Here is a 54,790-nt window from a genome sequence, read left to right as displayed (position 1 = left end):
CGCCAGCGTGGCGGTGATCGACGAAGACCACAGCCTGGTGTCGCGCAAGCTTGCCGAAGCCCTGCAACCACCGGAATTCCAGCACGCCGTGCCGCTGCCCTACGACCAGCTCGACCAGGCCCTGGACAGTGGCCGCTACACCTTTGTGATCAACGTACCGGTGAACTTCCAGACCGACCTGCTGGCCGGACGCTCGCCGGAGTTGCAAGTCAACGTCGACGCCACGGCCATGAGCCAGGCGTTCATGGGCGCCGGTTACATCGGCAGGATTGTAGAGCGCGAGCTGCTCGACTACGCAAACCAGGGCTCGGCCACGGCCGGCAGCCCGGCGCTGCTCAGTGCCCGCGCGCTGTTCAACCCAAACCTTGAGGGCGGCTGGTTTCTGGCAGTGATCCAGATCGTCAACAACATCACCATCCTGGCCATCATCCTTACCGGTACGGCGCTGCTGCGCGAGCGTGAACACGGCACCCTCGACCACCTACTGGTGCTGCCGCTGACGGCGCTGGAAATCATGCTGGCGAAGATCGCCAGCAACGCCCTGGTGGTGGTGCTGTGCACCTGGGTGTCGCTGGAAGTGATCGTCAAGGGCGCGCTTGGGGTACCGCTGGCGGGATCGCTGGGGCTGTTTCTGGCGGTGACGGCGCTGTACCTGTTCGCCAGCACCGCCTTGGGAATCTTCCTCGCCACCCTGGCGCGCTCGACCCCGCAGTTCGGCCTGCTGGCGATTCCGGTGATCATCCCGATGCTGTTGCTGTCAGGCGGCAGCACGCCGCTGGACAGTATGCCGCAATGGCTGCAGTGGGTCATGCAGGGTTCGCCCTCGACCCACTTCGTCAGCCTCAGCGCGGCGATCCTGTTCCGTGACGCCGGGCTGGCAGTGGTCTGGCCAGACATCGCGGCGCTCGCCGCCATTGGCCTGGCCTTCTTCACCATTGCCCTGGCGCGCTTTCGTCGCAGCCTGACCTCGTGATTACTGGACGATCAGGTTGTTGAACAGCAGGTCGTCGACGGTCGGCTTGCCTTCTTCGGATTCAAGTACCTGCTGGACCTGCTTCAGGGCTTCCTGACGCAGTTTTTCCTTGGCCTCGACGTTGCTCATGGCCTCCAGGTTCTGCTGGGTGAACAGCGCCACCAGCTGGTTGCGGATCAGCGGCTCATGATGTTTTACCGCAGCGGCTGCGGCGTCGCTGTTGACCCGCAGGGCCACATCGGCCTTGTACACGCGCAGCTTCGGCCCGCCATCAAGGGCGTAGTTGCCCACGAAAGGTGGGCTCAGGGAAATGTAGGAGACCTTCGGTTCTCCTTCCTTGGCTTCCTCGGCCATGGCCGCCATCGGCAGCATCAGCGCCAGTACCATCAAGATCCACGCTTTCACGAATTCGCTCCTCATACAGTTGGCGCCAGCATACCCAGCGCACCGGTCAAACCCAAGCCCGGGCTTATGCCGGCCTATCAGGGCGGGCCATGCTCGTTGACCCGGCACCTCGCCCACCTACACTTATCGGCCACTACGCGCAAAGGAATAGTCCCGATGAAAGCAGTGTTGTGCAAAGCCCTTGGCCCGGCGCAAAACCTGGTCCTGGAAGAAGTCGCCAGCCCCGTGCCGAAAAAGAACGAGATCCTGCTCGACGTGCAGGCCGCCGGGGTCAACTTTCCCGACACCCTGATCATCGAAGGCAAGTATCAATTCCAGCCGCCGCTGCCGTTCTCCCCCGGTGGCGAAGCCGCTGGTGTGGTCAGCGCCGTGGGTGAAAAAGCCGGCAACCTGAAGGTCGGCGACCGGGTCATGGCCCTGACCGGCTGGGGCAGCTTCGCCGAACAGGTGGCGGTGCCGGCCTACAACGTATTGCCGATCCCGCCACAGATGGACTTCACCACCGCCGCAGCCTTCGGCATGACCTACGGCACCTCGATGCATGCGCTTAGCCAGCGCGGCCAGCTCAAGGCCGGGGAAACCCTGCTGGTGCTGGGAGCCTCGGGCGGGGTTGGCCTGGCGGCGGTGGAAATCGGCAAGGCCATGGGCGCGCGGGTGATTGCCGCCGCCAGCAGCGCCGAGAAACTTGCCGTAGCCAAGGCCGCAGGCGCCGACGAGCTGATCAACTACAGCGAAACCAGCCTCAAGGACGACATCAAGCGCCTGACCGGCGGCAACGGCGCCGATGTGATCTACGACCCGGTTGGCGGCGATCTGTTTGACCAGGCGGTGCGCGGTATTGCCTGGAATGGCCGGCTATTGGTGGTCGGTTTTGCCAGCGGGCGCATCCCCGAGCTGCCGGTTAACCTGGCGCTACTCAAGGGTGCAGCGGTGCTTGGAGTGTTCTGGGGCGCTTTTGCCCAGCGTCAGCCGGCCGACAACGCGGCGAACTTCCAGCAGCTGTTTAGCTGGTTCGCCGAGGGCAAGCTCAAGCCGCTGGTATCACAGACCTTCCCGCTGGCTGAAGCAGGTGCAGCCATCGAGATGCTCGGCCAGCGCAAGGCGGTGGGCAAGCTGGTGGTGACCATGGCCCGCTCCTACCTGGAATGACAGCGCCGAAAGCGCGCCTCCAGGTTGCGATCGGGCATGGCATGGCTGCGCAGGGCATTGAGGGTCTGCTCGACATAATCACGGGTGCTGCCGTAACGGCCCTTGGCATTGGCGAAGATCTGGCTGAGCAGGGTGTCTGGCAGGTTGCCGGCGTAGCACGGCAAATGCCGCTCCAGCACAAAACCCAGGGCCTGGACCTTGCTGCCGTCCTCAAGCCGGCAATTGAGCCAGTGCGGACGGTACGCAGGGTAAGGCATCTCGCGCTGCCACAAGGCCAGCAACGAGTCTTCCAGGCTGTCGTCCGGCAAGCGGTAGGCAAAACCGCTGCATGAACCACCACGATCAAGGCCGAATACCAGCCCGGGACATTCCGGCGTGCCGCGGTGTTCGTGGGACCACAGATACAGCCCGCGATGATAACCATGTACCCGCGCACGTCGCCGTTCGGCGGCGTTGCACTCAGGACGCCAGATCAATGAGCCGTAAGCAAACAGCCACACCGAGCCACCCTGATGCCGGGACATAGTGTGTTGAACTGAATGTAAAAGTTGCTCGCGAGTTAATTGTTCGCCGAAATCAAGCAGCGGCGGATAGGCCACATTCAAAGATACCGTTTCGATCGCCGACATAGCTGCCGCCACACTTCCCCATGAATTACCAACGCATTGCACTATAAAGCAACGCACTGTGCACAGAGTTACCGTACGGCAGATAAGCGCCGGAATACAAGCCCCAGGCGCCCCGAGACAGCGATAAAGGCCTTGCCGGCGCGATAACGGGTGCACTGTTTCAAGTGTAGCGAAAGTTATTTTCGTTGCCGGCAATAATTATTGGCTTATCACCGCTGGCGGCGCCGCCAGTTATTTAAACCGGCACGCTGTTGCAGCGTGCCTTATTCCATCAATCAATTGCGCGGGGCATAAGCGAATACATCGGCGCGCATTTGATGTGCATCCATGCCGGCGTCGACCAGTGCGTCGAGGGTGGCATAGATCATGTTCGGCGAGCCGCTGGCGTAGACATGCACGCCGGCCAGGTCACTGATGTCTTCGCATACCGCCTCGTGCAACAGGCCGCAGCGCCCTTCCCAGCCGCACAGGTCGCTGACCACCTTGTGCAGGAACAGGTTGGGCAGGCGCTGCCATTCGTCCCAGTGCTCGATCTGGTAGAAGTCGTCCGGCTGGCGCACGCCCCAGTACAGGTGCACCGGGTGCTTGAAGCCGCTGGCCCGGCAATGCTCGATCAGGCTGTGCATCTGCGCCATGCCGGTGCCGGCCGCGATAAGTACCAGCGGGCCATCAGGCAGTTCGGCCAGGTGGGTATCACCAAAGGGCATCTGCAGCCGCGCCATGCCGTTGCGCTGCAACTGGGCGATCAACTCGAGGGCGCTGTTCTCGCGGGCCAGTACATGCAGCTCAAGGTCGCGGCCACTGTGCGGCGCCGAAGCCAGCGAGAAGGCAGCCTTGTCGCCGCTGTCACGCTCGATCATCAGGTACTGGCCCGCGTGGTAGCGCGGTGGCTTGCCGGCAGGCGCACGCAAGCGCACGCGCCAGACGTCACCGCCGACTTCGACACACTCGCTGAGCTGACAGGCCAGGGTCCGTACCGGCAGCTCGCCCAGGGCTAGCACGCCATCCCACAACAAGACGCAGTCCTCCAGTGGCTCGGCGATGCAGGTGAACAGCTCGCCATGATCACGCTCGACGCCATCCTGACGCACTCGGCCCTCGATCAGCAGCGCGGCGCAGACATGGCAGTTACCATTGCGACAACTTTGCGGGCAGTCGTAGCCCAGGCGTCGCGCCGCATCCAGAATCCTTTCTCCGGGCTTGAGTGCCAACACGGCCCCGGACGGCTGCAAGGTTACCTGCATTTAGTCTATTCCCAACTGATGCCACAGCTCATCGATCCGCCGGGTGACGGCTTCGTCCTTGACGATGACCCGTCCCCACTCGCGGGTGGTTTCACCCGGCCATTTGTGCGTTGCATCCAGGCCCATCTTCGACCCCAACCCGGACACCGGCGAAGCGAAGTCCAGGTAGTCGATCGGGGTGTTTTCGATCATTACCGTGTCGCGCTTGGGGTCCATGCGCGTGGTAATTGCCCAGATCACGTCGTTCCAGTCCCGTGCGTTGATATCGTCGTCCGTGACGATAACGAACTTGGTGTACATGAACTGTCGCAAAAACGACCAGACACCCAGCATCACGCGCTTGGCGTGCCCAGGGTATTGCTTCTTCATGGTCACCACCGCCATGCGGTACGAGCAGCCTTCCGGCGGCAGGTAGAAGTCGGTGATTTCCGGGAACTGCTTTTGCAGGATCGGTACGAACACTTCGTTCAGCGCCACGCCGAGGATCGCCGGCTCATCCGGCGGACGGCCGGTGTAGGTGCTGTGATAGATCGGCTTGGTGCGGTGGGTGATGCGCTCGACGGTGAACACCGGGAAGCTGTCGACTTCGTTGTAGTAGCCGGTGTGGTCACCGTACGGGCCTTCCGGGGCCATTTCACCCGGATGGATCACGCCTTCGAGGATGATTTCGGCGGTGGCCGGCACCTGCAGGTCGTTGCCACGGCACTTGACCAGCTCGGTGCGGTTGCCGCGCAACAGGCCGGCGAAGGCGTACTCGGAGAGCGTATCGGGCACCGGCGTCACGGCGCCGAGGATAGTCGCCGGGTCAGCGCCCAGGGCCACGGCCACCGGGAAGGGCTGGCCAGGATGCTTCTCGCACCACTCGCGATAGTCCAGGGCGCCGCCGCGATGGCTGAGCCAGCGCATGATGACCTTGTTGCGGCCAATCACCTGCTGACGGTAGATACCCAGGTTCTGGCGGTCCTTGTTCGGCCCGCGAGTCACGGTCAGGCCCCAGGTGATCAGCGGCGCAACGTCGCCCGGCCAGCAGTGCTGCACCGGCAGCAGGCCGAGGTCGACATCATCTCCTTCAATGACCACTTCGTGGCATGGCGCGTCCTTGACCACCTTCGGCGCCATGGACACGACTTTCTTGAAGATCGGCAGCTTCGACCAGGCGTCCTTGAGACCTTTCGGCGGCTCAGGCTCCTTGAGGAAGGCCAGCAGCTTGCCGATTTCGCGCAGTTCGCTGACCGACTCGGCGCCCATGCCCATGGCCACCCGCTCCGGGGTACCGAACAGGTTGCCCAGCACCGGGATGTCGAAGCCGGTAGGTTTTTCGAACAGCAGGGCCGGGCCTTTGGCGCGCAGGGTGCGGTCGCAGACTTCGGTCATTTCCAGGACTGGAGAGATCGGCACCTGGATGCGCTTGAGTTCGCCGCGCTGTTCCAGGCCACGGATAAAGTCGCGCAAATCGCGATACTGCATGCAAAAGCCTCGTATTGGCTGCCGTAGCGGTCGGGCTGCAGAGTGTAGCGCCGAACTCGGCTGCTCAGAATAGCCAAAGTACAGATAGCAAAAAGCCGGGTCGCCCCGGCTCTTGCCCAGCGCAACAGTTTACTTGCGCTTCATCGACAAGAAGAACTCGTCGTTGGTCTTGGTCTGCTTGAGTTTGTCGATCAGGAACTCGATGGCAGCGACTTCATCCATCGGGTGCAGCAGCTTGCGCAGGATCCACATGCGCTGCAGCTCGTCGTCGGCGGTCAGCAGCTCTTCGCGACGGGTACCCGAACGGTTGATGTTGATGGCCGGGAAGACGCGCTTCTCGGCGATCTTGCGGTCCAGGGGCAGCTCCATGTTGCCGGTACCCTTGAACTCTTCGTAGATCACTTCGTCCATCTTCGAGCCGGTTTCAACCAGCGCGGTGGCGATGATGGTCAGCGAGCCGCCCTCTTCGATGTTACGCGCGGCGCCGAAGAAACGCTTCGGCTTCTCCAGGGCGTGGGCATCGACACCACCGGTGAGGACCTTGCCGGAGCTCGGGATCACGGTGTTGTAGGCACGGGCCAGACGGGTGATGGAGTCGAGCAGGATGACCACGTCTTTCTTGTGTTCAACCAGGCGCTTGGCCTTCTCGATAACCATTTCGGCAACCTGCACGTGGCGGGTTGGCGGCTCGTCGAAGGTCGAGGCAACCACTTCGCCGCGCACGGTGCGCTGCATTTCGGTTACTTCTTCCGGGCGCTCGTCGATCAGCAGGACGATCAGGTGGCACTCGGGGTTGTTACGGGTGATGTTGGCCGCGATGTTCTGCAGCATGATGGTCTTGCCCGCTTTTGGCGGAGCGACGATCAGGCCGCGCTGGCCTTTGCCGATCGGGGCGCAGAGGTCGATTACCCGGCCGGTGAGGTCTTCGGTGGAACCGTTGCCAGCTTCCATCTTCAGGCGCTCGTTAGGGAACAGCGGCGTCAGGTTTTCGAACAGAATCTTGTTCTTCGCGTTTTCCGGCCGGTCGAAGTTGATGGTGTCGACTTTCAGCAGGGCGAAGTAACGCTCGCCTTCTTTTGGCGGGCGGATCTTGCCGACGATGGTGTCGCCGGTACGCAAGTTGAAGCGACGGATCTGGCTTGGCGACACGTAGATGTCGTCCGGGCCGGCCAGGTACGAGGCATCGGCCGAGCGCAGGAAGCCGAAGCCGTCCTGGAGAATCTCCAGCACGCCGTCACCGGAGATTTCCTCGCCGCTTTTCGCATGCTTTTTCAACAGGGAGAAAATCACATCTTGCTTGCGCGAACGGGCCATATTTTCTATGCCCATCTGTTCGGCCATTTCGAGCAGATCGGTAATCGGCTTTTGCTTGAGTTCAGTCAGGTTCATAAGGGGAGTGACGTAATCATGTAAGAAGGGGGAATTAAGCTTCTGGCTTAATGAAGCCGCGCCGCAAAGAAGGCGACAGGATCGCGTACTGATTCGAATTAGGGATGCGTCGGCGACGGCGTGCAGAGGGCACCGAAGAAACAGTGCGAGGCCGAATGTAACACCTGCTTTTTCTGGCGTCTAGTCACCAGATAAAGAAAAGCCCCGACGAATGCGGGGCTAATTTCACTCAGATATTGGCGTCCAGGAAGGCTGCCAGCTGAGATTTCGACAGCGCGCCGACCTTGGTGGCCTCGACGTTGCCGTTCTTGAACAGCATCAGCGTCGGGATGCCACGCACGCCGTGCTTGGCCGGGGTTTCCTGGTTGTCGTCGATGTTCAGCTTGGCGACGGTCAGTTTGCCCGCGTAGGTAGCGGCGATGTCGTCCAGAACCGGAGCGATCATTTTGCAAGGGCCGCACCATTCAGCCCAGTAGTCGACCAGCACCGGGCCTTCAGCCTTCAGGACTTCGGCTTCGAAGGTGGCGTCAGTGACGTGTTTGATAAGATCGCTGCTCATGGAAGTCTCCAAGGTCGTAAGCAAAAAAACGTGGCCCATCATAGCTGCACCGGCTGCCTACAGGAAGCCAGGAACGATTGAGTGTAACTATAGTTGTGCATGACCGCGCATATCGCTGCTGTCACGGGAAAGTCATAATTCCCGCACAACCTGCCCCATATCAAGCCTTGATACGCTGCGCGTTGGCGCCAGCGCCGGATCGTGGCAGGATTGCCGGGTTATCGACCGAGAACCCATGACCATGCCGCAAAACACAGCCAAGAATCTGTCCTTGATCGCTGCCATAGACCTGGGCTCCAACAGTTTCCACATGGTGGTCGCCAAGGCCCACCATAGCGAGATCCGCATCCTTGAGCGGCTCGGCGAAAAAGTTCAGCTGGCCGCTGGCATCAACGAAGAACGCCAGCTCAGCGAAGAGTCCATGCAACGCGGCCTGGACTGCCTCAAGCGTTTTGCCCAACTGATCAACGGCATGCCCGATGGCGCCGTGCGCATCGTCGGCACCAACGCCCTGCGCGAAGCACGCAACCGCGGCGAATTCATCCGTCGCGCCGAAGCCATCCTCGGCCACCCGGTGGAAGTCATCTCCGGTCGTGAAGAAGCGCGCTTGATCTACCTCGGCGTGTCCCACACCCTGGCCGACACCCCGGGCAAGCGCCTGGTCGCCGATATCGGCGGCGGCAGTACCGAATTCATCATTGGCCAGCGTTTCGAACCGCTGCTGCGCGAAAGCCTGCAGATGGGCTGCGTCAGCTATACCCAGCGTTATTTCCGCGACGGCAAGATCACCCCGGCGCGTTATGCCCAGGCCTACACCGCTGCGCGCCTGGAACTGATGAGCATCGAGAACGCCCTGCACCGCCTGACCTGGGACGAAGCCATCGGCTCCTCGGGGACCATCCGCGCCATCGGCCTGGCGCTCAAATCCGGCGGCATGGGCAGCGGCGAGGTCAATGCCGAAGGCCTGGCTTGGCTCAAGCGCAAGCTGTTCAAGCTGGGAGAAACCGACAAGATCGATTTCGACGGGGTCAAACCCGACCGCCGGGCGATTTTTCCGGCGGGCCTGGCGATTCTCGAAGCGATTTTCGACGCCCTCGAACTGCAGCGCATGGACCACTGCGACGGCGCCCTGCGCGAAGGCGTGCTGTACGACCTGCTCGGTCGCCACCATCACGAAGACGTGCGCGAACGCACCCTGACCTCGCTGATGGAGCGTTATCACGTAGACCAGGGCCAGGCAGCGCGGGTCGAGCGCAAGGCGCTGCACGCCTTCGACCAGGTGGCCAAGGCCTGGGACCTGGAGGACGGCATCTGGCGCGAATTGCTCGGCTGGGCGGCCAAGGTGCATGAAGTCGGCCTGGACATCGCCCACTACCACTACCACAAGCACGGCGCCTACCTGATCGAACACTCCGACCTGGCCGGCTTTTCCCGTGAAGACCAGCTGATGCTGGCACTGTTGGTGCGCGGCCACCGCCGCAACATTCCCAAGGACAAGTTCGCCGAATTCGGCGACGACGCGGTCAAGCTGATCCGCCTGTGCGTGCTGCTGCGCTTCGCGATCCTGTTCCACCACATCCGCGGCACCCAGCAGATGCCCAAGGTCACCCTGCACGCCAAGGGCGATAGCCTGGACGTCGAGTTCCCGGCCGGCTGGCTGGAAGAGAACCAGCTGACCCAGGCCGACTTCGGCCTGGAGGCAGAATGGCTGGCCCGGGTCGGCTTCGTCCTCAGCGTACGATAAGTACCGGGTTGCTCAGGCGCTCGAGCAGAGTGGCCTGGGCACTGCGCGGGTTCTGGTTGCCGGTTGGCGTGCTGCGTACGTAGCGGCCATCCGGCTGCAGGATCCAGGCATGGGTGTTGTCGGTCAGATACCCTTCCAGCTCCTTTTTCACCCGCAAAATCAGTTTCTTGCCCTCGACCGGGAAGCAGGTCTCGACGCGCTTGTCGAGGTTGCGCTCCATCCAGTCGGCGCTGGAGAGGAACATCTGCTCTTCGCCGCCATTGAGGAAGTAGAACACCCGCGTGTGCTCAAGGAAGCGGCCGATGATCGAACGCACCTGAATGTTGTGCGACACCCCGGCAATGCCCGGGCGCAGGCAGCACATGCCGCGCACCACCAGGTCGATACGCACGCCTGACTGGCTGGCCTTGTACAGCGCGCGGATGATCTTCGGATCGGTCAGCGAGTTGAACTTGGCGATGATGTGCGCCGGTTTGCCGTCGAGGGCGAACTGGGTTTCGCGCGCGATCATGTCGAGCATGCCCTTTTTCAGGGTAAACGGCGCGTGCAGCAGCTTTTTCATGCGCAGGGTCTTGCCCATGCCGATCAGCTGGCTGAACAGCTTGCCGACGTCTTCGCACAGGGCGTCATCGGAGGTCAGCAGGCTGTAGTCGGTGTACAGGCGGGCGTTGCCGGCGTGGTAGTTGCCGGTACCCAGGTGCGCGTAGCGGACGATCTCGCCGGCCTCGCGGCGCAGGATCAGCATCATCTTGGCGTGGGTCTTGAAGCCGACCACACCGTAGATCACTACGGCACCGGCTGCCTGCAGGCGGCTGGCCATTTGCAGGTTGGACTCTTCGTCGAAACGCGCCCGCAATTCGATCACCGCAGTGACTTCCTTGCCGTTACGCGCGGCATCGACCAGCGCGTCGACGATCTCCGAGTTGGCACCGCTGCGGTACAGGGTCTGGCGCACAGCCAGAACATGCGGGTCTTTGGCGGCCTGGCGCAGCAGGTCGACCACCGGGGTGAACGACTCGAAGGGGTGCATCAGCAGGATGTCCTGCTTGCTGACCACGCTGAAAATGTTCTCGCTGTTCTGCAACAGCTTGGGGATTGCCGGGGTAAACGGCGTGTATTGCAGCTCCGGGTGGCTGTCCAGGCTGGTGATGCTGAACAGTCGGGTGAGGTTGACCGGACCGTTGACCTGGTACAGCTCGCTTTCGCTCAGGCTGAACTGCTTGAGCAGGTAGTCGGAGAGGTGTTTGGGACAGGTGTCGGCCACTTCCAGACGCACCGCGTCACCATAGCGGCGCGAGAACAGCTCGCCGCGCAGGGCCCGGGCCAGGTCTTCGACGTCTTCGGAGTCCAGCGCCAGGTCGGCGTTGCGGGTCAGGCGGAACTGGTAGCAGCCCTTGACCTTCATGCCCTGGAACAGGTCATCGGCATGAGCGTGGATCATCGACGACAGGAACACATAGTTGTCGCCAGGGCCGCCGACCTCTTCCGGCACCTTGATGACCCGCGGCAGCAGACGCGGCGCCGGGATGATCGCCAGGCCCGAGTCGCGGCCGAAGGCATCGATACCTTCGAGCTCGACGATGAAGTTCAGGCTCTTGTTCACCAGCAACGGGAACGGGTGGGTCGGATCAAGGCCGATCGGGGTGATGATCGGCGCGATCTCGTCACGGAAGAAGCGCCGCACCCAGGTTTTGAGCTTGGTGTTCCAGTGCCGGCGGCGAATGAAGCGGATCTGGTGTTTTTCCAGCTCCGGCAGCAGCACGTCGTTGAGGATCGCGTATTGGCGATCAACCTCGCTGTGTACCAGCTCGCTGATCCGCGCCAGTGCCTGGTGCGGCTGCAAGCCGTCGGCGCCGGCCTGTTCACGGGCGAAGGTGATCTGCTTCTTCAGGCCCGCCACACGAATTTCGAAGAACTCATCCAGGTTGCTGGAGAAGATCAGCAGGAACTTCAGCCGCTCCAGCAGCGGATAGGACTCATCCAGCGCCTGCTCCAGCACGCGGATGTTGAACTGCAGCTGGGACAATTCGCGATGAATGTACAGGCTGCTGTCGTCCAGACCGGGAATGACGATCGCAGGCGCGGCCACCGGCGCCGGCGCAGGGGCCTCGACCACGGGCTCGGCAACCGCAGGCGGCTCCGGCGGGGTCTCGAGCATCTGCTCGGGCACAGGCTGGGCGTCTTTCACTGCAACGTCGGTAAGTACTTCGTTATTCATCTAGCGTTCCTGAAGGGCGTTACTGCCCTCTCATCAATTGAGCAGCGCGAACAGCGAAATAGGTGAGGATGCCATCGGCGCCCGCCCGTTTGAAAGCGGTGAGGGATTCAAGGATAACCCCTTCACTGAGCCAGCCGTTCTGAATCGCCGCCATGTGCATGGCGTACTCGCCGCTGACCTGGTAAACGAAGGTCGGCACTTTGAATTCGTCTTTGACCCGGTGAAGGATATCCAGGTACGGCATGCCCGGTTTGACCATGACCATATCGGCACCTTCCGACAGGTCGGCGGCCACTTCGTGCAGGGCCTCGTTACTGTTGGCAGGGTCCATCTGGTAGGAGGCCTTGTTGGCCTTGCCCAGGTTCAGCGCCGAGCCGACCGCATCGCGGAACGGACCGTAGTAGGCGCTGGCGTACTTGGCCGAGTAGGCCATGATCCGCACATTGACGTGACCGGCCAGCTCCAGCGCTTCACGAATGGCCTGGATGCGGCCATCCATCATGTCCGATGGCGCGACCACCTGGGCACCGGCATCGGCGTGGGACAGCGCCTGGCGCACCAGGGCATCGACGGTGATGTCGTTCTGAACGTAGCCTTCTTCGTCGAGAATGCCGTCCTGGCCGTGGGTGGTGAACGGGTCCAGGGCAACGTCGGTGATCACCCCAAGCTCCGGGAAGCGCTCACGCAGGGCGCGTGTGGCGCGCTGGGCGATGCCATCGGGGTTCCAGGCTTCAGCGCCGTCGAGGGATTTCTTTTCAACCGGCGTCACCGGGAACAGCGCCAGGGCTGGTATCCCGAGGTTTACCCACTCTTGCGCAGCTTCCAGCAACAGGTCGATGGACAAACGCTCGACGCCCGGCATCGAAGCGATTTCTTCGCGGCGGTTTTCGCCATCGAGGACAAACACCGGGAGAATCAGGTCATCGACAGTCAGAACATTTTCGCGAACCAGACGACGGGTGAAATCGTCACGACGGTTGCGACGCAGACGGGTGGCAGGAAACAAACGGTTAGCGGGGGTAAAGCTCACGGCAGACTCCTGAGCCCGCGCAGGCGGGCGAGCGCGACAGTTATAAGCGGCCATTATGACGCCTGTATGACAGGCAAGGGCAACCCTGCGACTTGAGGACGCAGTCATTGTCCTTGTAGGAAATGTTCACGTCGAGACACATTTGGACACTTTCCCCAAAGGCCACGAAGGGTTAGGCTGCGCGTTCATTTCGCCAGCACCCAGAAAATGCTCCAACAATTCCTGCAGGATTTCGGCTACTTTGCCCTTTTTCTCGGCACGTTTTTCGAAGGTGAGACCATCCTGGTTCTCGCAGGCTTCCTTGCGTTCCGCGGATACATGGATATCAATCTGGTGGTCGTGGTGGCCTTCTTCGGCAGCTATGCCGGCGACCAGCTGTGGTACTTCATGGGGCGCCGCCACGGGCGTAAATTGCTGGCGCGCAAACCGCGCTGGCAGATGATGGGCGACCGCGCACTGGAGCATATTCGCCGCCATCCGGACATCTGGGTCCTGAGTTTCCGCTTCGTCTACGGCCTGCGCACAGTGATGCCGGTGGCCATCGGTCTGTCCGGCTACCCACCGCGCCGCTACTTGCTGCTCAACGGCATCGGCGCAGCCATCTGGGCACTGGCCCTGGGCGCCGCCGCCTATCACTTCGGCGCCATTCTCGAAGGCCTGCTGGGCAACGTGAAGAAGTACGAGCTATGGGTGCTCGGCGGCCTGCTGGTGCTCGGTGGCTGCCTGTGGCTGCGTCGGCGCTTCAAGGCCGCACGCATTGCGCGCAAGGAAGCGGCTGCCGTAGAGGCCGAAAAGGCTGAGCAAGCTGTAGCCAAGCAGCAGGACCCAAGCCAGGGCAGCGACCGGCCCTAAGCCCGTCATCCCGGCCAGGACCATGGCCGGGACATTCAGCCCCAGGCGCAGCAGTTCCAGCCTGAAGGCCCAGGGGCGGTTCTCCAGGGCTGTGCCGAGCACGAACAAACCAAATGCCATCAGGCCGCAGCCCAGCACCAGGGCAGCCACCGACAGCTGCTCGGCGCGCTCCATCAAATAACTGCCCAGGCCCACGTATACCGCGAACTGCAGCGCCACATACAGCTGCTGCGGCCAGGCCAGCGGCACCTCGAATTTCTGGAAGCGGCTCAAGTCCTGCTTGGCTTGCGGATAACGTCGGGCAACGTCATCCGGCCGCCAGCCGGTAGGCATGAACCAGATCCGCAGCTTGTCCCACCAGCGCTCGGCATACCGCGCATCGCTCCAGAGCTGGGCATAGAACTGCAGGTTGGCCCACAGCGGGTTCCAACTGGCCAGCGGCGTGGTCACGCCAAAAATCACCGGCTCGTTGTCGTCCTCTTCCTGGAAGGTGCCAAACAGACGATCCCAGACAATGAACACTCCGCCGTAGTTGCGATCCAAGTACAAAGGGTTCTGCGCATGGTGGACGCGATGATTGGACGGGGTAATGAACAGCCATTCCAGCCAGCCCAGCTTCGGGATGTGCCGGGTGTGCACCCAGAACTGATACAGCAGGTTCAGCGCCGCAACGGTGATGAACACCAGCGGCGGCACGCCCAGTACGGCCAGCGGCAGGTAAAAAATCCACGACAGCAAGAAGCCGCTGCTGGTCTGGCGCAGGGCCGTGGACAAGTTGTAGTCCTCGCTCTGGTGATGCACCGAGTGGGCGGCCCAGAGGATGTTGCGCTCGTGGCCCATACGGTGCAGCCAGTAGTAGCAAAAGTCATAGACGACGAACGCCAGCACCCACACCCACAGCGCCTCGCCCGGCAACTTGAACAGCGCCAGGTGTTCCCAGGCCAAGGCGTAGGTCACCAGGCCAACGCCCTTGGTCAGCAGGCCGGTGGTGGTCGACAGCACGCCGGTGCTGAGGCTATTGATGGCATCCGCCAGGCGATAGGTACGCATGCCGCGCAACCGGTCAGCGAGCAGCTCGGCAACGATCAGAACAATGAAGAACGGTACCGCCAAGAGGATCAGGTCCATGGGTCTTTTCATCTCCAGCCTATCCAGCAAGATTAGGCCGGGAATGGCATAAACCCTATGGCGACATCTGCCAAACTAGAGGACATTTAGCGCCTCGAATCGGGAGTAGTGAGCATGACCCAGAAAAAAGTTGCTGTGATTCTTTCCGGCTGTGGCGTCTATGACGGCGCTGAAATTCATGAAAGCGTGATCACCCTGCTGCGTCTGGACCAGCGCGGCGCGCAGGTGCAGTGCTTTGCGCCAAACATTGCGCAAATGCACGTGATCGACCACCTGACCGGTGAAGAAATGCCCGAGACCCGCAATGTGCTGGTGGAATCGGCACGCATCGCTCGCGGCGAGGTCAAGGACCTGCGCGAAGCCGACGCCAAGGACTTCGACGCGCTGATCGTGCCGGGCGGCTTTGGCGCGGCGAAAAATCTCTCGAACTTTGCCGTCGAAGGCGCGGGCTGCAGCGTGCACCCGGACGTCTTGGCCCTGACTGAAGCCTTTGCCGAAGCGGGCAAGCCGGTCGGCCTGATCTGCATCTCACCGGCCCTTGCGGCGAAGATCTACGGCCCTGGCGTGGTCTGCACCATCGGCAGCGATGCCGGCACCAGCGCGGCGATCGTCAAGATGGGCGGCACCCATGAGGAATGCGATGTCCATGACATCGTCGAAGACACCCAGCGCAAGCTGGTCAGCACTCCGGCCTACATGCTGGCAAAAAGCATCAGCGAAGCGGCTGGCGGTATCTACAAACTGGTCGACCGGGTGCTGGAACTGACCCACGAGAATGACTGAACACCCCTGTAGGAGCGGGCTTGCCCCGCGATCGAGCGCGAAGCGGTCGTCGTCCAGGCACCACATGATGAGCTGAGATTACGGACCTCATCGCGGGGCAAGCCCGCTCCTACTCAGCCGAGTAAGGATGCGGTCCAGGGAGTTGGCAAATGCCTGCTTCTCGCGGTCGCCATAAGGCGCCTGGCCGCCACCGACCTGCCCCTGCTCGCGCAGGTCGGTGAACAGGTTGCGCACCGCCAGGCGCTCGCCCATGTTGCGCTCGTCGAACTCCTTGCCGCGCGGGTCGAGGCAGGCAACACCCTTCTTGACCAGGCGATCGGCCAACGGCACGTCACTGCAGATCACCAGTTCGCCGGGCACCGCATGTTCGACCAGGTAATCGTCGGCGGCATCCGGCCCGCTGGGTACGACGATCAGCTTGACGCAGGCAAAGGCCGGCTTGATCTGGCTCTGGCCAGCCACCAGCACCACTTCCAGCTGACGCTTGAGGGCAAACTTGACCAGTTGATCCTTGGCCGCCTTGGGGCAGGCGTCGGCATCGATCCACACACGCATGGCACAGATTTCCAACAAAAACGGGCGAACAGTATCCCTGCTCGCCCGTTTGGCTTCAAATCAGCCCGCCGGTTGGCGGCGCTTCTCGGCCAGGCGGCTGCGCCCATAGAGGATGGCAATGGCCAGCAATGCCACGACTTGCGCGGTCAGCGAATAGGCGTCGGCATGAATGCCCAGCCAGTCGAAATCGAAGAACGCCACCGGCCGGGTGCCGAACACCCCGGCTTCCTGCAGGGCCTTGACCCCGTGCCCGGCAAACACCACTGACAAGGCGCACAGCAGGGCCGCGTTGATGCTGAAGAACAGCGCCAGCGGTAACCTGGCCGAACCGCGCAGGATCACCCAGGCCAGGCCAACCAGCAGCACCAGCGCCGTGGCACCACCGGCCAGCACCGCGTTGTGCCCGGCCGGGCCTGCCTGCAGCCAAAGGGTTTCGTAGAACAGAATGACTTCGAACAGCTCGCGGTATACCGAGAAGAACGCCAGCACGGCAAAGCCGAATCGCCCGCCACCACTGACCAGGCTGCTCTTGATGTAGTCCTGCCAGGCCGCCGCATGACGGCGATCGTGCATCCACACACCCAGCCACAGCACCATGACGCTGGCAAACAACGCCGTGCAGCCTTCGAGCAATTCACGCTGGGCGCCACTGACGTCGATCACATACGCCGCCAGCGCCCAGGTACCAAGCCCGGCCAGCAGGGCCAGGCCCCAGCCGACGTTGACGCTGCGCACCGCCGATTGCTGGCCGGTATTGCGCAGGAAGGCGAGAATCGCCGCCAGTACCAGGATCGCTTCCAGGCCCTCGCGCAGCAGGATCAGCAAGCCGGAGATGTAGCTCAGCGACCAGCTCAGGCCATCGCCGCCGAGCAGGCCGGCAGCGTCCTTGAGTTTAGCCTTGGCGGCGTCAAGGCGCTGCTGCACCTGCTCCAGCGGCAAGCCGTCCTGCAGCGATTGACGGTAAGCCATCAGCGACTTCTCGGTGTCCTTGCGCACGTTGGCATCGACGTTATCGAGCGAGCTTTCGACCAGTTCGAAGCCCTCCAGATAGGCCGCCACCGACAGATCATAGGCTTGTTCGTGGTCGCCGGACTGGTAAGCCGCGAGGCTCTTGTCCAGGGTCGCGGCGGTGTAATCCAGCAGTTGTGCCGGGCCGCGCTGGACCTGCGGCGGTTGCGCACGCTGGGCGCGGAACAGGGCAAGCGCCTGCGGCCCTTCGCTGGCTTCGACTTCGGCCGGTGTCTGACGGGCCAGGTCGGCCAGGTTGTAGGTCTTGTCGCCCTTGGCCTTGGCCGGATCGGCAGTGAAGCTGGCCACATAGGTCGCCAGGTCCCAGCGCTGACGCTCGTCGAGCTGGTCGGCGAACGACGGCATGTCGGTACCTTCGATGCCCAGGCCCAGGGTGTTGTACAGGTCGAACAGGCTCAGGCGATCGAGCCGCTCGGTGCTGCGCAGGTTCGCCGGCGGCGGGGTCAGGCCGAGGCCGGCCGGGCCATCTCCAGCACCGCTATCGCCATGGCACACCGAGCAATGCTGGGCATACAGTGGCGCACCGCGGCTCGGGTCGGGGGTGATGATCGGCGCCTGGCTGACCTCATAGGCCACCGCCAGTTGCGCGCCGAGCTGGCGGGCTTGTCGGGCGACGCCAGGGCCGTCCTGCCGCTGGCTGACCGCCTCGCGCAATTGCACCACACCCTGCTCCAGGGCCTGGCGCTCCTGGTGTGCTGGCAAGGCGACAATCAAGCCTTGCAGCACATCGATGAACTCAAGCTGTTCACGATACTCGCCCTCGTCGATGACCTTGCCTGCCTCGACCGTGGCCGGGTAGTCGGCACCAATGTAATCGAGCAGGTGCAGAGCCTTGGCAGCGCCATCGGTACTCTCGGCCAGCAGCGTGGCACTGCTCAGCGCCAGCACCGGCCAGAGCAGCCAGGCGAGTAAGCGGGAACGGGGAATCATGAGCGACTCTCAAATGGAAATACGAGGTAAAGCATTGTTCACTTCCACTGCCGTTCACTCAAGGCTTGCCAGATGAATCCTTGAAAAATTTTGTGACAAATACCCAGGCACACATTCCTGCTAAAGAACAACCGTTCGTCGGCCGATAGTTCAATGCTGGCACGACGGCAAATTCCTAAAGCACAACGCCATTATTTAGCCAGCAAATACGTTTATAATGCCGCGCCGCTATATAGCGGATCAGAATTTAGGCTCTTCTTTTAAGAGGATTTGGCGATATTTGCCAAAGGGATGACAGCCTTCTCGCCCCCAGGCTCTTCATCAATTCAGGGAAGAAGAATTCAGATGGCATCCCGTGTCCTCACCGTCGCGACACTGCTCGCGGCCGTTCAACTGGCTGGTTGCTCGGCCTTTCGCAGCTACGATAGCGAACTTCAGGAAACCAACCAGCACCTGACCAGCGGCAACGTCGACGCTGCTCTGGCCCTGCTGGAAAAAAACAACAAGGGTGAGGACAAAGACCTTCTCTACTACTTCGAGAAAGGCGAACTGCTGCGCTCCAAGGGCGACCTGGCCGGCAGCCAGCTGGCCTGGCGCAGTGCCGATGACGTGGTGTTCAAGTGGGAAGAGTCGGTCAAGCTCGACACCGACAAGTACCTGAGCCAGTTCGGCAGCTACCTGGTCAACGACAAGGTGCGCCGCTACGAAGGCTATGACTACGAAAAAGTCATGCTGACCACGCAAATGGCCCTCAACCTGCTGGCCCAGAATGACTTCGACGGCGCCCGTACCGAGATCAAGAAAACCCATGAACGCGAAGCGGTGATCGCCGAGCTGCGCGACAAGGAATACCTCAAGCGCGAAGAAGAGGCCGAGAAAGAAGGCGTCAAAACCGAGTACAAAGACCTTCAGGGTTACCCGGTAGCCAGCCTCGACGCCCCGGAAGTGGTCGGTCTGAAAAACAGCTACCAGAGTGCGTTCAGCCACTACCTGTCCGGCTATGTGTACGAAGCCCTGGGTGAAAAAGGCCTGGCCGCACCGGGCTACCGCAAAGCCGCCGAACTGCGCCCGAACACCCCGCTGCTGGAAAAAGCCCTGCTCGACCTGGACAAGCCTGCTGCGAAATCCGCCGACAGCGATGTCCTGATCGTGATCCAGAGTGGCCTGGCCCCGGCCCGCGACTCGGTGCGCATCCCGCTGCCGCTGCCAATCAGCGGCAACCTGGTGATCACCCCGCTGTCGTTCCCGGTGATCAAGGAAGACACTTCCACCGCGCATTTCAGCGAAATCTACCTCAACGACCACTCGCTGAAACTGACCGCCCTCAACAGCACCACCGCCATGTCCCGCCGCGCCCTGCGTGACGACATGCCGGGGATCATCCTGCGCACCAGCGTGCGCGCCATCACCCGCGGTGTGGCGCAAAAGCAATTGAACGACGCCAGCCCGCTGGCCGGCCTGGCGCTGGGTATCGCCTCGACCATCACTGAAGGTGCCGACACCCGCACCTGGCGCACCCTGCCGGATGAAACCCAAGTGGCCCGCGTGCGCCTGCGCCAGGGCGAGCACCAGCTGAGCCTGCCTTCGAGCCTGGGCGGCAGCCAGGTCAGCGTGAAGATCGACCGGCCGTTCCAGGTGGTCACCCTGCGCGTGGTCGGCAACCAGGTCTTCGCCGGTGGCCCTGCCCTGCAGGTGGCGCCAAAAGCCACTGGCCAGGCCGTCGCCAGCCTCAAACAACCTTAAGGAAACGTCATGCGTATCAAACTGCTCGCCGTTCTCGTCACCGCCCTGCTGGCCGGTTGCGCGACCCCGCCTCCACCAGAGCCCGGCAGCGCCGCCAGCAAAGTGGTGAAGATGGGCAACCTGAAGAACATAGAAACCGGTCCGATGCGCGTTGCGCGCGAGAACGGCTTCTTGACCGTCAAGGTGTCGCTGAACAACACCAGCAGCAGCAACAAGACCCTGTTCTACCGCTTTGCCTGGCTGGGCAACGACGGTTTCCCGGTTGCCGATGAAGAGAGCTGGAAGACCGTCACCCTGTACGGCAAGCAGGCCAGCGTACTGCCGGCCATTGCCCCGGTATCCCAGGCCACCGACTTCCGTATTGAAGTTCAGTCTCAGTAATCATTTTTGCAGGAGCACATTTTCATGATTGCACGCATTTCCCTCGCCGCCATCGCCATTGCCCTGGTCAGCGGCTGCAGCACCCCGTCGCCGGTCCTGGGCGGCAAGAACATCGGCTACGGCGACAGCAAGGCTGTGGAGCTGGTGACCAACGAGTTCGGCTCGACCGACCTGCAGATGATCGCCGAATCCATGACCCGCTCCCTGGCCCAGTCCGGCATCCTCCAGGGTCGCCCGGTGGTGCAGGTCTATGACGTGAAGAACAAGACCAGCGAGTACATCGATACCCGCGAAATCACCACGTCGATCAAGACCCAGCTGATGAAGTCCGGCACCGCCCGCTTCGCCAGCGACAATACCCAGATGCAGAGCCAGGTCGACCAGCTCAAGCTGCAGAACCAGAGCGGCCTGTACAAGAAGGGCACCGTGGCCAAGACTGGCAACATGATTGCCGCCAAGTACCGCCTGGAAGGCTCGATCAGCTCGATCGTCAAGCGCAGCAGCGACTACAAGGACGTGTTCTACAAGTTCAGCCTGCAGCTGATCGACGTCGAAAGCGGCCTGGCCGAGTGGATGGACGAAAAAGAAATCCGCAAGACCACGGAGCGCTAAGCGATGCGTGCATGGATGGGCATTCTGGGCCTGGCTTGCGCGTTCAGCGTGCAAGCGGCCCCCAAAGTTGCGGTAACCGACCTCGCCTACCAAGAGCGTGTGGAGCAGTACATCCACATGGTCTCGGCGCAGAACAGCAGCCAGGCGAGCATGTACCACGCCAGTGGTTCGTCGAGCTACAGCGAGTTCGAAAGCAGCGAGAGCTACATCGAGCAGACCGAGCTGCGCAAGTTCAGCGGCGACATCAAGGGCGAGATTCTCAAGTCCGGGATGTTCCAGCTGGTCCAGGGTACGCCGTACACCGCCGATGCCAAGGCTGACGTCTATGACGTCATCCGCCGTATCAAGAACGGTAACTTCAAGGGCGCCGACTACGTACTGTTCGGCACCTTGTCGGATATCGACTTCCAGCGCGATATCACCTCTCTGGACAACACCAATAGCTATTCGGCGATCCTCGGTCTGAGCCTGGTAGCCGACTTCAGCCTGATCAACACCAAGACCTACGAGATCACCTCGGCGTTCACCGCCATGGGTGAGGGCCAGGACACCAAACTGGTCAACAGCCAGGATGTTCGAGTCACCCTCAACCGCCCACGGGTGGTACGTGAGGTTTCCAAGGAACTGGGCATGGACGTTGCCAAACAGTTGGCCGAGCAGTTGGTAGGCGCGATGCCGGAGCGTGAACGCGCCCCGGCGCGCAACAACCTGCCGCCTGACGAGCCGGCGCAGATCCTGCGTTGAGAAAGTAAAAAGGCGACCTTCGGGTCGCCTTTTTTGTCCTGATGATTTCCTACACCGGCGCACGCCGAATGCTCGCCAGCAAGGTTGCAGCCCCCAGGAACAACCCGGCAAAGGTGCGATTCATCCGCCGCTGCTGCCGTGGCGTGCGCAACAGGCGCAGCACTTTGGCTGCAAGCCCGGTGTAACCGGCCATGACCATCAGATCGACGGTGACCATGGTCGCGGCGATGATCAGGTACTGCGGCAGCAGCGCCGCGTGCGGGTTGATGAACTGCGGCAGCACTGCAAGCATGAAGATCAGCGCCTTGGGGTTGCTGACGTTGACCAGAAAGCCACGGAACACCAGGCTCAGCGGCTTGCCGATCGGGCGTACGGTGGAATCGTCGGTAATGTCAGCCGGAAGCGCCCGCCACTGCTTGACCGCGAGGTAAACCAGGTAGGCGACACCGAACCATTTGATCACCTGGAATGCGGTGGCCGATGCCGCGAGGATGGCACCGACGCCGGCGGCAATGACTGCAATCTGCAGCACCAGGCCCAGCTGCAGGCCTAGCGCGTTCCAGTAGCCGCGCCAGAAGCCGTACTGCAGGCCACAGGACATCGAGGCGATGGCCCCGGCACCCGGCGACAGACTGATCACCCAGCAAGCGGCCAAAAATGCCAACCACGTTTCCAATGACATCGCGCACCTCGGCACTAACTTGTTACAAACCTCTAAGCTAGTGCCCTGGCGAAAAAATCACCACGATTTTTTTCCGCGACCGATCAATTACCCGGGGTTTTGCTCTCGCTCACCAGCGGCAGCACTTCGGCCCCGCGCCAGCGCCGTACCGATTTCTGGAAGAACTGGCTGTTAGGCACCTGCACCAGCGCACCGCCAGCTTCCGGCAGCTCGATCAATGTGGTGAACAACAGGTTGATGGCCACCACCCGGCCTTTGACGCCCGGCTTGTCGATGGTTTCGACCAGCTCGACCACATCGCCGATGCGAAAGGGCCCGACGGTAAAGATCAGCACCGCGCACAGCAGGTTCGACAGCACGCTCCACATGGCGAAGAACGCCACCGCGGCAACCGCCACGAACCCGGACAGTGCGGTCCACAGCACCGTGGCGGAAACCCCCAGGCGCTCGAGCACGAAGATCAGCGCACTGCCCATGATCAGCCAGCGCAGGCCGCCACGCAGCGGCACCAGCAGCTCGGGTGGCAACGGATAGCGCTCGCCCAGGCGCTTGAGGCAACGGGCAACCACGCGCTGCAGGATGAACGCCGCCGAAAGTATCAGCAGGATCTGCAAACCCAGCCAGAACGGCGCGATCCATTCCACCGGCAAGGGCAACTGCAAGGATTCCATCAGGACAACGCCTCCAGCTCCGCCTGCATGCATTCGAGCGCTTCCAGGGCAGCCATCCAGGCTTCTTCCAGCTCCCCTTCACGGACCTTGAGCTTGGCCTGCTGGGCCAAAAGGTCACGCAACTCGTCCTTGCGCGCGGCTTCATACAGGGCGCTGTCACCCAAGCTGGCATCGACCTTGGCCAGTTGCTCGTGCAGGGCACCCAGCTCGCGCTCGAGCTTGTCGGCTTCACGCTTGTGCGGTGCCAACTGCTGACGCAGGGCGGCTGCAGCCTGGCGCTGGGCCTTTTTGTCGGTCTTGTCGGCATTGACCGGCGCAGTGCTGACCGGTGCATTACGTTGACGGTACTCGACCAGCCAGCGGGTGTAGTCGTCCAGGTCACCGTCGAAGGTTTCGACCTTGCCGTCGGCGACCAGCAGGAAGTCATCAGTGGTGCTCTTGAGCAGGTGCCGGTCGTGAGAAACCACCAGCACCGCGCCACTGAACTCCTGCAGGGCCATGGTCAGCGCCAGACGCATTTCCAGGTCCAGGTGGTTGGTCGGTTCGTCGAGCAGCAACAGGTTCGGCCGTTCCCAGGCAATCAGGGCCAGGGCCAGACGGGCTTTTTCGCCACCGGAGAAATTCACCACTGGCTCGTCGATGCGACCACCACGGAAGTCGAATCCACCCAGGAAGTCTCGCAAAGTCTGCTCGCGCTCGGTCGGTGCCAGGCGCTGCAGGTGCAGCAACGGGCTGGCCTTGTTGTCCAGCGAGTCGAGCTGGTGCTGGGCGAAGTAGCCAACCGAGAGGTTCTCGCCGCGCACCAGGCGCCCGCCGAGGGGCTCCAGCTCGCCGGCAAGGTTCTTGATCAGGGTCGACTTGCCCGCGCCGTTGGGGCCGAGCAGGCCGATCCGGGCACCGGGGGTGAGCTGAAGCTTGACCTTCTCGAGGATGGTCTTGTCGCCATAGCCCAGACGGCCTTCGGACAGGTCGAGCAGCGGGCTGGAGATTTTCTCCGACTCGCGGAAAACGAAGTCGAACGGCGAGTCAACGTGCGCCGCCGACAGCTCTTCCATGCGCTCCAGGGCCTTGATCCGGCTCTGCGCCTGACGGGCCTTGGTGGCCTGGGCCTTGAACCGGGCGATGTACTTTTCCATGTGCGCGCGCTGCGCCTGCTGCTTCTCGTAGGCCTGTTGCTGCTGCGCCAGGCGCTCGGCACGGGTACGCTCAAACGCAGTGTAGCCGCCGCGGTAGAGGGTCAGCTTGCATTGCTCGACATGGGCAACGTGATCGACTACGGCATCGAGAAAGTCACGGTCGTGGGAGATCAGCAGCAGCGTACCCGGATAGCCCTTGAGCCAGTCTTCGAGCCAGAGGATCGCGTCGAGGTCCAAGTGGTTGGTCGGTTCGTCGAGCAACAGCAAGTCGGACGGACACATCAGCGCCTGAGCCAGGTTCAGGCGCATCCGCCAGCCACCGGAGAAGTCGCCGACCCGACGGTCCATCTGCTCGTTGGTAAACCCCAGGCCTGCCAGCAGCTTGCGCGCCCGCGCGTCGGCGGTATAACCGTCGGCGCTGTCGAGCTCGATGTGCAGGCGTGCCAGCGCAGTGCCGTCGTGGGCGGCTTCGGCCGCAGCCAGGTCAGCCTGGACCTTGCGCAGGCGGGCATCGCCGTCGAGCACATAGTCGACTGCCAGGCGCTCGAGGGTGTCGACCTCCTGGCGCATGTGCGCGATGCGCCAATCTGCTGGCAGCTGGCAGTCGCCCGAGTCGGGTGTCAACTCACCGCGCAACAAGGCGAACAGGCTGGATTTACCGGCGCCGTTGGCACCGATCAGGCCGGCTTTCTGGCCGGCGTGCAAGGTCATCTCGGCGCCTTCTAGCAGGCGCTGTGGACCACGCTGTAAAGTGAGGTTCGATAGTCTGATCATAATGGCCGCGGAGTCTACCAGCTTCGTCGGCAACTGGCGCGAGTGGGACCATGCACACCGACCTGTGGAATTTTGCCTTGAAGCTCTACGCACGACCAGGCGTGGAAGCCGCCTGCCTGCAATGGCAGGCGCTGGGTGGCGACGTCTGCCTGCTGCTGTGCGGCGTGTGGCTCGACGCACGCGGTATCGCCGCGAACCAGCACCGGGTTAAGCAGCTCAAGCAAATCGCCGATGCTTGGCAAACCGAGGTGGTGAAACCGCTGCGCGCCCTGCGCCAGTCCTGGCGTGAAGATGCCGCCAAGGATGCGCAACTGGCGGGATTGCGCGAGCAGGTAAAAGGCTTGGAGTTAGCAGCAGAGCGCATCCTGCTGGAGCGCCTGGAGACGGCCTGCAAAGACTGGACAGCAACGCCCGAAGCCGGAATGGACTGGATAAACTGGCTGGCCCCCGAAGGCGCCGGTGCGCATCACGACGCGCTGCACAAGCTGCGCGCCGTGATGCTGACGACTCAGGACGCCGAAGACGGAGTCTGAGTGGTCGATGCTGCCGAAGGTGCTGGCGCAGGCGACGTAGTGGCTGCCGGTGCAGAAGCAGCAGGTGCTGGCGACGCTGCTGGAGTAGCAGGCTTGGCAGCTACGGGCTGAGCGGGTTTGGCAGCAGCTGGCTTGGCTGCCGGTTTGGCAGCTGGTTTGGCCGGTGCTTTCGCTGCAGCGGGTTTGGCGGCTGGCTTGGCTGCGGGTTTAGCCGCTGCTGGTTTGGCTGCAGGCTTGGCAGGTGCTTTCGCCGCTGCTGGTTTGGCCGCTGGTTTGGCGGCAGGCTTGGCCGCTGCGGTTTTCGCCGCTGGCTTGGCTGGCGCTTTAGCCGCAGGTTTTGCAACCGCAGGTTTAGCCGCTGGCTTGGCTGCGGGTTTGGCTGCTGCGGTTTTGGCCGCAGGCTTGGCCGGGGCTTTTGCGGCGGCAGGCTTGGCTGCTGCAGTTTTTGCCGCAGGCTTGGCGGGTGCTTTGGCAGCCGGTTTGGCAGCAGGTTTTGCCGCTACAGGTTTAGCCGAAGGTTTTGCTGCTGGCTTGGCTGATGCGGTTTTTGCCGCAGGTTTTGCGGCTGGTTTGGCTGCTGGTTTGCTCGCCGCTTTGGCGGGTGCTTTGGCCGGTGCTTTGGCGGCAGGTTTGGCTGCTGCAACAGCAGGTTTGGCCGAACGCACGCTCAATGCCTTGGCAGCAGCTTCCCTGACCTTGCCCACGCCCTGGGCCAGCTTCAGGCTCTCTTGAGCATCACGCTTGAGCTGCAGGATGTAGGTGCGGGTTTGCGTCTGGCGGTCTTTCAACGAATCGAGCAAACCTTCAAGTTCACTCACTCCGTCCTTGGCCTTCTTCTGCGCCTTGGCTTTGCCGGCCTTGGCAGCGTCCTGCAATTTCAAGCGCGACTTGTGCAGTTTTTCCTGAGCCTTGCCGCGTTGTTTTTCCAACTTGGCGAGCAGTTTTTCAGCATCAGCCAGCGCTTGCGAGCAGGCATTTTCCAAATGATCGAGCAGGCTGCCCGAGAGTTGCTGGAGCAGGTGCAACGGCGTACTTACTGGCTTCTTATTGGCCGACATGGTTTACCTCCTGGCTGACGAGATTGCGGCTCATACTATGCTTCTGCTGCTACCGCCGCTAGGGCATGTTGACAGTATTAAATGCGCCGCGTTGCATGCCTGGGCAAAGTTGTTATCGCTGCAGCTGGAAACAAGTGTAGATGCTGCACAAAGTGTTGCTGATATTTACACGAAGTGACCAGCGAAGGCTGGCATACTTTATTTCCTCTGAAGCAGGAGCGAGCCTGTGCCGCGTTATCTAGTCCTTACCCTGTTGCTGTTGCCGACTTCGTTAATTGCAGCGCCTGAAACTAATCCCGCCAGCGACCATGACCTGGCCTACAGCCTGGGTGCCAGCCTGGGTGAACGCCTGCGTGCCGAAGTGCCTGGCCTGCAACTCGATGCCTTGATCGAAGGCTTGCGCCAGGCGTATCAGAACAAGCCGCTGGCACTGAGCAAAGAACGGATGGCGGTGATACTCAGCGAACATGATGCCCAGACCAACGAGGCTGCTGTTCAAGCGCAGACTGAACAAATGCTGAGTGCGGAAAAACGATTCCTGGCCACTGAGCGGGCCCGCACCGGAGTGCGCGAACTGACTGATGGGATACTCGTGAGCGAGTTGCAGGCCGGCACTGGCAGCAAGCCAAAAGCCGGTGGCAAAGTCCAGGTTCGTTATGTTGGCAAGTTGCCGGATGGCACGGTGTTCGATCAGAACCAGCAGGCGCAATGGTTCAATCTGGACAGTGTGATTGAAGGTTGGCAAGTGGCATTGCCACAGATGGCAAGCGGGTCGAAATGGCGGCTGGTGATCCCTTCGGCGCAGGCTTACGGTGCCGACGGCGCGGGCGACCTGATTGCGCCTTATACGCCGCTGGTGTTCGAGATCGAGTTGCTCGGGGTTGCCGACTGAGGTCGGCAGCACCGTCAGGCCTGGACTTCTACTTTTTCCTCGTGCGCGTTATGCAGCACTTCGATCAAGCAGTCTTCAAGCTCGAAACGCTCATGCAACAAGCTGCCGAGTTCACCCAGTTTTTTTGCGAAGCGCTCAGGGTCGTTGCAGTTGCCCTTGTCGCAGTGATCATTGAAGGCTGAAGCGATTTCGGTAATTGCGTCGATGCGAGGGCTGATCTGCTGGGCCAATTCAAGCCCGCGAGTGTCGCCAAAGGCCTTGGCTTCGCTGACCAGTTGCTCGCTCACTTCGAAATGCCAGGCTGAAACATAATCGACCAGTACCGCACAGAAATCCCGGCTCTTGTCCTTGTCGGCAAACGCCGGCTTGGCATCACGCAGTGCGCGAAAAGCCGTCACCAGCTCTGCACGCTCATCCAACCAGCGGTCAATGAGCTTATGGACCCCACCCCAGCGTTCCTGAGCATTCTGACAACTATCTAGCATGGCGATCTCTTCCCTTCTGGGTAATGCCCCCTGCCCCCGCGCCGCAAATGTGCAGAGCAAAGGTGAAATCAGCAGAGCGGCATCGAGCAGCTGTGTTTTCGGTATGCGTGCAGGGAGATTATTCCCGTGCGCCCTAGCCTTCAAGGTACGCACGCGACAAAGTTCATACAAGTGTTTAATCCGCCCATCCTTTGCCGCCGGTCGCTTGCACCGTGAAAAACTTCGCCTCAGTTTTTTACCGTGCGACTGAACAGCGGTCGGGTACGGCCGAGCAGGCGGCAGATCGGCAAGGTTGCCAGCAGCACGAAGGACAACAGGCTCCATTCCGGCAGGGTCAGGTCGAGGAAGCTCCAGTTGATCGGCACGCAATCCTGGCTGCCGATGACCATCGCCTTGATCACCTGGAGCATCGGCATGTTCTCGATGACGTACTCGAAAGCCGGTTCGCATTCGATGCTCGACAGTGCCGGATTGCCTTGCAACCAGACATGCCGGGCGGCGAGGAGTGCCCCGCCAGTGGCGAAGAACAGCGCTAGCGCTGCATAGATGCGGGTGCCCAGGCGCCCCGGGGAATGGACCACAGCGCACAGGCAGACCAGGGCAAAGGCGCCGAGGAACAGGCGTTGGCTGTAGCACAGCGGACATGGCACCAGGCCCATGCCGAACTCCAGGTAGTAGGCGGCAGCCTGGACCAGCACCGATGCCAGCAACGCCGGGAAGAACAATGAACGCAAGCGGGCCAACGACATGGCGAATCCAGAAGCGCGATAGACAGGCGATAACGGTAGAGGAAACGCGCGGCTTGTATCAAGGCAAGACAGCCGGGAGAAGTCCTTGAACGCCCAGGGAAGCATCCCGAACTCAGCAAGAAAAATACGTTGATACTTGAAGGAATACTTACCGACTAACGCAGGAAACTGGCTCGAGCCCATGGGCACGCGTTTTTCTGCGCACCCATGGGTAGATCAAGCTCGCACGGCCTCTGGCAGCGGCAAAGCCAGCAGACGCTCATCAAGCATGCCCAGACCTTCCTGGAACAGCTGGTTGCTGCGCTCGGTATCGCCCAGGCCGGCGAGCAGGCGCGCGAGCTCGGCACAAGCCTCGGGATTGCGCTGCACCCGCAGACTGCTTTCCAGGTAGTCCCGCGCCTTGCCCCACAGCCGGTTCTGCAAGCTCAAGCGGCCCAGCGTCAACAGCAAGCTGGGGTCCTCGGGATGGTCCTTGAGCCAGCCTTCGGCAGTTTGCAACTGGCGCGCCGGGTCGCCGCCACGCACCAACCCGTACAGTCGGGCCAGATGACTTTCATACTGGCGCTTGAGGGCAGTGCGCAGGGCCTGCTCGGCTTCGTTCTCGGCGCCCAACTGGCGCAACTGCTCGGCGTAGGCCAGCACCAGCTGCGGTTCCTGGCGTTGCGCAGCGGTGAGCTGCTGCCAGGCGCGCTCCAGGGATTGCCGGGCGGTTTGTTCATCACCTTCGCGGCTGGCAGCCAGGCTCAGGTTCTCACCCCAGGCACGGCGCTCCAGCTCGGCCAGCTCTGGCGCCGGCAACACTTTGTCCTTGCGCAGCTCGGGCAGCAGCCGGATTAATGCCGACCAGTCACCCCGCTCGCGATACAAGCGCTGCAGCAGGCGCAACACCTGTACGTTATGCGGATGGCGCTCCTGCATGGCCTGCAGGGTCACCAGGGCAGCGTCGCTGTCACCGCGGTCCATCTGCAACTGGGCGTGGCTCAGAGCGATGGCCAGCTCGGCTTCGGGCTGGCGCTCCAGGGCCCGTTCCAGCAGGTTGTCGCTGTCTTCGGTGCGGCCCAGCTCGTTGGCGGCACGTGCCGCGCCGAGGTAGTACAGCAGCGGTTGGCGTTCGGCTTCGGCAGCGCGATGCAGGTGGCGCTGGGCACTGGCCCAGCGGCCCTCGGCGAGGTCCAGCTGGCCTTGCTCGATCGCCACTTGCGTGCGACGGCTACGGTTACGCCGCGACCAGGGATTGACCACCCCGCCGGAAGTCAGCACCAGGCCGACCAGGTAGCGCACCAGCAGCACCGCGAGGATGATCCCGGCGAGCGCCGCCAGGGCTGCCCACAGGCCCGACTGATAGCGAAAGCTGCCGTAGGAAATCAGCACATAACCGCTGTGCTTGGCGATCGCGATACCAAGCGTGGCGGCCACGGCTATGGCCACCACCGCCAGCAGGTAGACGCGCTTCATGGCTTGGCCTCCTCGGCCGGCAGGTGCCGACGTTCAAGGTAGGCCTGCACAGCGCTGATGCTGTCAGCCAGGTCCGGCACCACCACCGCAACCGGCTGCTCGGCGAGTTCGTTGAGGGCGGCGAGCATGGCCTGGCTCTGCGGATTGTCCGGGTTGAAGTTGGCCAGCAACACGCTGCGGGCATCATCCAGGGCCTGGGTATAGACCTTGGCTTCGCCATTGAGCGCAGCCCACTGGGCCTGTTCGATGGTCAGGCTCAGGGCCAGGCGCAACTGGTTGAGCGACTGCCCGGCCAGCAACGGACGAATATTGTCGTCGGCGTTGAAATCGATCTGGAAGTACTTCGACAGCTCCGCCCACCACTGCGACCAGCGACTGGCGCCATCGCCGTCGGCAGTCAGCGCACCCATGGCGTCGGCGTTACTGTTGAACTCCGGCGACTGCGCGCTCAGTTGCAGCACTTGCTCGCGCTGGGCCGCCAGCTTCAGGAACAGTCCGGTGCGGTCGGGCTGCTGAACGCTGTTGAGGGTGGCCAGGCTCTTGGCCAGTTGTTCACGGGCGGCAAATGAACCCGGATCGCTCTGTTCGCGGAGGATTTCGTCTGCACCCTTGACCAGCTCACGGGCACTGACGATGTCCTGCACGGCAGACAGGCGCAAGCTGGCCAGACGCAACAAGTGCTCGGCTTCAGCCAGACGCCAGTCCTTGCGACTGGCACCAAGGACGGTCTCCAGGCGTTGGCTCAAGCGTTGCTGATCACCCTGCAACTGAGCGACCAGACGCCGACGGTCTTCCAGTTCGGAAGCAGCCGGCAAAACCGCCAACTGCGCAGAAAGTTGCTGTTCGCGTTGCTGCAGGGCCTGGGTCTGCTCGCTCAGGGCCTGCAGGCTCTGCACCTGGCCCTGCTCGGCACTCTGGAGCTGGCGAAGCTGCCATACGCCCCATCCACCCACTGCGACACCGGCCGCACCCAGCAGCAAGGCCAGGATTGCCAGACCATTGCCGGACCGCTTGGCAGGTTCGACGGGGGTTTGCGCAGGAGCCTCTGGGGCTTTCAGTTCTTCGTTGGGCAAGACAGTTTCGCTCACGTATCCATCCTTTGCTTTGTGGCACGTCGCCAATCAGCTTAGCGCCTTAGGGGGCTGGTGCAGGAGTTTCCTGCAATGTTGCCAGCAACGCCGTGGCACTGGCACCACGGCAATCCACTACATTCTGTGCGCCACTGGCGCGGGCAAGTTCCGCCACCCGTGGGCTGGGCACGAACAACGCCAATTGCGCCAACCGAGGCCAGTCTTCTGCGGCCAGTTGGCGCAGGTGTTCAAAACCCTGCCCACTGCTGACCACCAGGCCGTTCAGGCGTTCCCCGGCAATACGCCGGGCCAGGGTGGCCTCAGGGTAATGCGGCAGGTAGCGACGATACAACTCGAGGTAATCGACCCGCGCGCCCAGCGCCGCCAGACGTTCGGCGAGCAGTTCGCGCCCGCCTTCACCGCGGATGATCAACACCCTTGGCCCAGGCCGCTTGATGGCGTCGGTCAACGCCGGCAGTTGCAGCAACGCCTCGCTGTCATCGCCTTGAGCCGGGTAGCTGACGTCGAGGCCGTGGTCGTCGAGGATCTGCGCGGTGGCTGCACCTACAGTGAACCAGGCTTGCGCGGGCGGTTGCGGCCAGTGCGCGTTCAGTTGCTCAACCGCCAGGCGTGCCGCCGGCTTGCTGACGACGATGATCGCGCAGTACTGATCGAGTGCCTGCAACTGGTCAAGCTGCGCCGGCGCCAGGGCCAGCGGCTCGGTTTCCAGCAACGGCAGGCTGCTGCTGAATACGCCCTGTTCGGCAAGCGTGCGGGCCAGCGCGGTGCACTCTTCGGCCGGCCGGGTCAGCAGCAGGCGCCAGCCGCTCACGGGTGCCCGGCCTCGCCGTAGACCGCCTTGAGGATGTCTTCGGCGCCTTGCCCGAGCAGGTCTTCGGCGACCTGGATGCCAAGCGCTTCGGCATTCTGGCGCGGTGCGCGGGCCTGGGCGGTGAGCAGCTTGCCGCCCGCCGGCTCGCCAACCAGGCCGCGCAACCACAGCTGCTCGCCTTCGAGCACCGCGTAACAGGCAATCGGCACCTGGCAGCCGCCATTGAGGTGTTTGTTCAAGGCGCGCTCGGCAGTAACCCGGTCGGCCGTGTCGGCGTGATGCAGCGGCGCCAGAAGCGCATGGATTTCGCTGTCGGCACTGCGGCACTCGATGCCCACTGCGCCCTGGCCGCCTGCGGGCAGGCTGTCGTCGACGCTGATGCTGGAAGTGATGCGGTCTTCGAAGCCCAGGCGGATCAGGCCGGCGGCGGCGAGGATGATGGCGTCGTACTCGCCGGCATCGAGCTTGGCCAGGCGGGTGTTGACGTTGCCACGCAGGAAGCGGATCTCGAGGTCCGGGCGGCGGGTCAGCAGTTGGGCCTGGCGGCGCAGGCTTGAAGTGCCGACGATACTGCCGGCCGGCAACGCCTCAAGGCTGTCAAAGGTGTTGGAAACGAAAGCATCGCGGGGGTCTTCACGCTCGCAAATGCAGAACAGCCCCAAGCCTTCGGGGAAGTCCATCGGCACGTCTTTCATCGAATGCACGGCGATGTCGGCCTGGTTCTCCAGCAGCGCGGTTTCCAGTTCCTTGACGAACAGGCCCTTGCCGCCGATTTTCGACAGCGGCGAGTCGAGCAGCTTGTCGCCACGACTGACCATCGGCACCAGGGTCACGACCAGACCGGGATGGGCCTGTTCCAGACGGGCTTTGACATATTCGGCCTGCCACAGGGCCAGGGCACTTTTGCGGGTGGCAATGCGGATTTCGCGAGTGGACATGGAACGATCCGTACGAGATAGATTCGCCCGATGATAACAGCTCAGTCCAGACCGCTAGCAGATCTAAATCATGGCAGGAGCCGACCATCCCTGGCCGTCGTCCGCTCCCTGGTCCCGCCCTTAAAGCTGTTGCATCATTTTGCGCACACCGGCCACATGCCGGCGGCTGACGATCAGGGCGTCGCCATTGAGGCCCTTGAGGAACAGCTGGAAATGCCCCAACGGCGTGCGCTGCAGGCGTTCGATACGGTTGCGGGCGACCAGTGCATTGCGGTGAATACGCACGAAACGTTCACCGAACTCGTCTTCCAGGGCCTTGAGCGGCTCGTCGAGCAGTACTTCACCGGATTCGTGGCGCAGGGTCACGTACTTGTGATCGGCAATGAAGTAGATCACCTGATCGAGGGGGATCAGCTCAATGCCTTTGCGGGTACGGGCACTGATGTGGCTGCGCGGACCGCTGCCGCTCTCGGCGGCCGGGCGGGTCAGGGCCGCCAGTTGCACACGGTTGGGCCGTTCGGCCTTTTTCAAGGCATCGCGCAGGCTGTCGGCCTGCACCGGCTTGAGTAAGTAGCCCAGGGTACTGTCCTTGAACGACTCGACGGTGAACTCATCGTCACCGGTGCAAAACACCACCGCAGGCGGTGCTTCACGTTCGCACAGCCGGGCAGCAACCTGCAGCCCATCCAGGCCCGGCATGCGAATGTCGAGCAGGACCACCTCAGGCTTGAGGCTGTCGATCAGGGCCAGGGCCTCTTCGCCATTGGTGGCGCTGGGCTCCAGCACGGTATAGCCCTCCAGTTCGCCGAGCAGTCGGCTCAGGCGTTCCCGGGCTTGGGGTTCGTCATCAACGATCAGGACATTCATATTGCGCTGGATTCCTGCGTGAGTCTCGCACAAGGATAGCGTAGACAGGTGAGGTGACGACCGTCACGGCGATCCACGCTCAGACTCGCACGATGGCTAAAGATTCACTGGCCCGGCAGGAAACATGCCGAGCCTCTGTCCAACTGTAGACGGTTGCCGCAACACTGCCGTTCAATCGATAAATATCCTGTTGCAAGCGCGCTGTCGCGGGCCTGTGCTGCGACATAAACCCGCATTTGCCCCGACCGCCGCACTCCGGCAGCCCCGTCAATCCTGCTATGATCGACGCCACTTTTTCCGTTCACGCCTTCAAGAGTGAATCCATGAGCACCGACAAGACCAATCAGTCCTGGGGCGGCCGCTTCAGTGAGCCCGTCGACGCCTTCGTCGCCCGTTTCACCGCCTCCGTCAACTTCGACCAGCGCCTGTACCGCCACGACATCATGGGTTCGATCGCCCACGCCACCATGCTGGCGAAGGTCGGCGTCCTCACCGACGCCGAGCGCGACACCATCATCGATGGCCTGAAAACCATCCAAGCTGAAATCGAGGCCGGCAACTTCGACTGGCGCGTCGACCTTGAAGACGTGCACATGAACATCGAAGCACGCCTGACCGACCGCATCGGCATCACCGGCAAGAAGCTGCACACCGGCCGCAGCCGCAACGACCAGGTCGCCACCGACATCCGCCTGTGGCTGCGTGACGAAATCGACCTGATCCTGGCCGAAATCACCCGCCTGCAGCAGGGCCTGCTGGAACAGGCCGAGCGCGAAGCCGAGACCATCATGCCCGGCTTTACCCACCTGCAAACCGCGCAGCCGGTAACTTTCGGCCACCACCTGCTGGCCTGGTTCGAAATGCTCAGCCGCGACTACGAGCGCCTGGTCGACTGCCGCAAACGCACCAACCGCATGCCCCTGGGCAGCGCTGCGCTGGCCGGCACCACCTACCCGATCGACCGCGAACTGACCTGCCAGCTGCTGGGCTTCGAAGCCGTGGGCGGCAACTCGCTGGACGGCGTTTCCGATCGCGACTTCGCCATCGAATTCTGCGCTGCCGCCAGCGTGGCGATGATGCACCTGTCGCGCTTCTCCGAAGAGCTGGTGCTGTGGACCAGCGCCCAGTTCCAGTTCATCGACCTGCCTGATCGCTTCTGCACCGGCAGCTCGATCATGCCGCAAAAGAAGAACCCGGACGTGCCGGAGCTGGTGCGCGGCAAGACCGGCCGTGTGTTCGGCGCCCTCACCGGCCTGCTGACCCTGATGAAAGGCCAGCCCCTGGCCTACAACAAGGACAACCAGGAAGACAAGGAGCCGCTGTTCGACGCCGCCGACACCCTGCGCGACTCGCTGCGCGCCTTCGCCGACATGATCCCGGCGATCAAGCCTCGCCACGCCATCATGCGCGAAGCGGCCCTGCGCGGCTTCAGCACCGCGACCGACCTGGCCGACTACCTGGTACGCCGCGGCTTGCCGTTCCGTGATTGCCACGAAATCGTCGGCCACGCGGTGAAGTACGGTGTCGATACCGGCAAGGACCTGGCCGAGATGAGCCTGGACGAACTGCGCCAGTTCAGCGACCAGATCGAACAGGACGTGTTCGCCGTGCTGACCCTCGAAGGTTCGGTCAACGCCCGTGACCACATCGGCGGTACTGCGCCTGCGCAAGTACGCGCTGCCGTAGCCCGCGGCAAGGCGCTGCTCGCCGCGCGCTAAGCCCCTCTCGCGTGTTGCTACCCGGCCAGTTCCGCCTGGGTGGCAGTCCGCAGCCGCTGCAGGAAAGCCGGTGTTTCGGCTTTCCTGTCAGCCGCGACCTTCTGCACATTAGGGTTCTCCCCCAGCCGCTCGAACAGCGCCCGGGCGCCCGGCAGTGGCTGCAGATAATCAATGCCGAACAAGCGCTGGCCAACCTGGCACGCCAGGTCGACGCTGTAGAGAAAATACAGATCGGCCAGGGTAAAACGCTCGCCTGCCACGTATGGCGCAAACCGGCCGCGCTGGGCCAGGGCGGTAAAGCCCTTGTCCAGGTCGCGCCGGGCCTTGGCCTTCAAGGCTTCCGGGGTGGCCCTGCCGGCAAAGAACACTTCGACATAGCAGTAACGGGCGGGCAGCTCGATATACAGCTCGATTTCCTTGGCCAAGGCGCGTACCTGCGCACGCTGGAAGGCATCGGCCGGTAACAGCGCAACCTCTGGGCGGGCTTCTTCGAGGTAATCGAGGATGGCGTCGGTTTCGCTGATAAACCCCTGCCCGACCTCCAGCACCGGCACCTTGCCACGTGGGCTGATCGCCAACACTTGCGGGTTCTGGCAGCCATGCAGAGGCACCTCCTCGAAGGGCAGGCGCTTTTCCAGCAGGGCGAGCTTGACCATGTTGTAGTAGTTGCTTGCAGAGAATCCGTGCAATCGGAACATTTCCGGCCTCCTAGCCGTATGAAGTCTCTGCATATTTGGAACGAAGCGAGCCAGAAAGCTACCGTACGCTTCCTGCAAGGGCGTAGGACCTTTCTGGATTTACTTCGTCTCCTGACCGATCAGCGCTTTCCCGAGCGCACCATTTCGAGGAATGCGGGCATCTGCGCCTCTTTATCAGCGGCAATCTTCTGCACGTTCGGGTTGCTCTTGAAGCGCTCCAGCAGTTCACGCGCCTGCGGGAAGTCTTCCAGCAGATCGACATCCAATACTTTCTTGCCCACGACATAGGCCAGGTCGACGCTGAAGCAGAACAGCATATCGGCGATGGTCAGGCTGTCGCCGGCCACATAGGGAGTGAACTTGCCATTGCGCTTGAGGGTGGCGATCCCGGCCAGCAACTCGTCCTTGGCCTTGGCCTTGATGGCTTCATCCACCTGCATGCCGAAGAACGCTTGCGGGTAGCAGGCGCGGGCCGGCAGTTCGATGTACAGCTCGATCTCCTGGGCCAGCTCGTGGACCTTGGCCTGGGCAAACACCCCCTCCGGCAGCAGCGCCTTGCCCGCCTGAGTCTGCTCGATGTAGTCGAGGATCAGGCTGGTTTCGCTGAGAAAACCGTGCTCGGTCTCCAGCACCGGCACCTTGCCGCGCGGGCTGACTTTCAGCGCTTCGGGGCGCTGGCCGCCAAAGAACAGCACCTCTTCAAAGGGTACGCCCTTTTCCAGCAGCGCCAGTTTGACCATGTTGTAGTAGTTGCTGACCGCGAATCCATGAAGCTTGAGCATGAAACAGCCTCCAGGCCGTAAAGGGGTTGGCCGGGTTGTTATAGACCCAAGTGCCGGGTACTGACCAGCATCATGAAGATTGTCGATAACAAGGCATTGCTGCCGGGCCCGTGGCAAACTGGGCACCCCAAAAGAGGAAAGCGCCCATGAGCGAACCAACTGATATCGACAACGACGAAGAAGAGTTCGCCGAGTCGACCCTGATCGAAGCGATCGAGAACCAGATCGAAAGCGATAACCCGCCAGCGGCCAAGGCCACGTTCAACAAGCTGACCCTGGTAGGTTACGAGCGTGAAGACATCCTCAACCTCATGGCCCACGTGCTGGCCTACGAGATTGACGCGATGCTCGAAGAGGACCGCGCGTTCAACACCGAATGGTATGAAACCGCCTTGCGCGCCTTGCCCGAGCTGCCGCCGGAAAAGGACTGAAGCAAAGCAGGATTTCCCTGACTACACTGCAAAACCAGGCACCGGCGACGGTGCTGCCCTCCTTGTCTGGAAGTCGGAGTCTTTATGTCGTTTACCCCCGAACTGATTGCCGAGCTGGAAGTCCTTGCCTTGTTCAACCTGGATAGCAGCCAGGAAGGCATCAAGGTTCATAACACCGCCTCCAAGGAGGTGATCGCTGCAGCGCGTCGCCTGTACGAGAAGAAGCTCACTGACCAGCCCGATGGCGGTTACCTGACCAGCCTTGGTCACGATGCTGCCGAGAACGTGCAGGTGTTGCTGAACATTCTGAATGTCGTCGAACCTGCCTGATCGGGACTGCCTTGCAGTCCATCGCCGGCAACGCCGGCTCCCACAGCGGGGGCTGGCCTTGCTAGCGGCAATCTCCACTCCATCGCTAATAAAATGGCGTCAAAATTAAAATAGCTTAAACTCGCCATTGCTCCCTAGACGGCCGGTTTCAGCTCGCCATGAACCACCCCCACGAAATTCGCCCCGACCTCGACCAGGGCATTGACCGCAAGGTGCTCAGCCAGCTGCGCCAACGCTTCCTGAAGCTCAACCAGGGGCGCCTGGGGCGTGCCATGGACGGGCTGTCGAGTCGTCAACAGCAGGTGCTGACCCTGCTGCCGCTGTTTTTCCACGTCAATCACCCGCTGCTGCCCGGGTATGTCTCTGGCACTACGCCCGCAGGCGTCGCCAATTTCGAGCCTGATGCGCAATTGCTGGCCGAAGCCCAGCGCCTGACCCGCTCGTTTTCGTACAAGGCCAGGCGCGGCAACCCGCCCCAGCCGATTCACGGGTTGTTCCTGATGGGCAGCCTGGGCACCCTGGCCCAGGCCGAGCAAAGCGATATGGACGTGTGGGTGTGTCACGCCGCCGACCTGAGCGAAAGCGAACTGGCGGAGCTGCGCAAAAAATGCCTGCTGCTGGAAACCTGGGCGGCCAGCCAAGGCGCCGAGGCCCACCTGTTTTTGATCGAGCCGCAGAGCTTCATCCAGGGCGAGCGCGACGGCCAGCTCAGCTCCGATGACTGCGGCACCACCCAGCATTACCTGCTGCTTGACGAGTTCTACCGCACCGCCATCTGGCTCGCCGGGCGTACGCCCTTGTGGTGGCTGGTGCCGGTCTATGAAGAGCCGCGCTACCGGCAATACATCGATACCCTGCTTTCCAAGCGTTTCGTGCGTGCCGAAGACCACCTCGACCTGGGCCACCTGGCCCATATCCCGCCGGGCGAGTTCGTCGGCGCCGGGCTCTGGCAGCTGTTCAAGGGCATCGAATCACCCTACAAGTCGGTGCTCAAGCTGCTGCTTACCGAGGTCTACGCCAGCGAACACCCGCAAGTGCAGTGCCTGAGCCTGCAATTCAAGCAGGCGGTGTTCAGCAATCGCCTCGACCTCGACCAGCTCGACCCCTACATGATGGTCTACCGGCGCATCGAGCAGTACCTGCAAGGCCGCGGCGAACGCGAGCGGCTGGAGCTGGTGCGGCGCAGCCTGTACCTGAAGGTCAACAAGAAGCTCGGCGGCCTGGCTCGCCAGCGCAGCGCCAGCTGGCAGCGGGACCTGCTGCAGCGCCTGAGCCAGGAATGGAGCTGGGACGAGCGCCAACTGGCGCTGCTCGACAGCCGCAGCCAGTGGAAAGTCCGCCAGGTTGCGGTCGAGCGCCGCGAGCTGGTGGCCGAGCTGAACTACAGCTACCGCTTCCTCTGCCAGTTCGCCCGCAGCCAGAACGCCACCAGCCGCATCGACCAGCGCGACCTCAGCGTGCTCGGCCGGCGCCTGTACGCCGCCTTCGAACGCCGCGCCGGCAAGGTCGAGTTCATCAACCCGGGCATTGCTCCGGACCTCGCCGAAGACACCCTGACCCTGGTGCAGTCACCCAACCGCAAGGAACCCGGGCAAACCCACTGGGGCCTGTACAACGGCAACCTGGGCGTGCACGAATGGGAGCACTTTGCGCCGATCAAGCGCTGCCGCGAACTGCTCGAACTGCTGACCTGGGCCCACCGCAACGGCGTGATCGACAGCAGCACGCGCCTGGCCCTGCACCCGGGTAGCAGCGATCTGAGCGAGTACGAGCTGTTCAACCTGCTCGGCAGCCTGCAACAGAGCGTCGCCCTGCCCCTGGCGGTGGTCAGCGAACAGCGCCTGCTGCAACCGAGCGTGGTGGACGAGATCCTGCTGCTGGTCAACGTCGGCGTCGACCCGCTGCAACACCACCGCGACCTGAACATCCTGATGACCACCGAGCGCACTGATTCGTTGAGCTATGCCGGGGTGCGCGAAAACCTGGTGCTGACCCTCGATCAGGTCACCCTCAACAGCTGGAACGAAGTGCAGGTGCACCGCTACGACGGCGAACATGCCCTGCTGCGCTGCCTGCGTGATTACCTCAACAGCCTCGGCGCCGGCCATACGCCCAGGCTGCGGGTCCGCTGCTTCTGCCACAACCGCGCCCAGGCCATCGCCCTGCGGGTCGAGGAAGTGTTCGCCAGCACCCAGGCGCTGCTGGCGCAGAACCTCAACCAGCGCTACCTCTTGCAGGTCGAACAGCACACCCATGTGCTGGAACTGCAACGCGGCGCGGTGAACCTGGTGACCCTCGACGATGAGGACGCGGTGCTGCGCTACCTGGGTGAAGAGCGCAGCGACTACAGCCCCCTGCACCTGGACGCCAATGCCCTTCAGGAGCTCGACCTGGCGCAGTTGCTGCCACTGGGGCAGCCGCAGTGCATCCAGTTGTTCTATCGACTGCAAGACGCCTGGGCCGATGTCTACGTCCTGGATGAGCACAACGCTCTGTGGCAGCAGCGCCTGCCGTTCCACGATGAAAGCAGCCTGTTGCTGCCGTTGCAGCGCTTCCTGCAGTCGATCGTGTTCCGCCGCGACGCGCGCCTGCCGCTGGACAGCCTGCAGGCCCAGGGTTCACTGGATATTCTTTATTACCAATTGTTGCCGTCGGGCACTGGCAAGGTTCGCCAGGTCGAAGCGCGCCAGGTCGAGGTCAAGGCCATCGACCGGCCGTACTACGAAGTGCAGGCGATTTTGCAGGCAGGCGCCAGCGACGACGTGCAAGTCACGCTGTACTGCAATCAGCGGGAGTTTTCCCAGCTCGAGCATGGCGACCAGCTGTATGCGGTGGTCGCCCGCGAGATCATCGAGCAGCGACGCGAGGCTGAGCGCTACCGCTGCTACATCACTGACCTGGATCTGTCGGGCCTGCTGGCCGACGGCCTGGGCTCGAGCATTCTCTACCTGCGCTACAAGGGCGAACTGGAGCGGGCGCTCAACGAGGCCCTGGCGCAGGCTTGAGCCTCAGAGGTCGAAATCGCCTGCCGCTTCTGGCTGGTACTCGACCTCAAGCAGTTTCAGCTTGAGGGTCTTGCCACCCGGGGCCGGCCAGTCGATCTGCTCACCTACCGACAAGCCCAGCAGCGCGCTGCCGATCGGCGCGAGGATGGAGATCTTGCCTTCGTCGGCGTTGGCGTCTTTCGGGTAGACCAGGGTCAGGTGGTAGTCCTTGCCGCTGGCTTCTTCGCGGCAATGAACCCGGGAGTTCATGGTCACGACACCGGCCGGAACTTCCTCGTGGCCGACCGTTTCGGCGCGGTCGAGCTCGTCTTGCAAGGCGAGCACACCCGGCGAGTCCTGCGTCTTCTCATCGAGGCTGTCGATCAGACGCTCGAGACGCTGCACGTCCAAGCGGGTGACGATAATGGAAGGGTTGGTGCTCATGATCCGGTCAGACTCCTTTTTCTGGGCGATATAAAGCAAAACCCCGCCCAAGGGCGGGGTTTGCAGGAATTCGGCACAGCCGAAACAGGTTCGACACTACCACAGCCAAGTAAATACACAATACCCGCAGGGTCTATGCCAACCCCGCCAGCTGTCGTCGCGCCAGCGCCTCGCGGCAGATCTGCCGGCGCTGCTCATCGTCGGCCGCACGCCACTGGCGAATGTCCTCGACGTGGCGGAAGCAGCCAATGCAGACCTTGTGCTCATCCAGCCGGCAGGTGCTGATGCACGGCGATGGCACTGCCGGGCTGACATTGCTGTAGAGCGGCTTGGCCGGCTTGGCTGCGCTGCTCATCAGATTTCGTCGAAATCGAGCTTTTCACCGATCCGCTCCCAGACGATGCGCTCCAGCATCTCGCCCAGCAGCTCTTCGGTCTTTTCACAGGTCCACTTGCCGCTCTGCTCGTCGTAGTCGAAGTGAAAACCACCGGACTTGTCAGCTAGCCACAGCTGGCGCAGCGGTTCCTGGCGGCTGAAGATCAGCTGGCTGCCGTTGTCGAACTTGATGGTCAGGACCCCTGCCGAGTTCTCCATGTCCAGATCCAGGTCAGTCTCGTCGAACAGGTCTTCCAGCGCCTGTTGGGTCGCGTCGACCAGGTCGTGAAAACGCGCTTCGGTCAAACTCATTGCAAGAACCTCAAAAATGTCTGCACACACGCAAGCCGGGCAAGATACGAGCGCGGCGCGCCGAATGCAAAGGATACCGACCTGCGTCCACCGGCGCAGCCACCACCCCGCCCGACGGCGGGCTGCCTGCATAGGCAAGGGGCCGGGCGCTCGGTATACTCGGGCGCAATACTGCTTATTACAAAGGATTACGCCATGAAGCGCCTGATCTCCACCCTCGCGGCGCTCGTCGCGGTTGCCTGCCTCGTTTCCGCCTGCGGCCAGAAGGGCCCGCTGTACCTGCCAGACGACAGCAAAGACGGTAAAAAGTCGCAATCGCACAAGCACCAGTAAGGGTAACCCATGGACGCTTTCAACTACCGCGACGGTCAGCTGTTCGCGGAAGGCGTGGCCCTGTCGGCCATCGCCGAACGTTTCGGCACGCCTACCTACGTCTACTCGCGCGCCCATATCGAGGCCCAGTACCGTAGCTACGCCGATGCCCTGGAGGGTGTTTCGCACCTGGTGTGCTTTGCCGTCAAGGCCAACTCCAACCTCGGCGTGCTGAACCTGCTGGCCCGCCTGGGCGCAGGTTTCGACATCGTTTCCGGCGGTGAACTGGAGCGTGTGCTGGCCGCTGGCGGACGTGCCGACCGCGTGGTGTTCTCCGGCGTCGGCAAGACCCGCGAAGACATGCGCCGCGCCCTGGAAGTCGGCGTGCACTGCTTCAACGTCGAATCCACCGACGAGCTCGAGCGCCTGCAGGTGGTGGCCGCCGAAATGGGCGTACGCGCGCCGGTTTCGCTGCGGGTCAACCCGGACGTCGATGCCGGCACTCACCCGTACATTTCCACGGGCCTGAAAGAAAACAAGTTCGGTATCGCCATCGCCGATGCCGAAGAGGTGTACATCCGCGCCGCGCAGTTGCCGAACCTCGAAGTGGTCGGCGTCGACTGCCATATCGGCTCGCAGCTGACCACCCTGGAACCCTTCCTCGATGCCCTCGACCGCCTGCTGGCGTTGATCGACCGCCTCGGCGACTGCGGCATCCTCCTGCGCCACCTGGACCTGGGTGGCGGCGTCGGCGTGCGCTATCGCGACGAAGAGCCGCCGCTGGCCGGCGACTACATCAAGGCCATCCGCGAGCGCGTCGGTGATCGCGACCTGGCCCTGGTTTTCGAACCGGGCCGCTACATCGTCGCCAATGCCGGCGTGCTGCTGACCCAGGTCGAGTACCTCAAGCACACCGAGCACAAGGATTTCGCCATCGTCGATGCGGCGATGAACGACCTGATCCGCCCGGCCCTGTACCAGGCCTGGATGAACGTCACCGCGGTACAGCCGCGTGTCGGTGAAGGCCGCACCTACGACATCGTCGGGCCGATCTGCGAGACCGGCGACTTCCTCGCCAAAGAGCGCGAGCTGAACCTGGCCGAAGGCGATCTGCTGGCGGTGCACTCGGCGGGCGCCTATGGTTTTGTCATGAGCTCGAATTACAACACCCGTGGTCGTTGTGCCGAAGTGCTGGTCGATGGTGACCAGGCCTTCGAAGTGCGTCGTCGCGAAACCGTGACCGAGTTGTTCGCCGGCGAAAGCCTGCTGCCGGAGTAAACCCATGCTGCTGCGTTTTACCAAGATGCATGGGCTGGGCAACGACTTCATGGTCCTCGACCTGGTCAGCCAGCACGCGCACATTCTGCCCAAGCACGCCAAGCAATGGGGCGACCGCCACACCGGCATCGGTTTCGACCAGTTGCTGATCGTCGAGGCACCGAGCAATCCGGAAGTGGATTTCCGCTACCGGATCTTCAACGCCGACGGCTCCGAGGTCGAACAGTGCGGCAACGGTGCGCGCTGCTTTGCGCGCTTTGTGCTGGACAAGCGCCTGACCGCGAAAAAACGCATCCGCGTCGAAACCAAGGGCGGCATCATTGAGCTGGACGTGCGCAACGACGGGCAGATCAGCGTCGACATGGGCCCGCCGCGGCTGGTGCCGGCCGATATCCCGTTCGAGGCGCCGGCCCAGGCCCTGAGCTACCCGCTCGAGGTCGCCGGGCGTAACGTCGAACTCTTCGCCGTATCCATGGGCAACCCCCATGCCGTGCTGCGGGTCGACGACATCAACGCCGCCCCGGTGCACGAACTGGGTGCGCAGATTGAACATCACCCGCGCTTCCCGCAGCGGGTCAATGTCGGTTTCATCCAGGTCATCGACCGTCATCGCGCGCAACTGCGGGTGTGGGAACGTGGCGCGGGCGAAACCCAGGCCTGCGGTACCGGTGCCTGCGCCGCTGCCGTGGCGGCGATCAGCCAGGGCTGGATGGATTCACCGCTGTTGATCGACCTGCCGGGTGGGCGCCTGTCCATCGAATGGGCAGGCCCGGGCAAGCCGGTGCTGATGACCGGCCCCGCCGTACGCGTGTTTGAAGGACAGGTTCGTCTATGAGTGAGTACCAGCCATGACCGATCAGCCCCAGGCTCCCGCCGAACAGCCCACCGACCTTAGCGCCGAGGGCTCGACGCCCACCCTCGGGGCTGAGGCCGTGGTTGCTTACCTGCGCGACAACCCGACGTTCTTCGCCGAGCATGATGAGTTGCTCAGCGAGCTGCACATCCCCCATCAGCGTGGCGATACCGTGTCGCTGGTCGAGCGCCAGCTCAAGCTGCTACGCGACCGCAACATCGAAATGCGCCACCGTCTTTCGCAACTGATGGACGTCGCCCGCGACAACGACCGGCTGTTCGACAAGACGCGCCGGCTGATCCTCGACCTGCTCGATGCCGACAGCCTCGAAAGCGTGGTCATGGCCGTCGAAGACAGCCTGCGCCAGGAATTCAAGGTGCCTTTTGTCAGCCTCATCCTGTTCGGCGAAACCGCGGCGCCGGTCGGCCGCTGGGTCAACAGCAGCGACGCCCAGCAAGCCATCGGCGGCCTGTTGTGCGCCGGCAAGACGGTCAGCGGCAACCTGCGTGACCACGAGCTGGATTTTCTGTTCGGCGAAGAGCAGCGCAAAGAAGTCGGCTCCAGCGCCGTCGCCACCCTCAACCACCAGGGCCTGCACGGCGTACTGGCGATCGGCAGCCGCGATCCGCAGCATTACAAGAGCACGGTCGGTACCCTGTTCCTCAGCTACATCGCCGAAGTGCTCGGCCGGGTCGTCCCGCGCCACACCCAGACCCTGCGTCCGGTGCGCTAGTGGAACGCCAGCTGGAGGCCTTCTGCGCGCACTTGCGCAACGAGCGCCAGGTGTCCGAACACACCCAGCTGGCCTACCGGCGCGACCTCGAAAGCGTCCTGGCCTACTGTACCAAGGGCGGCATCGATAGCTGGAGCGCCCTACAGATCCAGCACCTGCGCCAGCTGATCGCCCGCCAGCATCACCAGGGCCAGTCTTCGCGCAGCCTTGCGCGCCTGCTCTCGGCGGTGCGCGGTTTCTACCGTTACCTCAATCGCGAAGGCCATTGCAGTCACGACCCGGCCAATGGCCTGTCGGCGCCCAAGGGCGAGCGGCGCCTGCCCAAGACCCTCGACACCGACCGGGCCCTGCAGTTGCTCGAAGGCGCGGTGGAAGATGAATTTCTCGCCCGCCGCGACCAGGCCATGCTCGAGCTGTTCTACTCTTCAGGCCTGCGCCTGTCGGAGTTGACCAGCCTCAACCTGGAGCAGCTCGACCTGCCTGGCGGCCTGGTGCAGGTACACGGCAAAGGCAGCAAGACCCGCGTGCTGCCGGTCGGTCGCAAGGCCCGCGAGGCGCTGGAGCAATGGCTGCCACTGCGCGCCGGCAGCGGCCCGCAGGACGGCGCGGTGTTCGTCAGCCAGCAGGGCCGGCGCCTGGGCCCACGGGCCATTCAACTGCGGGTGCAGGCCGCCGGCGCCCGCGAGCTGGGCCAGAACCTGCATCCGCACATGTTGCGACACTCCTTCGCCAGCCACCTGCTGGAATCGTCCCAGGACCTGCGCGCCGTGCAGGAGATGCTCGGCCATGCCGACATCGCCACCACGCAGATCTACACTCACCTGGACTTCCAGCACCTGGCCGCCGTGTATGACAGCGCCCATCCTCGGGCCAAACGCAGTAAGGGCAGTGACTCATGAGCATCAAGCTGATCACCTTCGACCTCGACGACACCCTGTGGGACACCGCGCCGGTGATCGTCAGCGCCGAGACCACCCTGCGCGACTGGCTGGCGGCCAATGCGCCAACCCTGGGCGCGGTTCCGGTCGAGCACCTGTACGCCATCCGCGAGCGCCTGGTGCAGGCAGAGCCAGGGCTCAAACACCGCATCAGCGCCCTGCGCCGGCGCGTGCTGTTCCATGCCCTGGAAGAGGTCGGCTACAGCGAGAACAAGGCCCGGGAGCTTGCCAACGAAGGCTTCGAGGTGTTCCTCCACGCCCGCCACCAGATCGACATCTTCCCCGAGGTGCAGCCGGTGCTGGAGATTCTCCGTCGCCACTACACCCTGGGCGTGGTCACCAATGGCAACGCCGATGTGCGCCGCCTTGGCCTGGCCGATTACTTCAAGTTCGCCCTGTGCGCCGAAGACTTAGGGATAGGCAAGCCCGACCCGCAACCCTTCCTCGAAGCCCTGCGCCAAGGCGAAGTCGAGGCGGATGCGGCGGTGCACATTGGCGATCACCCCGGCGATGACATTGCCGGGGCCCAGCGCGCCGGCCTACGGGCGATCTGGTTCAACCCCCAGGGCAAGGCATGGGAAGCCGAGAACCGCCCTGATGCACAGATACAGCGGTTGTCTCAGCTGCCTGATCTGCTCAACAGCTGGCGCTGAACAGCAGACACAAAAAAGCCCGCAGCGACGGCGGGCTTTCTTGCTGACGGGGCCACTCAGATAGGGCGGCTACCGTACTTGTTGTCCGGCTTCTTGGGCGGATCGGCGACCACGTTGGCCTCCACTTCCTGCACCTTGCCACCACGGGAGAGGAACTCTTCCATAGCCTTGGCCAGGGCATCACGCTCCTTCTGCTTGGCTTCCATGCTCGGCATCTCGTCTACCGAGACTGCTGCCTTGGACTTGCCCTTGGCTGCAGGAGCCGGGCTATCGTCGCTATCATCGACAGCTACATCATCAGCTGCCGCTTCGAGGCCTTCATCGCCTTCGTCTTCGTCGCCTACTTCGAGGTCGTCAGTTTCCAGATCATCGTCGCTCATGTTCTACCTCATGACTTGCGAAAAGCAGATTAGTTATAGACCAGCAACGTCGAAAATCGACAGCTGCCAGAAAAAATTCAAGGTCCGCAGGCAGGCTACGGGCCGTGGTTGCGCCACAACGAATGGCGAGAACCGGGCAAACCCCACGTCACGGGCGAGGTCTGTACAAATAAAGAGCGGGCGGCGTTAACGCGCCGACATACCCTGGCGTGATCGACTCGCTTATTGGCAAGCCTAGCAAAGGGTACGAAAGTTTGCGGACAGGTCGTCAGCACCCTTCGGCGCGCATTCTAGCGTGCTCAGAGAAAAAGCAAAGTGCCTAAATTTCACTGAACGCTGTAAGTTTTCTGCCCACGTCTCATGCTGCCGGAAAAGCTCGCCTGGAAACCGTTTGCGCCTTACCGAACTGACAAAATCCGGGCAAAAAAATGCCCGGCAAGCCGGGCAAGTTTTTTTCGAGGCTGTTACAGGTTGTAGCCGCGCTCGTTGTGTTGCGCCAGGTCGAGGCCGACCGACTCTTCTTCTTCGTTGACCCGCAGGCCCATGACCAGATCCAGCACCTTGAGAATCACGTAAGTGACGATCGCGGTGTAGATCACGGTGAAGCCGACGCCCTTGGCCTGAATCCAGACTTGCGCGCCGATGTCTTCGACGGTGCCGAAGCCGCCCAGCGCCGGGGCTGCGAACACGCCAGTGAGGATCGCGCCGACGATACCGCCGATGCCGTGCACGCCGAAGGCATCCAGGGAGTCGTCGTAGCCCAGCTTGCGCTTGAGGCTGGTGGCGCAGAAGTAGCAGATCACGCCCGCCACCAAGCCGATTACCAGGGCGCCCATGGGCCCGACGGTGCCGGCAGCCGGGGTGATGGCCACAAGACCTGCTACCACGCCCGAGGCGATGCCCAGCGCGCTTGGTTTACCGTGGGTCAGCCACTCGGCGAACATCCAGCCCAGGGCCGCTGCCGCGGTAGCAATCTGGGTCACCAGCATGGCCATGCCGGCAGTGCCGTTGGCGGCTGCCGCGGAGCCTGCGTTGAAGCCGAACCAGCCGATCCACAGCATGGCGGCGCCCATCAGGGTGTAACCGAGGTTGTGCGGCGCCATCGGCGTGGTCGGGAAGCCCTTGCGCTTGCCCAGCACCAGGCAGGCCACCAGGCCGGCGATACCGGCGTTGATGTGCACCACGGTGCCGCCAGCGAAGTCGAGCACGCCCCAGTCCCACATCAGGCCGCCATTACCGCTCCAGACCATGTGGGCGATGGGCGCATAGACCAGGGTGAACCAGATGGCCATGAAGATCAGCATCGCCGAGAACTTCATGCGCTCGGCAAAGGCACCGACGATCAGCGCCGGGGTGATGATCGCGAAGGTCATCTGGAAGGTAATGAATACCGCCTCAGGGAACAGCGCCGCCGAAGAGGTCAGGCTCGCCGGGGTCACGCCGGCGAGAAACGCCTTGGACAGACCACCAACGAAGGAATTGAAGTTGACTACACCTTGCTCCATACCGGTGGTATCGAACGCCAGGCTATAGCCGTAAACCACCCACAGGACGCTGATCAGGCCGGTGATCGCAAAGCACTGCATCATCACCGACAGCACGTTCTTGGAACGCACCATGCCGCCGTAAAACAGGGCCAGACCAGGGATGGTCATGAACAGCACCAAGGCTGTGGCGGTCAACATCCAGGCGGTGTCGCCGGAGTTGAGCACGGGGGCTGCCTCCTCTGCCATGGCCAGGCCGGGCATTACGAGGGACAAAAGGGCTCCTAGCCCTGCGAACTGACGCAGAGTCATATTGTTATCTCCTGGGGCGTTGGGGTTTGGTGAGGCTTTTTTTAGATCGCGTCGGTATCGGTTTCGCCGGTACGGATGCGAATCGCCTGCTCCAGATTGACCACGAAAATCTTGCCGTCACCGATCTTGCCGGTGTTGGCCGCCTTGGTGATCGCCTCGATGACCCGGTCCAGATCCTTGTCATCGATGGCGACGTCGATCTTCACCTTGGGCAGGAAATCGACCACATATTCAGCGCCGCGATACAGCTCGGTGTGACCTTTCTGCCGGCCGAAACCTTTGACTTCAGTGACAGTGATGCCCTGCACGCCGATTTCGGACAGCGACTCGCGCACGTCGTCCAACTTGAACGGCTTGATGATGGCAGTGACTAGCTTCATGAAACTCTCTCCCGAATTGGTGGACTTGCCCCAGGAAAACAAACCCGACTCAAGTCTAAGCGCAGTGCCTGGCTTTGTAACGCGTCGTCATGGTGACTGCATCAGTGCATGGGTCATGAAGGACATAGCAGAAAGCTTGCCAGAATGGTTAAAGCCCCTGATTACAGGGACTTAGGTTGCGCAGCCCGACTTGGCCAGTCGCCAGCACGGTTTTGATGCACAACAACGGTGCGCGGCGTTTCGCCGCCATGCGCGAAAAGCGTGCAGCATTGGGGCACTAAGGCTGCGTGCTACACTGGCGCCCCATTGCATACTGTGGACAGCCGAATATGCTCGCGCCCAAAGCCTTTCTTGATGCCCTGAGCGACCAGGCCTCGCGCCTGTTCAGCGGCGACACCTCGCAGCCCCGCAGCGAAATCGAAAGCCAGTTCAAAGCCCTGCTGCAAAGCGGCTTCAGCAAACTCGAACTGGTCAGCCGGGAAGAATTCGACAGCCAGATGGTCGTCCTGGCCCGCACCCGTGCCCGCCTTGAAGCGCTCGAAGCCAAGGTCGCGGAAATGGAAGCACGCCTGAACCCGCCTGCCGCCGAGTGAGCCTGCGATGACGCCATCTGCTGAATATCCGGTGCTGTTGTTCTCCTACGGCACCCTGCAGGACAAAGCCGTGCAGCTGGCCAACTTCGGCCGCGAACTGGTCGGCCAGACTGACCAGATGCTCGGTTACAGCCAGACATGGGTGGAAATTACCGACCCGCAAGTCCTGGCCACCAGCGGCAAGACCCATCACCCGATCGTCACCCCCAGCAGCAATGCAAACGACTGCGTGGCCGGCATGGTCTTGCAGATCAGCGAAGCTGAACTTGCGGCGGCGGACGCCTATGAAGTGGCCGACTACAAGCGGGTTGCGGTGACCCTGGCCTCTGGTCTGACGGCCTGGGTTTACGTGCGCGCCTGAGCTCATGGCGTGGCTGGCTGAGCTGGCCTCATCGCGGGTCAAGTCGAGTCGTCGCACCGCCGCTCCCACAAGGGGCTGTGTACGCCGGACCTGTGGGAGCTGGCCTTGCCAGCGATCGAGCGCAAAGCGCTCGCAAAAACACGCCGGAAAAAACCTGACTCACTCTTCCGCGCCTTGATCCGCTCCACCCCACTACGCTTGCAGAGCCGCAGGACGCGGCCTCGTCTAGATCATGGAGCGTTCATGTCCCTCGCCCTTGTCCACAGCCGTGCCCAGGTCGGTGTTTCGGCCCCGGCGGTCAGTGTTGAAGCGCATCTGGCCAATGGTCTGCCGGCACTGACCCTGGTTGGCCTGCCGGAAGCAACCGTGAAAGAAAGCAAGGATCGGGTGCGTAGCGCGATCCTCAATTCCGGCCTGGAATTCCCCGCCCGGCGCATCACCCTCAACCTCGCGCCAGCCGACCTGCCCAAGGATGGCGGGCGCTTCGACCTGGCCATCGCCCTGGGGATTCTCGCCGCCAACGGCCAGTTCCCGATTGCAGCGCTTGGCGAGGTGGAATGCCTGGGCGAACTGGCGCTGTCCGGGGCGATCCGCTCGGTGCAAGGTGTTCTGCCCGCCGCCTTGGCTGCACGAGCAGCCGGTCGGGCCCTGGTCGTGCCGCAAGAAAATGCCGAAGAAGCCTGTCTGGCATCGGGGCTGGTGGTGTTTGCAGTCAGTCACCTGCTGGAGCTGGTCGCCCACTTCAACGGCCACACCCCGCTCAATCCCTACGCAGCCAACGGCCTGTTGCTGCAGATCCGCCCCTACCCAGACCTCAACGAAGTACAGGGCCAGCAAGCCGCCAAGCGCGCGCTACTGGTCGCGGCCGCAGGCGCACACAACCTGCTGTTCAGCGGCCCTCCGGGCACCGGCAAAACCCTGCTCGCCAGCCGCCTGCCCGGCCTGTTGCCGCCGCTGGATGAGCGCGAGGCACTGGAGGTGGCAGCGATCCAGTCGGTGGCCAGCCATGTACCGCTGAGCAGCTGGCCGCAGCGGCCGTTTCGCCATCCGCATCACTCGGCCTCCGGTGCTGCACTGGTCGGCGGTGGCAGCCGACCGCAGCCCGGGGAAATCACCCTGGCCCACCTCGGCGTGCTGTTTCTCGATGAGCTACCAGAGTTCGAACGACGTGTATTGGAGGTGCTGCGCGAACCCCTGGAGTCCGGCGAAATCGTTATCGCCCGGGCCAAGGACAAGATCCGCTTTCCGGCGCGCTTCCAGCTGGTCGCCGCCATGAACCCCTGCCCCTGTGGATATTTTGGCGACCCCACCGGGCGCTGTCGCTGCAGCAGCGAGCAGATCCAGCGCTACCGCAACAAACTCTCCGGGCCCCTGCTCGACCGCATCGACCTGCACCTGACCGTCGCCCGCGAAGCCACGGCACTGTCCACCAACAGCAGCCATGGCGAAAGCAGCGCCACCATAGCCGCGCAAGTCGCCGCCGCCCGCGACATCCAGCAACAGCGCCAGGGCTGCGCCAACGCCTTCCTCGACCTACCCGGCCTGCGCCAGTATTGCGGGTTATCCACAGCCGACCAGACCTGGCTGGAAAGCGCCTGCGAACGCCTGACCCTGTCGCTACGCGCCGCCCACCGCCTGCTCAAGGTGGCGCGCACCCTGGCTGATCTGGAACAGCTGGACAACATTGGCCGCGAGCACCTGGCCGAGGCGCTGCACTATCGCCCCAACAACCAGTAGTAAATCCCCGCATTCTGCTCTTAACTTGGCAACAGCCCACCGCACCGAGACCGGTATGTTCGCATTCGTCCAGAGTTACCCGCTGTTGCTCGGCATTACCCTGATCGTGCTCGACCTCACGCTCTGGCAGCTTATACCCGCCCATCGCCGACCTTTGCGCATTGGTGTACGTCTGTTGGCGTTTTCGCTGTTCACCTGGGTGCTGATCAGCGCCGGAGTCAGCCCGTTGCAACCTGCGCCCTGGGTCGAGGATGTGCCGCGCAATCTGTTGGCAACGGTGTTGGGGATCGCCTGGTGGCTGTTTGCGGCGCGCGCCGCGACGGTGGTGATCGGTCTGGTGCTGGTTGCCCGTAGTGGCCACACCGGGCGTTTGCTGCAGGATGTGCTGGGTGCGGTGATCTTCCTGGTGGCCATTGTGGCTGCGGCGGCCTATGTGCTGCAGTTGCCGGTCAAAGGCCTGCTGGCAACCTCGGGGGTGATGGCGATCGTCATCGGCCTGGCGCTGCAGAGCACACTCAGTGATGTGTTCTCCGGCATTGTACTGAACACCACCCGCCCCTATCAGATCGGCGACTCGATCAGCATCGACGGCACCGAAGGCAAGGTCATCGAGATCGACTGGCGCGCCACCCGCCTGCTCACTGGCAACGGCAGCATGGCGGTGATTCCCAACTCGGTGGCGGCCAAGGCCAAGCTGCTCAACTTCAGTCAGCCCAGCGATGTCCACGGTGTCTCCATCAGCGTCGTGGTGCCAGCCAAGGTGCGCCCACGGCGGGTGCTCGATGCATTGGAGAAAACCTTGCAGGGCACGCGCTCGTTGCTGACCAGCCCGGCGCCGAAGGCCACGATCAAGAGTTCGAGCCTGGAGTCGGTGGAGTACGAGGCTAGTGGCTTTGTCAGTTCCATGAGCCAGAAGACCGAGGTACGCAACCATATGTTCGACCTCGCCCACCGGCACCTGGAAGCCGCCGGCGTGGTGTGGAACAGCGACTCCCAGCCCGGCCAGATGTGGAACCGCCAGCGCGCCCTGCTCGAAGACGTGCGGATCTTCCGCTCATTGAGCAACGAAGAGAAAGACAACCTCAGCCAGCGCATGACCGCCGTGGAATACCTGGCCGACCAGGTGATCCTCGGTGTCGGCGACAGTTCGGACTTCCTGCTGGTGATTGGCACCGGGGTGGTGTCGGTCGGGATTCGTGATGGTGACAAGCAGCTTGAAGCCGGGCGCATGGGCCCGGGTGAGGTATTGGGAGTGGAGGGCTTGCTGGAAGCGGATGATTCCACTGCCGAGTTCCGCACCCTGACCAGTTGCATCCTCTACCGCATCGACAAGGACGAAGTGCGCAGCTGCCTTGAGCAACGCAACGAGGTCAAGACCGCGCTGCTCAAGCTGCAACGCATCCGCCAACAAACCCGCCAGTCACTGCTTGAGCAAAAGCCTGCAGCCATCAAGAAAGGCGGCTTTCTCAGCTGGCTGCACAAGTAGCGGTCAGAGCACCACGCGCAAGCACTGCCCGGCGTGATACAGCGAGAACCCGGTTTCGTAGAAGCCGGTCCGCAGCGCCGGTGCCGACACTGGCTTCATTGCCGAGAACGGAATCGGCAAGGCATCGGGGTTATCGCACAACAGGTACTGGGCGAAGGCTTTGCCGATCACCGTGCCGGTCGTGTTGCCGCGACCGTTATAGCCGGTGACGGCGACGATGCCCGGTGCAGGTTCAAACAGGCGCATCAGGTGGTCCGGGGTAAAATCGATGCAGCCGGTCCAGTGCATTTCCCACTCGACCTTGCCCAATTGCGGGAAGTAGTGGTTCTGGATGCGGTTGGCCCAGCTGCGGATGAACCAGGCTGGCTTGTTGTCGACCCGCCCAAGGCTGCCGAGCAACAGGCGCCCCTCATCATCGCGACGGATGCTGCTGAGCACCGTGCGCGTATCCCACGAACCTTGGCCGTGCTTGAGCACGTTATCGGCAGCGGCGCCTTGCAGCGGCACCGATGCAACCTGGTAGTAGTAGCCACGGAAAAACTGGCGCTGCAGGTTGGTCCAGTCGCCTTCGGTGTAAGCGCCGGTGGAGATCACCACCTTGTCGACGCTGACCGAACCCTGGGCGGTTTTCACCCGCCAGTTGCTGCCTTCACGCTCCAGGCCTTGCACGGCGGACTGCTGGAAGATCTGCCCGCCCAGGCGCTCGACCGCAGCGGCCAGGCCCTGGGTATACGCCATGGGGTTGATGGTGCCGGCGCGGCGATCAAGCAGCGCGGCGGAAATTTTATCGGTACCGCAATATTCTTCGCACTTTGCCCCGGTCAGCAGCTCGACATCGGCGCCGCGCCGGCTCCATTGCTGGTGACGGGCTTCGAGGTCGGCAACGCCGGTGGCGTTGTGGGCCATGTGCAGGGTGCCGGTGTTGTGGGCCTGGCAGTCGATACCCAGGCGTTCGATGGTGGCGAACACTTCGCCCGGCGCCTCGCCCAGTACCTTGTTCAAGCGGCTGCCTTGCTTCTGGCCAAGGGTCGCTTCGACGTCGTCCGGACGAATCCAGGTGCCGGCGTTGACCAGGCCGACGTTGCGCCCGGAACCGCCGTGGCCGATTTTCCAGGCTTCGAGGAGGATGACTGACTTGCCCTGCTCGAGCAGGTGGATAGCTGCCGACAGGCCAGTGATGCCGCCACCGATGATGCACACATCGGCCTTGAGTTCGGCGCTCAGCACACGAGATGACGCGGCGGGCTGGGTGACGTGCTCCCAGAGGCATTGTTGACGCAGTTCTGGCATGGCCGGCTTCCTGTTTTATTCTTGTGCGGTGGTGTTCTTATCGCCGGCAAGGCCGGCTCCCACAAGGATCTCTGTTGTATGCAGGACCTGTGGGAGCCGGCCTTGCCGGCGATGGGGCCGACGCGGTCGTCAGTCGAAGACAATCCCCTGCGCCAGCGGCAGCTCGCGGGAATAGTTCACGGTATTGGTCTGCCGGCGCATGTAGGCCTTCCACGAATCC

General features: G+C 62.7%; 55 protein-coding genes and 2 pseudogenes (1 of these 57 cut by a window edge). 25 read left to right on the top strand and 32 right to left on the bottom strand.

Features of this window, described 5'->3' with window-relative positions:
* Positions 1–973, top strand: partial view of an ABC transporter permease gene (locus ABIE20_RS25430; RefSeq protein ID WP_429508157.1) — the 3' portion only. Its footprint begins 146 nt before the window's first position; the window shows 973 of its 1,119 coding nt (coding positions 147–1,119); its start codon lies beyond the left edge, outside the window; it ends in the stop codon at positions 971–973.
* On the opposite strand, the gene ABIE20_RS25425 is transcribed toward ABIE20_RS25430, so the two are convergent.
* Entirely contained in the window at positions 974–1,378 is a 405-nt protein-coding gene (locus ABIE20_RS25425) for a flagellar basal body-associated protein FliL (RefSeq protein ID WP_045201057.1), read from the bottom strand.
* A 156-nt stretch (positions 1,379–1,534) separates the two neighbouring features.
* On the opposite strand from ABIE20_RS25425, the gene ABIE20_RS25420 reads away from it, so the two are divergent.
* Entirely contained in the window at positions 1,535–2,527 is a 993-nt protein-coding gene (locus ABIE20_RS25420) for an NADPH:quinone oxidoreductase family protein (RefSeq protein ID WP_429508154.1), read from the top strand.
* Here the strand turns inward: ABIE20_RS25420 and ABIE20_RS25415 are convergent.
* The 5 genes from ABIE20_RS25415 to trxA form a co-directional block, all read right to left on the bottom strand.
* Complete coding sequence (locus ABIE20_RS25415) at positions 2,515–3,156, bottom strand: gamma-glutamylcyclotransferase (RefSeq protein WP_429508153.1); 642 nt, start codon at positions 3,154–3,156, stop codon at positions 2,515–2,517. The genes ABIE20_RS25420 and ABIE20_RS25415 overlap by 13 nt on opposite strands.
* Positions 3,157–3,431: 275 nt before the next feature.
* Positions 3,432–4,400, bottom strand: coding sequence for a CDP-6-deoxy-delta-3,4-glucoseen reductase (locus tag ABIE20_RS25410; RefSeq protein WP_429508151.1), 969 nt, complete (start codon positions 4,398–4,400; stop codon positions 3,432–3,434).
* Positions 4,401–5,867, bottom strand: a complete 1,467-nt coding sequence (gene ubiD / locus ABIE20_RS25405; protein ID WP_429508150.1) for a 4-hydroxy-3-polyprenylbenzoate decarboxylase — start codon at positions 5,865–5,867, stop codon at positions 4,401–4,403.
* Between the two features lie 129 nt (positions 5,868–5,996).
* On the bottom strand, positions 5,997–7,256 hold the full coding sequence (rho, locus tag ABIE20_RS25400; protein ID WP_028942380.1) for a transcription termination factor Rho: 1,260 nt from the start codon (positions 7,254–7,256) through the stop codon (positions 5,997–5,999).
* A gap of 229 nt (positions 7,257–7,485) precedes the next feature.
* The gene (trxA, locus tag ABIE20_RS25395) at positions 7,486–7,815 is read right to left on the bottom strand and encodes a thioredoxin TrxA (RefSeq protein ID WP_093378210.1); all 330 of its coding nucleotides are present in this window, start codon (positions 7,813–7,815) and stop codon (positions 7,486–7,488) included.
* A gap of 241 nt (positions 7,816–8,056) precedes the next feature.
* Here trxA and ppx point away from each other — a divergent pair, with 241 nt between their 5' ends.
* Entirely contained in the window at positions 8,057–9,559 is a 1,503-nt protein-coding gene (ppx, locus tag ABIE20_RS25390) for an exopolyphosphatase (protein ID WP_429508176.1), read from the top strand.
* On the opposite strand, the gene ppk1 is transcribed toward ppx, so the two are convergent.
* Both ppk1 and hemB read right to left on the bottom strand, forming a co-directional pair.
* On the bottom strand, positions 9,546–11,777 hold the full coding sequence (gene ppk1 / locus ABIE20_RS25385) for a polyphosphate kinase 1 (protein WP_429508147.1): 2,232 nt from the start codon (positions 11,775–11,777) through the stop codon (positions 9,546–9,548). The genes ppx and ppk1 overlap by 14 nt on opposite strands.
* A 19-nt stretch (positions 11,778–11,796) precedes the next feature.
* Positions 11,797–12,807, bottom strand: a complete 1,011-nt coding sequence (gene hemB, locus ABIE20_RS25380) for a porphobilinogen synthase (RefSeq protein WP_429508145.1) — start codon at positions 12,805–12,807, stop codon at positions 11,797–11,799.
* 207 nt (positions 12,808–13,014) lie between these two features.
* Here hemB and ABIE20_RS25375 point away from each other — a divergent pair, with 207 nt between their 5' ends.
* Positions 13,015–13,659: a DedA family protein gene (locus tag ABIE20_RS25375; protein WP_082075496.1), complete on the top strand. Its 645-nt coding sequence runs from the start codon at positions 13,015–13,017 to the stop codon at positions 13,657–13,659.
* Positions 13,660–14,160: 501 nt separating this feature from the next.
* On the opposite strand, the pseudogene ABIE20_RS25370 reads toward ABIE20_RS25375, so the two are convergent.
* Positions 14,161–14,709, bottom strand: a pseudogene (locus ABIE20_RS25370) (sterol desaturase family protein); the annotation flags it as partial.
* A 192-nt stretch (positions 14,710–14,901) separates the two neighbouring features.
* Between ABIE20_RS25370 and elbB the strand changes: the two are divergent.
* Entirely contained in the window at positions 14,902–15,570 is a 669-nt protein-coding gene (gene elbB / locus ABIE20_RS25365; RefSeq protein WP_429508144.1) for an isoprenoid biosynthesis glyoxalase ElbB, read from the top strand.
* 87 nt (positions 15,571–15,657) lie between these two features.
* Here the strand turns inward: elbB and ABIE20_RS25360 are convergent, their stop codons facing one another.
* Both ABIE20_RS25360 and ABIE20_RS25355 read right to left on the bottom strand, forming a co-directional pair.
* Complete coding sequence (locus ABIE20_RS25360) at positions 15,658–16,125, bottom strand: YaiI/YqxD family protein (RefSeq protein ID WP_038998109.1); 468 nt, start codon at positions 16,123–16,125, stop codon at positions 15,658–15,660.
* A 60-nt stretch (positions 16,126–16,185) separates the two neighbouring features.
* A complete protein-coding gene (locus ABIE20_RS25355; RefSeq protein WP_429508143.1) occupies positions 16,186–18,084 on the bottom strand; it encodes an FTR1 family protein in 1,899 nt (632 codons plus the stop codon).
* A 345-nt stretch (positions 18,085–18,429) separates the two neighbouring features.
* Here ABIE20_RS25355 and ABIE20_RS25350 point away from each other — a divergent pair, with 345 nt between their 5' ends.
* The 4 genes from ABIE20_RS25350 to ABIE20_RS25335 are packed head-to-tail and all read left to right on the top strand — an operon-like array spanning position 18,430 to position 21,564.
* A complete protein-coding gene (locus ABIE20_RS25350) occupies positions 18,430–19,827 on the top strand; it encodes a COG3014 family protein (RefSeq protein ID WP_429508141.1) in 1,398 nt (465 codons plus the stop codon).
* Between the two features lie 9 nt (positions 19,828–19,836).
* Positions 19,837–20,208, top strand: a complete 372-nt coding sequence (locus ABIE20_RS25345; protein WP_045201027.1) for a YcfL family protein — start codon at positions 19,837–19,839, stop codon at positions 20,206–20,208.
* 24 nt (positions 20,209–20,232) lie between these two features.
* On the top strand, positions 20,233–20,820 hold the full coding sequence (gene lpoB, locus ABIE20_RS25340; protein ID WP_045201026.1) for a penicillin-binding protein activator LpoB: 588 nt from the start codon (positions 20,233–20,235) through the stop codon (positions 20,818–20,820).
* A 3-nt stretch (positions 20,821–20,823) separates the two neighbouring features.
* Complete coding sequence (locus ABIE20_RS25335; protein ID WP_123566906.1) at positions 20,824–21,564, top strand: penicillin-binding protein activator LpoB; 741 nt, start codon at positions 20,824–20,826, stop codon at positions 21,562–21,564.
* A 49-nt stretch (positions 21,565–21,613) separates the two neighbouring features.
* Here ABIE20_RS25335 and ABIE20_RS25330 read toward each other — a convergent pair whose 3' ends face one another.
* The 3 genes from ABIE20_RS25330 to ABIE20_RS25320 all read right to left on the bottom strand — a co-directional run bounded on the left by ABIE20_RS25330 (position 21,614) and on the right by ABIE20_RS25320 (position 24,827).
* On the bottom strand, positions 21,614–22,246 hold the full coding sequence (locus tag ABIE20_RS25330) for a LysE family transporter (RefSeq protein ID WP_429508138.1): 633 nt from the start codon (positions 22,244–22,246) through the stop codon (positions 21,614–21,616).
* An 83-nt stretch (positions 22,247–22,329) separates the two neighbouring features.
* The gene (locus ABIE20_RS25325) at positions 22,330–22,917 is read right to left on the bottom strand and encodes a mechanosensitive ion channel domain-containing protein (RefSeq protein ID WP_429508136.1); all 588 of its coding nucleotides are present in this window, start codon (positions 22,915–22,917) and stop codon (positions 22,330–22,332) included.
* The gene (locus tag ABIE20_RS25320; protein WP_429508135.1) at positions 22,917–24,827 is read right to left on the bottom strand and encodes an ATP-binding cassette domain-containing protein; all 1,911 of its coding nucleotides are present in this window, start codon (positions 24,825–24,827) and stop codon (positions 22,917–22,919) included. Before ABIE20_RS25320 ends, ABIE20_RS25325 begins: the two co-directional genes overlap by 1 nt.
* Before the next feature lie 50 nt (positions 24,828–24,877).
* On the opposite strand from ABIE20_RS25320, the gene ABIE20_RS25315 reads away from it, so the two are divergent.
* On the top strand, positions 24,878–25,360 hold the full coding sequence (locus ABIE20_RS25315; protein ID WP_429508133.1) for a TIGR02444 family protein: 483 nt from the start codon (positions 24,878–24,880) through the stop codon (positions 25,358–25,360).
* Here ABIE20_RS25315 and ABIE20_RS25310 read toward each other — a convergent pair.
* Entirely contained in the window at positions 25,336–26,418 is a 1,083-nt protein-coding gene (locus ABIE20_RS25310) for an AlgP family protein (protein ID WP_429508132.1), read from the bottom strand. The genes ABIE20_RS25315 and ABIE20_RS25310 overlap by 25 nt on opposite strands.
* Positions 26,419–26,644: 226 nt before the next feature.
* Between ABIE20_RS25310 and ABIE20_RS25305 the strand changes: the two genes are divergently transcribed.
* On the top strand, positions 26,645–27,310 hold the full coding sequence (locus ABIE20_RS25305; protein WP_429508130.1) for an FKBP-type peptidyl-prolyl cis-trans isomerase: 666 nt from the start codon (positions 26,645–26,647) through the stop codon (positions 27,308–27,310).
* A 14-nt stretch (positions 27,311–27,324) separates the two neighbouring features.
* Here the strand turns inward: ABIE20_RS25305 and rsd are convergent, their stop codons facing one another.
* The 8 genes and pseudogenes from rsd to ABIE20_RS25265 form a co-directional block, all read right to left on the bottom strand.
* On the bottom strand, positions 27,325–27,795 hold the full coding sequence (gene rsd / locus ABIE20_RS25300) for a sigma D regulator (RefSeq protein WP_429508174.1): 471 nt from the start codon (positions 27,793–27,795) through the stop codon (positions 27,325–27,327).
* 227 nt (positions 27,796–28,022) lie between these two features.
* Entirely contained in the window at positions 28,023–28,544 is a 522-nt protein-coding gene (locus ABIE20_RS25295) for a disulfide bond formation protein B (protein ID WP_429508128.1), read from the bottom strand.
* Between the two features lie 216 nt (positions 28,545–28,760).
* Positions 28,761–29,999 (bottom strand): heme biosynthesis protein HemY, encoded by a 1,239-nt coding sequence (locus ABIE20_RS25290; protein WP_429508127.1) that lies wholly within the window; start codon positions 29,997–29,999, stop codon positions 28,761–28,763.
* A complete protein-coding gene (locus ABIE20_RS25285; RefSeq protein WP_429508125.1) occupies positions 29,996–31,087 on the bottom strand; it encodes a uroporphyrinogen-III C-methyltransferase in 1,092 nt (363 codons plus the stop codon). The genes ABIE20_RS25290 and ABIE20_RS25285 overlap by 4 nt, the downstream gene beginning before the upstream one ends.
* Positions 31,088–31,133: 46 nt before the next feature.
* Positions 31,134–31,901, bottom strand: coding sequence for a uroporphyrinogen-III synthase (locus ABIE20_RS25280; RefSeq protein WP_429508123.1), 768 nt, complete (start codon positions 31,899–31,901; stop codon positions 31,134–31,136).
* Positions 31,898–32,839, bottom strand: coding sequence for a hydroxymethylbilane synthase (gene hemC, locus ABIE20_RS25275; protein WP_429508122.1), 942 nt, complete (start codon positions 32,837–32,839; stop codon positions 31,898–31,900). The genes ABIE20_RS25280 and hemC overlap by 4 nt, the downstream gene beginning before the upstream one ends.
* Positions 32,840–32,959: 120 nt before the next feature.
* Positions 32,960–33,706: a LytR/AlgR family response regulator transcription factor gene (locus ABIE20_RS25270; RefSeq protein ID WP_429508120.1), complete on the bottom strand. Its 747-nt coding sequence runs from the start codon at positions 33,704–33,706 to the stop codon at positions 32,960–32,962.
* Positions 33,703–33,810 (bottom strand): annotated as a pseudogene (locus ABIE20_RS25265) (sensor histidine kinase); the annotation flags it as partial. The pseudogene ABIE20_RS25265 and the gene ABIE20_RS25270, both read right to left, overlap by 4 nt.
* Positions 33,811–34,029: 219 nt before the next feature.
* Between ABIE20_RS25265 and argH the strand changes: the two are divergent.
* Positions 34,030–35,424 carry an argininosuccinate lyase gene (gene argH, locus ABIE20_RS25260; RefSeq protein ID WP_429508118.1) on the top strand — a complete coding sequence of 465 codons (1,395 nt, stop codon included), beginning with the start codon at positions 34,030–34,032 and terminating at the stop codon, positions 35,422–35,424.
* Positions 35,425–35,441: 17 nt separating this feature from the next.
* Here the strand turns inward: argH and ABIE20_RS25255 are convergent, their stop codons facing one another.
* Positions 35,442–36,122, bottom strand: a complete 681-nt coding sequence (locus ABIE20_RS25255) for a glutathione S-transferase family protein (RefSeq protein WP_429508117.1) — start codon at positions 36,120–36,122, stop codon at positions 35,442–35,444.
* 119 nt (positions 36,123–36,241) lie between these two features.
* The gene (locus tag ABIE20_RS25250; RefSeq protein WP_429508115.1) at positions 36,242–36,904 is read right to left on the bottom strand and encodes a glutathione S-transferase; all 663 of its coding nucleotides are present in this window, start codon (positions 36,902–36,904) and stop codon (positions 36,242–36,244) included.
* 146 nt (positions 36,905–37,050) lie between these two features.
* Here ABIE20_RS25250 and ABIE20_RS25245 point away from each other — a divergent pair, with 146 nt between their 5' ends.
* The 3 genes from ABIE20_RS25245 to ABIE20_RS25235 all read left to right on the top strand — a co-directional run bounded on the left by ABIE20_RS25245 (position 37,051) and on the right by ABIE20_RS25235 (position 40,670).
* Positions 37,051–37,335 (top strand): hypothetical protein, encoded by a 285-nt coding sequence (locus ABIE20_RS25245; RefSeq protein WP_429508114.1) that lies wholly within the window; start codon positions 37,051–37,053, stop codon positions 37,333–37,335.
* A gap of 84 nt (positions 37,336–37,419) precedes the next feature.
* Complete coding sequence (locus ABIE20_RS25240) at positions 37,420–37,665, top strand: TIGR02647 family protein (protein WP_045200993.1); 246 nt, start codon at positions 37,420–37,422, stop codon at positions 37,663–37,665.
* A gap of 158 nt (positions 37,666–37,823) precedes the next feature.
* Positions 37,824–40,670: a class I adenylate cyclase gene (locus ABIE20_RS25235; RefSeq protein ID WP_429508113.1), complete on the top strand. Its 2,847-nt coding sequence runs from the start codon at positions 37,824–37,826 to the stop codon at positions 40,668–40,670.
* Between the two features lie 3 nt (positions 40,671–40,673).
* Here the strand turns inward: ABIE20_RS25235 and rnk are convergent, their stop codons facing one another.
* The 3 genes from rnk to cyaY all read right to left on the bottom strand — a co-directional run bounded on the left by rnk (position 40,674) and on the right by cyaY (position 41,780).
* Positions 40,674–41,093 (bottom strand): nucleoside diphosphate kinase regulator, encoded by a 420-nt coding sequence (gene rnk / locus ABIE20_RS25230; protein ID WP_429508111.1) that lies wholly within the window; start codon positions 41,091–41,093, stop codon positions 40,674–40,676.
* A gap of 133 nt (positions 41,094–41,226) precedes the next feature.
* The gene (locus tag ABIE20_RS25225; protein WP_123566921.1) at positions 41,227–41,448 is read right to left on the bottom strand and encodes a DUF1289 domain-containing protein; all 222 of its coding nucleotides are present in this window, start codon (positions 41,446–41,448) and stop codon (positions 41,227–41,229) included.
* On the bottom strand, positions 41,448–41,780 hold the full coding sequence (gene cyaY, locus ABIE20_RS25220; RefSeq protein ID WP_133213881.1) for an iron donor protein CyaY: 333 nt from the start codon (positions 41,778–41,780) through the stop codon (positions 41,448–41,450). The genes ABIE20_RS25225 and cyaY overlap by 1 nt, the downstream gene beginning before the upstream one ends.
* A 195-nt stretch (positions 41,781–41,975) precedes the next feature.
* On the opposite strand from cyaY, the gene lptM reads away from it, so the two are divergent.
* From lptM to ABIE20_RS25190, 6 genes are read left to right on the top strand one after another with little or no spacing between them, the layout of a single operon-like run.
* Entirely contained in the window at positions 41,976–42,113 is a 138-nt protein-coding gene (lptM, locus tag ABIE20_RS25215; protein ID WP_045200983.1) for an LPS translocon maturation chaperone LptM, read from the top strand.
* A 9-nt stretch (positions 42,114–42,122) separates the two neighbouring features.
* Positions 42,123–43,370 carry a diaminopimelate decarboxylase gene (lysA, locus tag ABIE20_RS25210; RefSeq protein ID WP_429508109.1) on the top strand — a complete coding sequence of 416 codons (1,248 nt, stop codon included), beginning with the start codon at positions 42,123–42,125 and terminating at the stop codon, positions 43,368–43,370.
* Positions 43,371–43,374: 4 nt separating this feature from the next.
* Entirely contained in the window at positions 43,375–44,205 is an 831-nt protein-coding gene (dapF, locus tag ABIE20_RS25205) for a diaminopimelate epimerase (protein WP_429508107.1), read from the top strand.
* 13 nt (positions 44,206–44,218) lie between these two features.
* Positions 44,219–44,956: a DUF484 family protein gene (locus ABIE20_RS25200; protein WP_429508106.1), complete on the top strand. Its 738-nt coding sequence runs from the start codon at positions 44,219–44,221 to the stop codon at positions 44,954–44,956.
* A complete protein-coding gene (xerC, locus tag ABIE20_RS25195; protein ID WP_429508104.1) occupies positions 44,956–45,855 on the top strand; it encodes a tyrosine recombinase XerC in 900 nt (299 codons plus the stop codon). Before ABIE20_RS25200 ends, xerC begins: the two co-directional genes overlap by 1 nt.
* Positions 45,852–46,547 carry an HAD family hydrolase gene (locus ABIE20_RS25190; protein WP_429508103.1) on the top strand — a complete coding sequence of 232 codons (696 nt, stop codon included), beginning with the start codon at positions 45,852–45,854 and terminating at the stop codon, positions 46,545–46,547. The genes xerC and ABIE20_RS25190 overlap by 4 nt, the downstream gene beginning before the upstream one ends.
* Before the next feature lie 56 nt (positions 46,548–46,603).
* Here ABIE20_RS25190 and sutA read toward each other — a convergent pair whose 3' ends face one another.
* From sutA to glnK, 3 genes are all read right to left on the bottom strand, one after another.
* Positions 46,604–46,927 carry a transcriptional regulator SutA gene (gene sutA, locus ABIE20_RS25185; protein ID WP_429508102.1) on the bottom strand — a complete coding sequence of 108 codons (324 nt, stop codon included), beginning with the start codon at positions 46,925–46,927 and terminating at the stop codon, positions 46,604–46,606.
* 464 nt (positions 46,928–47,391) lie between these two features.
* Positions 47,392–48,723 carry an ammonium transporter gene (locus ABIE20_RS25180; protein ID WP_036994872.1) on the bottom strand — a complete coding sequence of 444 codons (1,332 nt, stop codon included), beginning with the start codon at positions 48,721–48,723 and terminating at the stop codon, positions 47,392–47,394.
* Between the two features lie 41 nt (positions 48,724–48,764).
* A complete protein-coding gene (gene glnK / locus ABIE20_RS25175) occupies positions 48,765–49,103 on the bottom strand; it encodes a P-II family nitrogen regulator (protein ID WP_002555808.1) in 339 nt (112 codons plus the stop codon).
* A 329-nt stretch (positions 49,104–49,432) separates the two neighbouring features.
* On the opposite strand from glnK, the gene ABIE20_RS25170 reads away from it, so the two are divergent.
* From ABIE20_RS25170 to ABIE20_RS25155, 4 genes are all read left to right on the top strand, one after another.
* Positions 49,433–49,696, top strand: a complete 264-nt coding sequence (locus ABIE20_RS25170; protein ID WP_010221117.1) for an accessory factor UbiK family protein — start codon at positions 49,433–49,435, stop codon at positions 49,694–49,696.
* 7 nt (positions 49,697–49,703) lie between these two features.
* Positions 49,704–50,057 carry a gamma-glutamylcyclotransferase family protein gene (locus ABIE20_RS25165; RefSeq protein WP_429508100.1) on the top strand — a complete coding sequence of 118 codons (354 nt, stop codon included), beginning with the start codon at positions 49,704–49,706 and terminating at the stop codon, positions 50,055–50,057.
* A 243-nt stretch (positions 50,058–50,300) separates the two neighbouring features.
* A complete protein-coding gene (locus tag ABIE20_RS25160) occupies positions 50,301–51,794 on the top strand; it encodes a YifB family Mg chelatase-like AAA ATPase (protein ID WP_429508099.1) in 1,494 nt (497 codons plus the stop codon).
* A 55-nt stretch (positions 51,795–51,849) separates the two neighbouring features.
* The gene (locus ABIE20_RS25155; RefSeq protein ID WP_429508097.1) at positions 51,850–53,280 is read left to right on the top strand and encodes a mechanosensitive ion channel domain-containing protein; all 1,431 of its coding nucleotides are present in this window, start codon (positions 51,850–51,852) and stop codon (positions 53,278–53,280) included.
* A 3-nt stretch (positions 53,281–53,283) separates the two neighbouring features.
* Here the strand turns inward: ABIE20_RS25155 and amaA are convergent, their stop codons facing one another.
* Positions 53,284–54,570 (bottom strand): L-pipecolate oxidase, encoded by a 1,287-nt coding sequence (gene amaA / locus ABIE20_RS25150; RefSeq protein ID WP_429508095.1) that lies wholly within the window; start codon positions 54,568–54,570, stop codon positions 53,284–53,286.
* Positions 54,571–54,790 lie beyond the last annotated feature (220 nt).

This window comes from Pseudomonas sp. 2835 (genome assembly GCF_050435905.1).
Lineage (GTDB): Bacteria > Pseudomonadota > Gammaproteobacteria > Pseudomonadales > Pseudomonadaceae > Aquipseudomonas.
Note: the sequence above shows the minus strand (reverse complement) of the source record. Positions and strands in the feature narration are given on the sequence as shown.

What these genes read in the sequence shown, in the direction of transcription:
- dapF (WP_429508107.1), top strand. Translation starts at nt 43,375, where the DNA reads ATGCTGCTGCGTTTTACCAAGATGCATGGGCTGGGCAACGACTTCATG.
- elbB (WP_429508144.1), top strand. Translation starts at nt 14,902, where the DNA reads ATGACCCAGAAAAAAGTTGCTGTGATTCTTTCCGGCTGTGGCGTCTAT.
- ABIE20_RS25355 (WP_429508143.1), bottom strand. Translation starts at nt 18,084, where the DNA reads ATGATTCCCCGTTCCCGCTTACTCGCCTGGCTGCTCTGGCCGGTGCTG.
- ABIE20_RS25325 (WP_429508136.1), bottom strand. Translation starts at nt 22,917, where the DNA reads ATGGAATCCTTGCAGTTGCCCTTGCCGGTGGAATGGATCGCGCCGTTC.
- ABIE20_RS25170 (WP_010221117.1), top strand. Translation starts at nt 49,433, where the DNA reads ATGCTCGCGCCCAAAGCCTTTCTTGATGCCCTGAGCGACCAGGCCTCG.
- hemC (WP_429508122.1), bottom strand. Translation starts at nt 32,839, where the DNA reads ATGTCCACTCGCGAAATCCGCATTGCCACCCGCAAAAGTGCCCTGGCC.
- ABIE20_RS25310 (WP_429508132.1), bottom strand. Translation starts at nt 26,418, where the DNA reads ATGTCGGCCAATAAGAAGCCAGTAAGTACGCCGTTGCACCTGCTCCAG.
- trxA (WP_093378210.1), bottom strand. Translation starts at nt 7,815, where the DNA reads ATGAGCAGCGATCTTATCAAACACGTCACTGACGCCACCTTCGAAGCC.
- ABIE20_RS25345 (WP_045201027.1), top strand. Translation starts at nt 19,837, where the DNA reads ATGCGTATCAAACTGCTCGCCGTTCTCGTCACCGCCCTGCTGGCCGGT.
- sutA (WP_429508102.1), bottom strand. Translation starts at nt 46,927, where the DNA reads ATGAGCGACGATGATCTGGAAACTGACGACCTCGAAGTAGGCGACGAA.
- ABIE20_RS25350 (WP_429508141.1), top strand. Translation starts at nt 18,430, where the DNA reads ATGGCATCCCGTGTCCTCACCGTCGCGACACTGCTCGCGGCCGTTCAA.
- ABIE20_RS25270 (WP_429508120.1), bottom strand. Translation starts at nt 33,706, where the DNA reads ATGAATGTCCTGATCGTTGATGACGAACCCCAAGCCCGGGAACGCCTG.
- ABIE20_RS25290 (WP_429508127.1), bottom strand. Translation starts at nt 29,999, where the DNA reads ATGAAGCGCGTCTACCTGCTGGCGGTGGTGGCCATAGCCGTGGCCGCC.
- ABIE20_RS25200 (WP_429508106.1), top strand. Translation starts at nt 44,219, where the DNA reads ATGACCGATCAGCCCCAGGCTCCCGCCGAACAGCCCACCGACCTTAGC.
- lpoB (WP_045201026.1), top strand. Translation starts at nt 20,233, where the DNA reads ATGATTGCACGCATTTCCCTCGCCGCCATCGCCATTGCCCTGGTCAGC.
- ABIE20_RS25410 (WP_429508151.1), bottom strand. Translation starts at nt 4,400, where the DNA reads ATGCAGGTAACCTTGCAGCCGTCCGGGGCCGTGTTGGCACTCAAGCCC.
- rnk (WP_429508111.1), bottom strand. Translation starts at nt 41,093, where the DNA reads ATGAGCACCAACCCTTCCATTATCGTCACCCGCTTGGACGTGCAGCGT.
- ubiD (WP_429508150.1), bottom strand. Translation starts at nt 5,867, where the DNA reads ATGCAGTATCGCGATTTGCGCGACTTTATCCGTGGCCTGGAACAGCGC.
- glnK (WP_002555808.1), bottom strand. Translation starts at nt 49,103, where the DNA reads ATGAAGCTAGTCACTGCCATCATCAAGCCGTTCAAGTTGGACGACGTG.
- ABIE20_RS25375 (WP_082075496.1), top strand. Translation starts at nt 13,015, where the DNA reads ATGCTCCAACAATTCCTGCAGGATTTCGGCTACTTTGCCCTTTTTCTC.
- ABIE20_RS25235 (WP_429508113.1), top strand. Translation starts at nt 37,824, where the DNA reads ATGAACCACCCCCACGAAATTCGCCCCGACCTCGACCAGGGCATTGAC.
- ABIE20_RS25320 (WP_429508135.1), bottom strand. Translation starts at nt 24,827, where the DNA reads ATGATCAGACTATCGAACCTCACTTTACAGCGTGGTCCACAGCGCCTG.
- ABIE20_RS25165 (WP_429508100.1), top strand. Translation starts at nt 49,704, where the DNA reads ATGACGCCATCTGCTGAATATCCGGTGCTGTTGTTCTCCTACGGCACC.
- ABIE20_RS25225 (WP_123566921.1), bottom strand. Translation starts at nt 41,448, where the DNA reads ATGAGCAGCGCAGCCAAGCCGGCCAAGCCGCTCTACAGCAATGTCAGC.
- ABIE20_RS25335 (WP_123566906.1), top strand. Translation starts at nt 20,824, where the DNA reads ATGCGTGCATGGATGGGCATTCTGGGCCTGGCTTGCGCGTTCAGCGTG.
- rho (WP_028942380.1), bottom strand. Translation starts at nt 7,256, where the DNA reads ATGAACCTGACTGAACTCAAGCAAAAGCCGATTACCGATCTGCTCGAA.
- lptM (WP_045200983.1), top strand. Translation starts at nt 41,976, where the DNA reads ATGAAGCGCCTGATCTCCACCCTCGCGGCGCTCGTCGCGGTTGCCTGC.
- argH (WP_429508118.1), top strand. Translation starts at nt 34,030, where the DNA reads ATGAGCACCGACAAGACCAATCAGTCCTGGGGCGGCCGCTTCAGTGAG.
- rsd (WP_429508174.1), bottom strand. Translation starts at nt 27,795, where the DNA reads ATGCTAGATAGTTGTCAGAATGCTCAGGAACGCTGGGGTGGGGTCCAT.
- ABIE20_RS25420 (WP_429508154.1), top strand. Translation starts at nt 1,535, where the DNA reads ATGAAAGCAGTGTTGTGCAAAGCCCTTGGCCCGGCGCAAAACCTGGTC.
- ABIE20_RS25180 (WP_036994872.1), bottom strand. Translation starts at nt 48,723, where the DNA reads ATGACTCTGCGTCAGTTCGCAGGGCTAGGAGCCCTTTTGTCCCTCGTA.
- ABIE20_RS25360 (WP_038998109.1), bottom strand. Translation starts at nt 16,125, where the DNA reads ATGCGTGTGTGGATCGATGCCGACGCCTGCCCCAAGGCGGCCAAGGAT.
- ABIE20_RS25155 (WP_429508097.1), top strand. Translation starts at nt 51,850, where the DNA reads ATGTTCGCATTCGTCCAGAGTTACCCGCTGTTGCTCGGCATTACCCTG.
- amaA (WP_429508095.1), bottom strand. Translation starts at nt 54,570, where the DNA reads ATGCCAGAACTGCGTCAACAATGCCTCTGGGAGCACGTCACCCAGCCC.
- ABIE20_RS25190 (WP_429508103.1), top strand. Translation starts at nt 45,852, where the DNA reads ATGAGCATCAAGCTGATCACCTTCGACCTCGACGACACCCTGTGGGAC.
- lysA (WP_429508109.1), top strand. Translation starts at nt 42,123, where the DNA reads ATGGACGCTTTCAACTACCGCGACGGTCAGCTGTTCGCGGAAGGCGTG.
- ABIE20_RS25330 (WP_429508138.1), bottom strand. Translation starts at nt 22,246, where the DNA reads ATGTCATTGGAAACGTGGTTGGCATTTTTGGCCGCTTGCTGGGTGATC.
- ABIE20_RS25315 (WP_429508133.1), top strand. Translation starts at nt 24,878, where the DNA reads ATGCACACCGACCTGTGGAATTTTGCCTTGAAGCTCTACGCACGACCA.
- ppx (WP_429508176.1), top strand. Translation starts at nt 8,057, where the DNA reads ATGCCGCAAAACACAGCCAAGAATCTGTCCTTGATCGCTGCCATAGAC.
- ABIE20_RS25160 (WP_429508099.1), top strand. Translation starts at nt 50,301, where the DNA reads ATGTCCCTCGCCCTTGTCCACAGCCGTGCCCAGGTCGGTGTTTCGGCC.
- cyaY (WP_133213881.1), bottom strand. Translation starts at nt 41,780, where the DNA reads ATGAGTTTGACCGAAGCGCGTTTTCACGACCTGGTCGACGCGACCCAA.
- ppk1 (WP_429508147.1), bottom strand. Translation starts at nt 11,777, where the DNA reads ATGAATAACGAAGTACTTACCGACGTTGCAGTGAAAGACGCCCAGCCT.
- ABIE20_RS25415 (WP_429508153.1), bottom strand. Translation starts at nt 3,156, where the DNA reads ATGTCGGCGATCGAAACGGTATCTTTGAATGTGGCCTATCCGCCGCTG.
- ABIE20_RS25250 (WP_429508115.1), bottom strand. Translation starts at nt 36,904, where the DNA reads ATGCTCAAGCTTCATGGATTCGCGGTCAGCAACTACTACAACATGGTC.
- ABIE20_RS25295 (WP_429508128.1), bottom strand. Translation starts at nt 28,544, where the DNA reads ATGTCGTTGGCCCGCTTGCGTTCATTGTTCTTCCCGGCGTTGCTGGCA.
- ABIE20_RS25255 (WP_429508117.1), bottom strand. Translation starts at nt 36,122, where the DNA reads ATGTTCCGATTGCACGGATTCTCTGCAAGCAACTACTACAACATGGTC.
- ABIE20_RS25240 (WP_045200993.1), top strand. Translation starts at nt 37,420, where the DNA reads ATGTCGTTTACCCCCGAACTGATTGCCGAGCTGGAAGTCCTTGCCTTG.
- ABIE20_RS25245 (WP_429508114.1), top strand. Translation starts at nt 37,051, where the DNA reads ATGAGCGAACCAACTGATATCGACAACGACGAAGAAGAGTTCGCCGAG.